The sequence below is a fragment of the Mesorhizobium sp. LNHC209A00 genome, from assembly GCF_000502915.1.
Taxonomy (GTDB): Bacteria; Pseudomonadota; Alphaproteobacteria; order Rhizobiales; family Rhizobiaceae; genus Mesorhizobium.
Window position 1 is genome coordinate 1 of the sequence record NZ_AYWT01000024.1, and the last position, 49,838, is coordinate 49,838.

At 60.2% G+C, this 49,838-nt stretch carries 35 protein-coding genes and 4 pseudogenes; 24 read left to right on the top strand and 15 right to left on the bottom strand.

The window, feature by feature from the left end:
- On the bottom strand, positions 1 to 207 hold a 207-nt coding region (locus X739_RS1000000170175; protein WP_210164771.1), incomplete at its 3' end, for a hypothetical protein.
- A 148-nt stretch (positions 208 to 355) separates the two neighbouring features.
- Here X739_RS1000000170175 and X739_RS138775 point away from each other — a divergent pair.
- From X739_RS138775 to X739_RS02260, 7 genes and pseudogenes are all read left to right on the top strand, one after another.
- A pseudogene (locus tag X739_RS138775) lies at positions 356 to 1,126 on the top strand (HAD-IC family P-type ATPase); the annotation flags it as partial.
- An 11-nt stretch (positions 1,127 to 1,137) separates the two neighbouring features.
- A pseudogene (locus X739_RS1000000170910) lies at positions 1,138 to 1,479 on the top strand (nitrogen fixation protein FixI); the annotation flags it as partial.
- A gap of 89 nt (positions 1,480 to 1,568) precedes the next feature.
- The gene (gene ccoS, locus X739_RS1000000170915) at positions 1,569 to 2,294 is read left to right on the top strand and encodes a cbb3-type cytochrome oxidase assembly protein CcoS (protein WP_280940071.1); all 726 of its coding nucleotides are present in this window, start codon (positions 1,569 to 1,571) and stop codon (positions 2,292 to 2,294) included.
- Position 2,295: 1 nt separating this feature from the next.
- Positions 2,296 to 2,580: a BON domain-containing protein gene (locus X739_RS1000000170920; RefSeq protein ID WP_023796243.1), complete on the top strand. Its 285-nt coding sequence runs from the start codon at positions 2,296 to 2,298 to the stop codon at positions 2,578 to 2,580.
- Between the two features lie 153 nt (positions 2,581 to 2,733).
- Positions 2,734 to 2,866 (top strand): annotated as a pseudogene (ccoS, locus tag X739_RS1000000168760) (cbb3-type cytochrome oxidase assembly protein CcoS).
- A 419-nt stretch (positions 2,867 to 3,285) separates the two neighbouring features.
- A complete protein-coding gene (gene ubiM, locus X739_RS138765) occupies positions 3,286 to 4,467 on the top strand; it encodes a 5-demethoxyubiquinol-8 5-hydroxylase UbiM (RefSeq protein WP_023796244.1) in 1,182 nt (393 codons plus the stop codon).
- A gap of 294 nt (positions 4,468 to 4,761) precedes the next feature.
- On the top strand, positions 4,762 to 6,624 hold the full coding sequence (locus tag X739_RS02260) for an EAL domain-containing protein (protein WP_023796245.1): 1,863 nt from the start codon (positions 4,762 to 4,764) through the stop codon (positions 6,622 to 6,624).
- A gap of 141 nt (positions 6,625 to 6,765) precedes the next feature.
- Here X739_RS02260 and X739_RS138760 read toward each other — a convergent pair whose 3' ends face one another.
- Positions 6,766 to 7,047 carry a DUF2285 domain-containing protein gene (locus X739_RS138760; protein ID WP_084056563.1) on the bottom strand — a complete coding sequence of 94 codons (282 nt, stop codon included), beginning with the start codon at positions 7,045 to 7,047 and terminating at the stop codon, positions 6,766 to 6,768.
- A gap of 103 nt (positions 7,048 to 7,150) precedes the next feature.
- Between X739_RS138760 and X739_RS0135885 the strand changes: the two genes are divergently transcribed.
- The 8 genes from X739_RS0135885 to rlxS all read left to right on the top strand — a co-directional run bounded on the left by X739_RS0135885 (position 7,151) and on the right by rlxS (position 14,175).
- Entirely contained in the window at positions 7,151 to 7,384 is a 234-nt protein-coding gene (locus X739_RS0135885; RefSeq protein ID WP_023735803.1) for a helix-turn-helix transcriptional regulator, read from the top strand.
- Between the two features lie 536 nt (positions 7,385 to 7,920).
- Positions 7,921 to 8,883 (top strand): zincin-like metallopeptidase domain-containing protein, encoded by a 963-nt coding sequence (locus tag X739_RS138755; protein WP_023796248.1) that lies wholly within the window; start codon positions 7,921 to 7,923, stop codon positions 8,881 to 8,883.
- A 262-nt stretch (positions 8,884 to 9,145) separates the two neighbouring features.
- Positions 9,146 to 9,361, top strand: coding sequence for a hypothetical protein (locus X739_RS1000000169680; protein WP_156940021.1), 216 nt, complete (start codon positions 9,146 to 9,148; stop codon positions 9,359 to 9,361).
- 654 nt (positions 9,362 to 10,015) lie between these two features.
- Positions 10,016 to 10,339 (top strand): DUF736 domain-containing protein, encoded by a 324-nt coding sequence (locus tag X739_RS138745; RefSeq protein ID WP_023762782.1) that lies wholly within the window; start codon positions 10,016 to 10,018, stop codon positions 10,337 to 10,339.
- A 169-nt stretch (positions 10,340 to 10,508) separates the two neighbouring features.
- Complete coding sequence (locus X739_RS138740; RefSeq protein ID WP_023796251.1) at positions 10,509 to 10,778, top strand: helix-turn-helix domain-containing protein; 270 nt, start codon at positions 10,509 to 10,511, stop codon at positions 10,776 to 10,778.
- A complete protein-coding gene (locus X739_RS138735) occupies positions 10,775 to 11,323 on the top strand; it encodes a S26 family signal peptidase (RefSeq protein WP_023796252.1) in 549 nt (182 codons plus the stop codon). Before X739_RS138740 ends, X739_RS138735 begins: the two co-directional genes overlap by 4 nt.
- Complete coding sequence (locus X739_RS138730; RefSeq protein WP_031252533.1) at positions 11,311 to 11,997, top strand: lytic transglycosylase domain-containing protein; 687 nt, start codon at positions 11,311 to 11,313, stop codon at positions 11,995 to 11,997. The genes X739_RS138735 and X739_RS138730 overlap by 13 nt, the downstream gene beginning before the upstream one ends.
- Positions 11,998 to 12,204: 207 nt before the next feature.
- Positions 12,205 to 14,175, top strand: coding sequence for a relaxase/mobilization nuclease RlxS (rlxS, locus tag X739_RS138725; protein WP_023796254.1), 1,971 nt, complete (start codon positions 12,205 to 12,207; stop codon positions 14,173 to 14,175).
- Between the two features lie 753 nt (positions 14,176 to 14,928).
- Here rlxS and X739_RS138720 read toward each other — a convergent pair.
- Positions 14,929 to 16,575, bottom strand: coding sequence for an MFS transporter (locus X739_RS138720; RefSeq protein WP_023796255.1), 1,647 nt, complete (start codon positions 16,573 to 16,575; stop codon positions 14,929 to 14,931).
- Positions 16,576 to 17,123: 548 nt separating this feature from the next.
- Positions 17,124 to 18,269 carry a PLP-dependent aspartate aminotransferase family protein gene (locus tag X739_RS138715; protein ID WP_023740430.1) on the bottom strand — a complete coding sequence of 382 codons (1,146 nt, stop codon included), beginning with the start codon at positions 18,267 to 18,269 and terminating at the stop codon, positions 17,124 to 17,126.
- An 89-nt stretch (positions 18,270 to 18,358) separates the two neighbouring features.
- Here X739_RS138715 and X739_RS138710 point away from each other — a divergent pair, with 89 nt between their 5' ends.
- From X739_RS138710 to X739_RS01000000166745, 3 genes and pseudogenes are all read left to right on the top strand, one after another.
- The gene (locus tag X739_RS138710) at positions 18,359 to 19,003 is read left to right on the top strand and encodes an XRE family transcriptional regulator (RefSeq protein ID WP_023776436.1); all 645 of its coding nucleotides are present in this window, start codon (positions 18,359 to 18,361) and stop codon (positions 19,001 to 19,003) included.
- A 49-nt stretch (positions 19,004 to 19,052) separates the two neighbouring features.
- Positions 19,053 to 19,691: an FMN-binding negative transcriptional regulator gene (locus X739_RS138705; RefSeq protein ID WP_023783766.1), complete on the top strand. Its 639-nt coding sequence runs from the start codon at positions 19,053 to 19,055 to the stop codon at positions 19,689 to 19,691.
- Positions 19,692 to 20,488: 797 nt separating this feature from the next.
- Positions 20,489 to 21,144, top strand: a pseudogene (locus X739_RS01000000166745) (transposase); the annotation flags it as partial.
- 158 nt (positions 21,145 to 21,302) lie between these two features.
- On the opposite strand, the gene X739_RS138700 reads toward X739_RS01000000166745, so the two are convergent.
- The 5 genes from X739_RS138700 to X739_RS138675 all read right to left on the bottom strand — a co-directional run bounded on the left by X739_RS138700 (position 21,303) and on the right by X739_RS138675 (position 30,521).
- Positions 21,303 to 23,366: a carbamoyltransferase gene (locus X739_RS138700; RefSeq protein ID WP_023796259.1), complete on the bottom strand. Its 2,064-nt coding sequence runs from the start codon at positions 23,364 to 23,366 to the stop codon at positions 21,303 to 21,305.
- 1,140 nt (positions 23,367 to 24,506) lie between these two features.
- Positions 24,507 to 26,717 carry a xanthine dehydrogenase family protein molybdopterin-binding subunit gene (locus tag X739_RS138695; protein WP_023796260.1) on the bottom strand — a complete coding sequence of 737 codons (2,211 nt, stop codon included), beginning with the start codon at positions 26,715 to 26,717 and terminating at the stop codon, positions 24,507 to 24,509.
- A 3-nt stretch (positions 26,718 to 26,720) separates the two neighbouring features.
- Positions 26,721 to 27,179 carry a (2Fe-2S)-binding protein gene (locus tag X739_RS138690; RefSeq protein WP_023708041.1) on the bottom strand — a complete coding sequence of 153 codons (459 nt, stop codon included), beginning with the start codon at positions 27,177 to 27,179 and terminating at the stop codon, positions 26,721 to 26,723.
- Positions 27,180 to 28,333: 1,154 nt separating this feature from the next.
- The gene (locus tag X739_RS138680) at positions 28,334 to 29,236 is read right to left on the bottom strand and encodes a dihydrodipicolinate synthase family protein (protein WP_023685525.1); all 903 of its coding nucleotides are present in this window, start codon (positions 29,234 to 29,236) and stop codon (positions 28,334 to 28,336) included.
- A gap of 52 nt (positions 29,237 to 29,288) precedes the next feature.
- Positions 29,289 to 30,521 carry a PLP-dependent aspartate aminotransferase family protein gene (locus X739_RS138675; RefSeq protein WP_023796263.1) on the bottom strand — a complete coding sequence of 411 codons (1,233 nt, stop codon included), beginning with the start codon at positions 30,519 to 30,521 and terminating at the stop codon, positions 29,289 to 29,291.
- A 74-nt stretch (positions 30,522 to 30,595) separates the two neighbouring features.
- Between X739_RS138675 and X739_RS138670 the strand changes: the two genes are divergently transcribed.
- The 4 genes from X739_RS138670 (at position 30,596) to X739_RS138655 (ending at position 36,157) form a co-directional block, all read left to right on the top strand.
- Positions 30,596 to 32,101: a PLP-dependent aminotransferase family protein gene (locus tag X739_RS138670; RefSeq protein WP_031252536.1), complete on the top strand. Its 1,506-nt coding sequence runs from the start codon at positions 30,596 to 30,598 to the stop codon at positions 32,099 to 32,101.
- A gap of 159 nt (positions 32,102 to 32,260) precedes the next feature.
- Positions 32,261 to 32,752, top strand: coding sequence for an MOSC domain-containing protein (locus tag X739_RS138665; RefSeq protein ID WP_023704114.1), 492 nt, complete (start codon positions 32,261 to 32,263; stop codon positions 32,750 to 32,752).
- 6 nt (positions 32,753 to 32,758) lie between these two features.
- On the top strand, positions 32,759 to 33,709 hold the full coding sequence (locus X739_RS138660) for a PDR/VanB family oxidoreductase (protein ID WP_023796266.1): 951 nt from the start codon (positions 32,759 to 32,761) through the stop codon (positions 33,707 to 33,709).
- A 51-nt stretch (positions 33,710 to 33,760) separates the two neighbouring features.
- On the top strand, positions 33,761 to 36,157 hold the full coding sequence (locus X739_RS138655) for a transketolase (RefSeq protein ID WP_023796267.1): 2,397 nt from the start codon (positions 33,761 to 33,763) through the stop codon (positions 36,155 to 36,157).
- Between the two features lie 169 nt (positions 36,158 to 36,326).
- On the opposite strand, the gene X739_RS138650 is transcribed toward X739_RS138655, so the two are convergent.
- The 3 genes from X739_RS138650 to gmd form a co-directional block, all read right to left on the bottom strand.
- Positions 36,327 to 37,748 (bottom strand): phosphomannomutase, encoded by a 1,422-nt coding sequence (locus tag X739_RS138650; protein ID WP_031252537.1) that lies wholly within the window; start codon positions 37,746 to 37,748, stop codon positions 36,327 to 36,329.
- 351 nt (positions 37,749 to 38,099) lie between these two features.
- Complete coding sequence (locus X739_RS138645) at positions 38,100 to 39,044, bottom strand: GDP-L-fucose synthase (RefSeq protein ID WP_023796269.1); 945 nt, start codon at positions 39,042 to 39,044, stop codon at positions 38,100 to 38,102.
- Positions 39,044 to 40,114, bottom strand: coding sequence for a GDP-mannose 4,6-dehydratase (gene gmd, locus X739_RS138640; RefSeq protein WP_023796270.1), 1,071 nt, complete (start codon positions 40,112 to 40,114; stop codon positions 39,044 to 39,046). Before gmd ends, X739_RS138645 begins: the two co-directional genes overlap by 1 nt.
- 973 nt (positions 40,115 to 41,087) lie before the next feature.
- Here gmd and X739_RS138635 point away from each other — a divergent pair.
- Both X739_RS138635 and X739_RS138630 read left to right on the top strand, forming a co-directional pair.
- On the top strand, positions 41,088 to 42,074 hold the full coding sequence (locus X739_RS138635; RefSeq protein WP_023796272.1) for a nodulation protein NodZ: 987 nt from the start codon (positions 41,088 to 41,090) through the stop codon (positions 42,072 to 42,074).
- A 212-nt stretch (positions 42,075 to 42,286) separates the two neighbouring features.
- Positions 42,287 to 43,702 (top strand): mannose-1-phosphate guanylyltransferase/mannose-6-phosphate isomerase, encoded by a 1,416-nt coding sequence (locus X739_RS138630; protein WP_023796273.1) that lies wholly within the window; start codon positions 42,287 to 42,289, stop codon positions 43,700 to 43,702.
- 784 nt (positions 43,703 to 44,486) lie between these two features.
- Here X739_RS138630 and X739_RS138620 read toward each other — a convergent pair.
- The 3 genes from X739_RS138620 to X739_RS138610 form a co-directional block, all read right to left on the bottom strand.
- Positions 44,487 to 48,104, bottom strand: coding sequence for a DEAD/DEAH box helicase (locus tag X739_RS138620; RefSeq protein ID WP_156940023.1), 3,618 nt, complete (start codon positions 48,102 to 48,104; stop codon positions 44,487 to 44,489).
- Positions 48,097 to 49,083: a hypothetical protein gene (locus X739_RS138615; protein ID WP_023796275.1), complete on the bottom strand. Its 987-nt coding sequence runs from the start codon at positions 49,081 to 49,083 to the stop codon at positions 48,097 to 48,099. The genes X739_RS138620 and X739_RS138615 overlap by 8 nt, the downstream gene beginning before the upstream one ends.
- A gap of 364 nt (positions 49,084 to 49,447) precedes the next feature.
- On the bottom strand, positions 49,448 to 49,639 hold the full coding sequence (locus tag X739_RS138610; protein ID WP_023796276.1) for a hypothetical protein: 192 nt from the start codon (positions 49,637 to 49,639) through the stop codon (positions 49,448 to 49,450).
- Between the last annotated feature and the right edge of the window lie 199 nt (positions 49,640 to 49,838).

Below are 49,838 nucleotides of genomic sequence, written 5' to 3' on the forward strand. Positions count from 1 at the left end.
GTTCCAATCGTCCAGGTGGTCGCAGCACGGCGCCTGTTCGAGAACGGCATCATGGTTAGGGACGGCTCGGCCATGGAACGTCTGGCGACAATCGACACGGCGGTGTTCGACAAGACCGGTACGCTCACGCTTGGCCAGCCCACTCTGGTCAACGCGTCGTCTATTGATCCCGCCATGCTGGCAATCGCTGCCGATTTGGCCGCGCATTCGCGTCATCCATATTCAAAGGCCATTGCCGGCTTTGCCATCAGCAGCAGCCAGCACAAATTCGATGCGGTGACCGAGCACCCGGGGTTCGGGATCGAAGCTACAGCCGCCGGTAGCGCCTGGCGGCTGGGTAGACGCGGATGGGCTGGCTGGAAGGCTCGAACCCGCNATGCTGGCAATCGCTGCCGATTTGGCCGCGCATTCGCGTCATCCATATTCAAAGGCCATTGCCGGCTTTGCCATCGGCAGCAGCCAGCACAAATTCGATGCGGTGACCGAGCACCCGGGTTTCGGGATCGAAGCTACAGCCGCCGGTAGCGCCTGGCGGCTGGGTAGACGCGGATGGGCTGGCTGGAAGGCTCGAACCGGCGGCGAAGGCAAACATGGCTATGGCGGAACAGTGCTGACGAAAAACGGGATGATTGCCGCGTCCTTCGTTTTCAAGGATGCGCTGCGTGTCGACACCAGAACAGCCATCGACCAGCTGCACAACGCTGGTGTGCGCGTGGAGATGCTGTCGGGCGACACCGCGAAATCCTGCGCCGAGGTTGCGGACGTGTTGGGTGTCGATGACTTCGTTCCCTGCCTGCTCCCGTCGGGCAAGGTTGAATGCATCGAGAGCCTGGCGAGAGACGGGCACAAGGTACTGATGGTTGGCGACGGGCTCAACGATACGCCGGCGCTCAGCGCTGCGCATGTTTCGATCGCACCTGCCACGGCCGCCGACATTGGCCGCAATAGAGCCGACTTCGTTTTTCTGCGCGAAAGCATTATTGCGGTGCCGCTGGCGCTGGACGTGTCGCGCAAGGCGGGAAGTCTGATCCAACAGAACATAACAATTGCGGTCGTTTATAATGCCGTTGCGGTGCCGATCGCCATTCTGGGTCATGTTACGCCTCTTATCGCTGCGGTCGCGATGTCAGCCTCGTCATTGCNCCTGCCACGGCCGCCGACATTGGCCGCAATAGAGCCGACTTCGTTTTTCTGCGCGAAAGCCTTATGGCGGTGCCGCTGGCGCTGGACGTGTCGCGTAAGGCGGGAAGCCTGATCCAACAGAACATAACAATTGCGGTCGTTTATAATGCCATTGCGGTGCCGATCGCCATTCTGGGTCATGTTACGCCTCTTATCGCTGCGGTCGCGATGTCAGCCTCGTCATTGCTCGTGATTGGAAATGCCATGCGTCTGCAAGGCTTCGCAACGGGTGCGTCGTCCGCAATTGCGCGGCAAGACAGGCCTGCGCGGGCCGGCGCCTTGGCCAAATCGTCATGACGACGCTCGTCTACCTCATCCCCGTAGCGCTATTCCTTGGNTGCGCGGCAAGACAGGCCTGCGCGGGCCGGCGCCTTGGCCAAATCGTCATGACGACGCTCGTCTACCTCATCCCCGTAGCGCTATTCCTTGGNGCACTCGGCCTCTCCGGCTTCCTTTGGGCGTTGAGAAGCGGCCAGTACGAGGATCTCGATGGCGCGGCGGAGCGCATTCTCATCGACAGCGACGACGGCGCGGAGAATACCACTCGTTCCAAGTGCCCCAGATCAAAGCGCCGCGGGTCGGGATGCCCTATCGTCGTCCGAGCAAAAATCAGGAGGGTGAGGATGCAAGCCGAATCCATAATGACAAAGCCAGTCATCACAACGGATGCGAACGCGACGATCGCCGAAGCGGTCGAGCTCATGCTTTCCAATAAAGTCAGCTGCCTGCCGGTAACGAACAGCGACGGCACCCTGGTTGGCATTGTAAGCAAAAGCGACTTCTTGCGCCGAGAGGAACTCGGCACCCAGCGTGTGCGTCCGCGCTGGCTGGAGCTTGATCTTGGCCCGGGCACAACCGCCAATGACTATGTGCGCTCGAACGGACGGATCATCCATGAGGTGATGACCACACACGTCATCTCGGCGCCTCCCGGCGCCTCGATTGCAGATATTGTCGACCTGATGATGCAACACCGCATCAACAATGTCCCGATTGTCGATCGGGAAAGGGTCGTCGGCATCATCACGCGAACTGATTTGCTGCTTGTCNCGCATCAACAATGTCCCGATTGTCGATCGGGAAAGGGTCGTCGGCATCATCACGCGAACTGATTTGCTGCTTGTCCTGATCCGCGCCATGTCAAAACAGGGCACCACGCCACCCGATGACGACCTGATCCGCAAGGCTATCCTTGCCGAAGTGCAGCCACAAACCTGGAGCGGTGGTGACTTGATCGATGTGAGGGTCAGCAACGGCGTTGTCGAACTAAAGGGGACGATTGTCGACGAGCGTCAACGGAAGGCAGCGATCGTTGCGGCTGAGAAGGTTGCCGGCGTCGGGCAAGTCAAGGACGGCCTCCTCCTCAGTACGGATCCGTTCTCTGTGAGCGTTTCGTAGCTGCGAAAAAAGCGGGCACGCGGAGCAGAGTCCCTTTGGTTCTGCTCCCTTCCACATCACTTTACATGAGGCCTTCGGCGAGTTCCTCCGGCGTATAGCGCCGTCATGGTTGGCGAGCACGCTGTCGGCAGCAAGACGCCCGTCCTGACGGAAATGCGATGGCCGCTGCCTGTTTTGGTGGGGCTTGGACCGGGGCTTCCTGTGGACCTTGAAGAGCGGCCAATACGAAGATCTTGACGGCTCCGCCGAGCGGGTCCTTATCGATCGGGAAGATCCGCGAGGCTGAACCGGCTGGCGGCGCCAACGACTGTGCGGATGCTGGTCGTCAGTCGACCTAGTCTTCGCTGGCGATTGCCCGCGTCATGACGATACGGCGCGCGTGCGAAGAACGGATCAGCCAATATACGTTGCCGAACCTTTGGCCAGGAGGGGCACGCCGGTTGGGAAGCCGACCATTCAGAATGCCCAGACATGCAGACCTTTTCACGGCAATCGACCACTCGACCGTGAACCCGCCGCCGCCGGGTTTGTCGAGCCTGGTTGATCCAGATCAGCGTTATCTTTTCAACGGCGTGGTTTCATTGACCCGTCTCTGAACGGAGAACGCATGTCTATCGACGCTGGGGAGATGAGCGGCAAACCGTGGGTGATTGCGATGCTTCAAGAGCGCTTCGTATCGCAGATAGCCGCTATGGCGGCACGCTGATGGCCGGCTCTGTGGAAACATTCGACATCATTGTCGTCGGAGCTGGGCCGGTCGGGCTTGCCTTCGCAGCATCGCTCGCCCGGAACCAACTCAAGGTGGCAGTGGTTGAACGGCAGTCGCTCGACAGCCTGGCGAATCCGGCTTTCGACGGTCGCGAGATCGCGCTGACCCACGCATCAGTGAGAATCCTGCGCGAGCTCGGCGCCTGGGACGCCATCCCCGCATCGGACAAATCACCGCTTCATGGCGCGCGCGTGCTCAACGGATCGAGCCCTTTCGCCCTGTGCTTCGATGCTCTCAGCCGATCTGGGGAACCACTCGGATTTCTGGTCCCAAATTGTCAGATCCGCGATGCCCTGTTCAAAATTGTCTACTTCCAGGACCATGCCCGGCTGCTGTGCGGCAACTCGGTCGTCAATGCAACAAATAGCGAAGACGAGGCGGTCATAACGCTTTCTGATGGCAGGCAATTGGCCGCTCGGCTGCTCGTCGCAGCGGATTCGCGTTTGTCCGCGATGCGCGACCTGCTCGGCATTGGCGCAAACATCCATCCGCTTGGCCACTCCATGCTGATTTGCCGAGTGAGGCACGAGCGCTTCCATCACCAGATCGCGGTCGAATGGTTCGACCACCATCAGACCATCGCGATGTTGCCGCTCGTGGGAGGCGTGTCGTCGCTGCTTCTGACTTTGCGCTCAAGTGAGGCCGACAGACTGTTTGCTCTCGATGACGAATTGTTCCTCATGGAATTGATGAACCGGTGTCGAGGACGTCTCGGAGAGATGACCCTGGCAAGCACCCGCCATGCCTATCCGCTGGTCACGACCTGGGCGCACAAGTTCTCGGCTCCGAGTGCGGCACTGATCGGAGACGCTGCCATCGGCATGCACCCGGTGACCGCGCATGGCTTCAACATCGGCCTCAGCGGCCAGAAGCAACTCGCTCATAAAATACTGACAGCATGTCGCGCCCGCCGCGACATTGCCGATCCCGACATGCTCGGCAGATACGAAAGCCGGCTGCGGCTGTCGGCGGCGCCGCTCTATCATGCCACCAACATGCTTGTCGGTCTTTACTCAAGCGAGCACCCGGCGGCACGGCTTGCAAGACATGCTGGGCTCCGCTTTGCCCAACATCTTCCCTTTGTCCGCCATGGCATTTCGGCCATGCTCAGGCGGTGAATCGCACAGAGCGCTGCCGCTCTGGAACGCTGTCTCGGCGAGGCTTCCTTGTCTTGCTGGCGCGCGTCGTCGCGGGGCAAGGCTGTCTCCTGGTGACGTTGCCGATCATGGCATGATTCGGATCAAGGCACGCGCGCGGGCGAAGCCTTGATGATTCGGCAATGCTAAGCCAAAGGTGTGACCCGAAGCATGGTGAGCGCACTGGTTACCCTCGCTGGGTAGTTAACCCGTCCTTCAGTGGGCTTGCATAGGTTTGGTCCTCGCGAACAACGACGCAAGCAAGCTGGTCCATTCATGGCACCCCTAAAGGAAGAAGAATCGCTGGAGGCCAAAATCCGTCAGGATCAGCTTGCTGACCTGAGGGCCGGGCTCTTCGTGTCGATGCCGATAAGCGCGATCCTGTCAGGCCTGATTTGCGCGGTGCAGGCCCTTTCTGGCGGCGGCTTTGCCGCTGCAAGCTGGTTCCTGGTCGTCAATGCGCTAAATGCCGCCCGGCTTGCACTCGCCCGTTTTCAGCTAAAGGAAACGGAGCGCCATCAGGATTTGCTTGGCGTTTTGCCGCGCCTTCGCATGTTTGGCGTCCTTGCCCTTCTGGCAGGGTTTGCCTGGTCCTTCCCGGCCGTCCTGACTGTTGGATACACAACACCACAAGCACCGATGCATCTGGTCATACTGGCGGGCATTTCAGCTGGTGCGGTTACATATGGCAGTTCGTATGCCGCGGCGGCGACCAGCTTCATCACACCTCCACTCCTCATCACGGTGGCGTGCCTTTTGGCGAAAGGCAATTTTGAACGCTACATTCTGGCTTCCACCGTTCTGCTCTTCATGGGCGGCTTGGTCCGAGCTTCGTTTGTTGGGCAGGCGCGCTTCCGCGAAGCAAGCCGCCTGAGACATGAGGCAGAGCGATTTGCGTCGGAAATGGAGCGCAACTCCAAGGAGGACCATCTGACCGCCCTTCTCAACAGGCGGGGCCTCGAACACGCCATCGGTCGGTTCAAGACCGCGGATGGCCCCTTCGTGGCAATGCTGATTGATCTGGACGGCTTTAAATCTGTCAACGACACCTACGGTCACAGGACCGGTGATGAACTGCTTGTCATGATCGCCCGCCGCATAGAGCAGGAAGCACCCGAAGGCTCAACGCTCGCTCGTATCGGCGGCGATGAATTCGTGCTGGTTTTTCCCTCAACGAGAGCTTCGCTTTCTGCCAGTGATCTCGCCTCCAATATCATAGCCAAAATTGCTCGCCCCTATATCGAGGTCGCGTCCGTGCGGGTCGGGGCATCGATAGGGATATACTTGGCGCAGACGCCGAGCCTGACTGAAATGTTGTTGCGGGCGGATATCGCCCTGTATACGGCCAAGCGCCATGGCAGGAACGAATTTTGCCTGTTCGATGCCGAACTCGACAGGGAACTGCAACGTCGCCAGTCCATCGAACGGGATCTTCATTCGGCGATAAAGACGAGACAATTGCAACCTTGGTTCCAGCCGATCGTGAAACTCGAAACCGAGACCGTGGTCGGTTTTGAAGCCTTGCTGAGATGGTGCCATCCGACGCATGGTGCCATCTCTCCACCCGAAATAATCACAGCCGCACGCGAAACCGGAATGCTTCAGCTGCTGACGCAAACCGTATTCGCCGACTGTTGTGCTTTTATCGACGGCTTGGTGAAGGCTGACTGTCGTAACATTCGTGTGGCGATGAATGTTTCCCCTCGCGAACTGGAAGCCGGCGATATCGACGACATGGTTCTGCATGGTCTGGCGGCAAGAGGCCTGCCTGCGACGATGTTCGAAATCGAGATTACCGAAGAATCGCCGGTGGACCCGGACAGAGTGGATGAAAAGCTCGGACGGCTTTCACATGCCGGTATTTCCATCGCGCTCGATGACTTCGGCACCGGCTTTTCTACCTTGGCATCTCTCAAGGACCGTCGGATACGCAAGGTGAAAATAGACCAGGGCTTCATTCGCGGCTTGGCCAAGTCCCGAGAGGACCGACTGCTTGTCAAATCGGTCATCGAACTCGGTGAGATGCTCGGGATCGAGGTCATGGCGGAGGGCGTCGAAACAGAGGCGGATCGGCAAACCCTGCACAAGCTTGGCTGCCGAACCGCTCAAGGCTCCTCTTCTCCAAGGCTGTGCCTTTGATGCAAGCACTGGAAATGGCAGTCAAACAGCACGCGAACCAGTTGTGACCGCTCCCGCCGCGCCGGCTGTCGCGGCCGTGCGCTGCCGAATTTGGCTACAGAGACTTGCCTGCTCGAGACACGTGGCAGTGGGCGCTGTGCATCAGCCGGCGAACAGTTCCTTGTAGCCGGTCGTCACCATCCAGTTCGCGCGGTCGATATGGCTGCGAAGAGCTTTGCGGGCGCGGACCGGGTCAATGGACGGGTCGATGCCGAGAATGCGCTCGGCCATCTCCTTTTCGCTGGCATTATCGGCACAGGCATCCAGGATCCGCAGGTAGATCGTGAAATGCTCCCTGTCGTAGCTCGTGAGGTTCTCCGACCAGGGGACTTCTTCGCTCAAAGTTGAGCTTCGAGTCTCATCTGTTCCCATTGGTCCATTCATGCCTGCGAACCTCCCTGTGAGCGCACGCAGTATATCCCAAAATGGGATAATCCGAAACCGGGATTAGTCGCTGATCCGGTCTTTACCCGACCGGTTCGCCTCCATGCCCAAATCCCTTCGATCGCCCCGCCACCAGCGGTTTCTGGCCCAGCTGGTTTCGCTGCGCAAGGCCAAAGGCCTGACCCAGGAGCAGCTGGCTGACAAGCTTGGTCGTCCCCAATCCTTCGTGGCCAAGTACGAGGGCGCAGAGCGGCGTCTCGACGTCATCGAGTTTCTCGACATAACTGCGGCCATTGACGCTGATCCGTGCGAGATTCTGTCCAGCCTCCGGTCCTAGCGGGCGCGCCGCATCTATCATGATCCGGACAGGAATATTGTCTAGGACAATGCCTCAATTTGTTGAAAGGCGAGCGCTGGTTTTCGGAGGAAGCCGCGCGCACGGCGGCGGTGCCTGTGGGTTCTCGACGTAACTCGCCGCCTGACCATGTGCGAAAAAACTTGGCTGCGCCCGCGCGCCTGACGACGCGCACCAGGTGCTCGTGAACCGAGCCCGCTTTTCTTCGGCAAGCTCAGGCGGTCTCGGCCATTCGGCTTCGCCCCTTGGCGTGGGCAGCCCTTCGGGCTGTGACGGCCGCCGCCCTTGCGGGCGGCGCGGTTTGTCTGTTGGCCTTTCCCGGCGGCGCGGGGTGGGCGGCACTCCCTTCTAGACCCGCCGCGGCAGCCCGCAACCCTTCGCGTGCCGGTCAGGGTCCTCCTCTTCGTTCCGGTCCTTCGGATGCGGTCCGCCTACCACGGCGGGCCTTCCGGTCGCGACTCGCCGCCCACCCCGCTTCCGGGGAAAGGCGCGGCGATTGGTGAGCGGAGGATGAAACGATGCATGCAAACAGCAAGCGTACCACCAGCGGAGAGGCTGGCGCAGGCAAGGGCAGGCGCCCGGGCGCCAGCCTCTATCAGGAGATCACAGACCGCATCATTGCCGAGCTGGAGCGCGGTACCGTGCCATGGGTCAAGCCATGGGGCAGCGCAAAAGCAGGCCTTGGCCTGCCGAGGAATGCGTCCACGGGGCGCAGCTATTCCGGCATCAATATCCTCATCCTGTGGGGCGCCGTCATCGAGCGCGGCTATCCCAGCCAGAATTGGCTGACCTTCCGGCAGGCGCTTGCCCTGGGCGGCAATGTCAGGAAAGGCGAGCGCGGCACGACCATCGTGCATGCCGACCGCTTTGTCCCCAAGGACGAGAAGGAGCGCGCACGCCACGAGGGCGATGCACCACAGGCCGTGCCTTTTCTGAAGCGCTTCACCGTCTTCAATGTCGCGCAGTGCGACAGTCTTCCGGAACCCCTCCATGCCCCCGCCGAGCCGCTGCCTCAGTGCGAGATCGTGCCGCAGGCCGAAACCATGATTCGCGCCAGCGGTGCGGATTTCAGGGTCGGCGGCGATCGCGCTTTCTACATGCCGGGCAGCGACCACATTCAGGTGCCGCCGCAGCCAGCGTTCCATCAGCAGATCGACTATTACCGGACCTGCTTTCACGAGCTTGGCCACTGGACCGGCCACCCGACGCGGCTTGCTCGCGACCTCTCCGGCTCGTTCGGCTCCAAGGCTTACGCGCGTGAAGAATTGGTCGCCGAAATCACTGCCGCCTTCGTCTGCAGCAATCTCGGCATCGAGCCGACCGTGCGTCACGCCGATTACATCGGCTCATGGCTGAAGGTGCTGCGCGAGGACAACCGCGCTATATTCCGTGCCGCCAGCCTCGCTTCGAAGGCCGCCGATTTCCTGCTTGGCCTTCAGGCCGATGCCGAAGGCGAGGCGCAAGAAGGGATTGCGGCATGACGATGCACCATGCTCAACTGGCCGACGCCGCAAAGCGAGCAGATGCCCATTTCTGACGGCGCCGGAACTCACCGGCCCGATGCTGAACTATGCCGATCTGCATCGCCAAGGTGCGCCCCGAGCCGCAGCGCGCAGCCAACGAGACAGTGACTGCCAGCCTTGCCGGCTGCAAGGCTGACGCCGCATTCGGCAATATGCGGCACAAGCTGTTGGCCTGCCCGGTGGTGGCCAGCGGCAATCGCGACCCCTTGCTGCCGCCGGCATGTTCGCGCGCAAGGTGGGCGCTTGGCGACGACAATATCGTGCGCGTCGTCGGCATATGGCGGCAACCGGACAATGGCGTTTCGATCGCTTGCGCGACAAGGAAATCGCCGATTCGATGCTCGCCGAAATCGGCGGCAAGCATGGCGCGGACAGCAGTTTCGCCTGGAAGGTCCGCGGCTTCCTGATGGCGAGAATGGCCGCCGCCTCAAGTTGAGGCCTGGCTGCACGCTGGATCAAATTCCCGGCCGCAAGCTGCCCAGCCGCGAGGCCTTCCTATTCGCCGATCTGTGCGCAAGGAAGCAGTCGCTGTTCGTGGCGAATAGTCGATCAGGGCCCGAGCGGCGTTTTCTCGAGTACTGCCGCTAAGGAGGCGCGCGCCGCTCCGGGCCGCGCCGGCTCCGATTGATCGTCTTGCCGAGCCAGTGCCGCGTGCGATAAATTCCAACGTCAATTCGCCCCCATTTGGGCAGCCCCGCACCGCCCCGGATTGCTTGCTGAGGCGCCAGGCGCGTGGGTCCAATTGCCAATCCGATTGCCGAGAGAGCCCGCGCCGCCGGCCCCCCGCATATTGCCGCCTGCTCGTTGTGCCCCCGATCGCGCAACCTGTCTCCATTGTGTCTCAGGGACCATTCCCCTGCGCCTGGCTTGACGACCTATGGGCGGATCCGGCCCGCTCGAAACCCTCGCCGGCAGCTTTTTTCCCCGCCGCCTGCGGCGGCTTCCTCGCGCCGCTTCGCTTCAAAAAAACTCCCCGCTCGGGTCCTCCGCTATCGCTGCGGCCGTGCCGGTTCCGGCGGTCCGGACGCGCCCATCACGGTCCGCCATCGCAGGGGAATGGTCCCCTGCGAGCACCAAGAGGAGACTGAAAATGACCGCAATCGGATACGTCACCAAACAGGAAAACGGCGGCTACAAGGGCCAGCTCAAGACGCTCAGCGTCCGCGCCGACATCGACATCGTGCCCAATCAGGCAAAGAGCGCCGACACCCATCCCGACTTCCGGGTGCTGACGCAAGGGGTCGAAGTGGGTGCGGCCTGGATCCGCACCGGCGAGACCTCCGGCAAGGACTATGTGAGCCTGTCGATTGCGGCCCCCGAGTTTGGCCCGCGAAAGCTCTACGCCAATCTGGGCCGCGCCGCCGGCCAGGATGACGACGACACTTACGCCATCATCTGGAACCCGGTCGACTGACCGGCCGACCCGCAAAGCCCTGCGCCGCCAACCGGCGCAGGGCCTCTCTCAGGACCCGTGAGGCCGCCGAAGGGGCGGCGAAAACTCGCCCCCCACTCTTCGCCCGTCCCCAAAACGATCTCGCTCGCCGATCCTCGCCTCGCTTGCCCGTAACGAACCGAGGATCATCATGGACGACGAAAACGAACGCGCAGCCCGCGCCAAGAAGGGCAGTCCGTTTCTCAACACCGCGCAGGCGGCCTTCTATATCGGGCTGTCCCAGCGCACGCTGGAGAAGATGCGCCTCAAAGGCGGTGGCCCACAATTCCGCAAGCACGGCCGCTATGTCCGCTATCACATCGCCGAACTCGACGACTGGTCGAAAGGGCACGCGCAGGAGACCGCGCCCGAGGATGGCGGGCACGAATCCGGCTCGGCCGGTGAGGGAGGCCGCTCATGAGCCGGCGTCCCACCATCCGTCTGATCGGCAGCCATCTGCGGCGCATTCGAGCCCGCAAGACGATCGTCGTTGTCACAATCGGCCTTGGCCTGATCGGCTTCGCCGCCTTCGGCAAACCATCGCCCTGGCTGGTCTGGAACGCCTCGGCGAGTGCGCCGGTCGGCCTCTATCGCGTCGCATCCAGATCGCCCGCTCGTCGTGATCTCGTACTCGTCCGCCCACCAAGACCGGTCGCCGATCTCGCCGCCGAACGCTTCTATCTGCCCAGCAACGTGCCGCTGGTCAAGCGCCTTGCGGCGCTGCCCGGCGAGCATGTCTGCACCTTCGGCGACGCCATCATCATCGGCGGCGAGATAGCCGCGCGCCGGCTTGCAACCGACACGCAGCACCGTCCGCTGCCTTGGTGGAATGCATGCCGAAAACTCGCCGCCGACGAGGTTTTCCTGCTCGGCAGCGATAAAGATCGCTCGTTCGACAGCCGCTATTTCGGGCCGGTGCCGACCGAAAATATCATCGGGAGGCTCGTGCCGCTATGGACCGAGTGACCCTCCTTATGCTGAGCATGGCGTGTCTCGCACCATGCTCCTGTTCCGCCGCGACCAACACGAAGCCGGTCGTCATCTCCCATAGTCCGCAGCTTGCAAGATGGCAGCCCTTCGTAGCCGAAGCAAGCCGGCGTTTCAGCATTCCACAGACCTGGATTTATGCCGTCATGGATGCCGAAAGCCGGGGGCAGACGACGCTCAATGGGCGGCCGGTCACGTCGAGCGCCGGCGCCATTGGCCTCATGCAGGTGATGCCAGCCACCTACGAGGAGTTGCGCGCAGAGCTTGGCCTGGGAGCCGTCCCACACCACCCTCGCGACAACATTCTGGCAGGCACTGCCTATCTGCGCTCCATGTATGACCGCTTCGGATTTCCAGGCCTGTTTGCAGCCTATAACGCCGGGCCGGAGCGCTACGAGCAGCATTTGCAGCGCGGGCGACCGCTGCCCAGCGAGACGGTTTCGTATCTGGAAGAGATCAAGGCGGCGGGCATTTCGGCCGCCGATATGGACGCGTTCACCGGCAAATCCCGTTCCAAAAGCGCGCCGGGAATCCCGTCCGGGCAGTCGCTGTTTTTTCTCCGAAACGGTGTTTCCGTGACCGGCCCGAATGGCCAACTCCTGGTGCCGCTCGGATCGGAGCGAGCAAGGTCAGGCCGGCCGGATCCCAGGTGACGGCAGCAGCTACCGTGGTTCGGGCGGGGGCCAGGGGCAGGTCCGCGGAAGGCCAGGGGCAGGTCCGCGGAAGGCAAGATAAAGGCAGCGCCTCCTGGAGGCGGCGAAGTGTTTGTCTGCACATCGTTTTCCCAGGAGGTTGCCTGCGGGTCCAGGAGGGTCTGGTGGGCAAGCTTCTGATTTTGCTGCTGGTTCATCGGAGGCCGCATGCAGGATGACGAATTCACGCCGAAGCTCGGCAAAATTGGCTGGCGCGGCTCGAAGGCGGGCAAACGCTACGCTGGCCAGGTGCAGGCCGCGGTCAACCGAGCAGGCGGCAGGAGCGGACGCGGCAGCCGCTTCATCGGAAGCCGGGTGGGGCGCGGCGGGGCTGCTGCCGCCGTTCTTAGAGCGCGCGACCGCCACGCGGCGTTTCGGCAGCGGCGCGCAGTCGTCAAGGCACGCATCGTCAAGCTGGCCGGCAAGGGAGTCGACGGGGCTCGTGCGCACCTCCGCTACCTCCAGCGCGACGGCGTCACCCGAGAAGGCGAGCGTGGCGAGCTCTACGCTGCCGACAATGACCACGCGGACGGCAGGGCCTTTCTCGATCGCGCGAACGGTGACCGTCATCAGTTCCGCTTCATCGTCGCCCCTGAAGACGGTATCGAGTATGATGACCTGAAGCCGCTCACCCGGCGCCTCATGGCGCAAATGGAAGAAGACCTCGGCACCAGGCTAGACTGGGTGGCCGTCGACCATTTCAACACCGGCCATCCTCACACCCATATCATCGTGCGCGGCAGGGACAATCACGGCGAAAACCTCGTCATAGCGCGTGACTACATCTCCTCTGGCTTGCGCGAGCGCGCAGCCGAACTGGTTAGCCTCGACCTTGGCCCGCGCACCGACCGCGAGATCGAGCAGCGCTTGCGCCAGGAGATGGATCAGGAACGCTTCACCAGCATCGACCGGCAGCTGATGCGCATGCGCGACGATGAGGGGTGTGTCTCACTGGCCAGCCGACACACCTTTCGCCAGACGCTGCACCAGGGCCGCCTGCGCAAGCTCGAGCGGATGGGCCTCGGCGGGGAGATGCCTGCCGGTCGCTGGCGCTTGGAGGATGAGCTCGAAGCCACGCTACGCCGCATTGGCGCGCGCGGCGACATCGTCAAGACCATCCATCGCGAGCTGACCGGCAAGGGGCTCGTCCGCAGTGCCGCCGACCATCTTATCCACGATCGATCCGACGGGTCGGCTCAAACCGTGGTCGGACGTGTCGTCGGGCGCGGGCTGGCCGACGAAATCACTGACCGCCATTACCTCGTCGTCGACGGCGTGGACGGCAAAAGCCACTATTTTGATATCGGCAAAGGCGAGGCCACCCAACCGACACCAGAGGGCTGCATAGTGCGGGTCAGGCCGAGGGACACCGGGCCAAGAAAAGTCGACCGCACAATTGCCGGCATCGCCACGGTCAACGACGGGCGCTACAGCATCGATATCCATCTCAAGCATGACCCCTCGGCCACCGAACGCTTTGCCGAAACGCACGTGCGGCGACTGGAGGCGATCCGCCGTGCGACCGGTGGCGTCGAGCGCGAGCCGGACGGCACATGGACAGTCGCGCCCGACCATCTCAACCGCGTCGCGGATTACGAGCGTCAGCGAGCGAGGGCCCAGCCTGTTGTCGTCGACAAGCTCTCATCAATGCCGCTGGAGAGCCAAGTAGGCTTCGACGGCGCCACCTGGATCGACCAGGAGCTGGTATCAGCCCACCCTGAGTCCTTGCGCGACTCTGGCTTCGGTCGCGAAGTACGTCAGGTCCAGGCCCGCCGACAGCAGTGGCTGATCGCGCAAGGTCTTGCCCATGATGCGCAGGATCGGGTCATCTATCGTGCCAACATGCTTTCGATGCTGCGCCAACGAGAGCTGAACCGTGTTGCCAGTCAGCTCTCGGACGAACTCGGGCTCTCGTATTCTGAAGCGCGGCATGGCAGTCGAATAGACGGTACGCTGCGCTGCTGCGTCGAGCTCGCCGGCGGAAAATACGGTGTCATCGAGAAATCGCGCGAGTTCACGCTGGTGCCTTGGCGGCCGGTGCTTGAGCATCATATCGGCAAGGAGGTGTCTGGCGTGGTGCGCGCCGAGGAGATTTCCTGGACGATCGGACGCCAGAGGAGCGGGCCCGGGGTTTCGTGAACTGGCTATGCTTTATTTGTCCGCGTTGAAACACATACTCAGCCCAGACGGAGTTCCTCCGCCTGCTGCTTGCTCGCAGCATTCATTTGGCGGAGAGTCAGTGTTCCGCATTTTGTAGTTCGCTCTGTCAAAAAGCGCTGGGAATATGCATCATGTTCTGCGTTGACACGGAAGGCGCGCCGACAGGTGCTGCGGATCGGCTGCCGATGGCTGCCAGCTAGAAAGGTGGGCTGACTCGTGACAGCGCAAGGGGCTCTGGCGGCCGCGGTACGGCGACGCGAGCTCTGGCATCGAGGATGAAGCGCACTTCCCGATCTTATTCTACTCGCAGGACCGGCAGACGCGGCGGTGGCCCGTGCGAGCAACCATGCTGTTGGCCCTGGCGTGAACTGGCAGTCCGTCCCGGGAGGACTTTGTAACGGAGAAAACTAGGCGGAAAGAGGCGCGCGGCCCGTCTCCCCAGCAACCCGCCTTGCGGATCCTCCTCTGCCCGCTTCGCAGACAAGGATACCCTCCGCCCCTTGCTATTCGTTGCCCGCCGCTATGCAAAGGACAGGCGACCTGAATCCGTGCTCAGCCGATCTGGCGGCAGAGAGGGGGGTGTCGGGCTGAACATGGGACCCGTGATGGACATAATTGCCACGCGAATCCTCATGCTCGCCTAACCGGCCGGAACGATTTGCAATCCGGGCAGGCTCAACAAATTAAGGAGTAGCTCGTTCCGTGTCCAAGCCCAGACAAGTCTTGGTTTTCTCACGGGCGCGATACAAAAGGCACAGGCTGGACTTGGCTGCCGGGGGCGGGGCTTGTCGAGCGCTCGATTGAAAGTGAGATGCGAGGCGGAGAATCACCCATGTGCAGAGCGGCAAGGCGCTCGCCTATGTCCCTGTCATTCACCATTAGTCGATGGTTTAGACGAAGATAGTCCGTCCATGTCGGCGTGCGGAATGTCTCGGTCCAAAGCGTCGACTTCTGAAGGTCTCGCTGGAGGGTCCAGTCCCGCGCACCGGCGCGGCTCTGAACGCGCCGCCTTTCGCGCATGCAGCTCAGAAATTCATCGATACTCTCCTCGAGTATCGAGTACTCCACCTTGATCACGATCGGACCGCTCCTGGGCTTCAAAGGGAGGGCCAGTTCTGGTGGCCTGAAGTCGACGGCCGCTTGATCCGATTCCTCCCATAGCCGCACCGGCAATAGCTTTCCCACAGCCGCGACCAGCAACAGTGCCGCTGCAGCACCTTCCAAAGCCCACGTCAGCGAATAGTACTGCGCGACAGCACCCCAGATCCAGCTACCCGCTGCCATGCCGCCGTAGGTCAGGGCGTAATAAATGGACAGGGTGCGACCAACGACCCACCTTGGGCTTGCCAACTGCACACACACGTCGGTTCCGGTCCAGGTGACAACCCAGCCAGCGCCACCGATTGCAAGCGCGATCGCCGCCACAGCCACCGACGATGTGAGGGCCATCAAAAGGCAGCACGTTGCGCAAGCAACGGATGCGAGCGTGATCAATCGGTTCTGGGACGTGATGCGTCTCAAGTAGCTGCTGCCAATGCCGGCGATGAAGGCGCCTGTGCCGAAGCCGGCCAATAGCACGCCGTACACAATTGGCCCTCCCGCCAGTTGGTCGCGAACCAGGAGGGGGAGCAAAGCAAGGATCGAGATGCTTGATAGCCCGAACAGGGTTGCACGCACGATCGCCACTCTGATCTCTGAGGATATCGCCGTGAATCGCATGCCATCATGAATGGCCGTAGTCATCCGCTCGCGCGGAAGAGGCGAAGAGCGAACTTGCCACTGTGAGCGCAAAACAGCGCTCAACGGGACCAGGTCACTTAGCGCGGCGAGGGCGAAAGCCGTAAGGGGGCCCAGCAAAGCTAAGATTACACCGCCCAGCGCCGGTCCTATGCTCCGAACCACGTTGTACCCCACCGACATCAGCGTCACTGCAGCGGGTATGTCGCGCTTTTCCAGGATATCGCCGACCGAGGCGTGCCAGGCTGGATCGTTCAAGGCAAAGCCGCATCCGGCCAAGAAACTCAGTCCCAGGATCAGCCATGGACTAGCAAAGCCCAGTCCCACAGAGAGTGCCAGCGCCGTGGATGCCAGTGCGATCAGGCAGTGTCCGGCAAGCATCACGCCGCGGCGGCTGAAGCTGTCTGCAATGGCTCCAGCAAGGATCGACAAGAAGAACGCGGGCAGTGTCGATGCAGCCTGTACGAGCGCAACCATCAGATCGGAGGCTGAAATCGTGGCCATGAGCCAGCTTATAGCCACGCTCTGCACCAGCCAGCCAAGGCTGGATATCTGCGTGGCTGTCCAGATAGAACGAAAGACCGGGTTGTGAAGAGGGATCAGTGTGTTTGCCGCAAAGCGCGGAGGATCTTGACGCCGCATCACTTCTTCACCTCCACTGGGAGTCGTTCTTCCGCTCATTTGATTACAGCGGTGCGCTCTCTGCACTGACTGCGTCACAACGAAGTTCCGAGATCGCGCTCGCAACAAGGACAATGTCGCATCCACGGTGCTGATGCGCGTTGAGGTACCAACCTGGCCGTTAGCTGATGGGTCCCGCAGCCCGCTTGGTGCGGTCAGTTCTGCCCTGCGACTCTTGGCTTTGGACGGTGCTAGCGCCCCGATGGCCGGGCTTGTCAAACTGCCGTAGTGCCAGCACATCCATCCCATCTGTTGACCGCGATCTCCGACGAGGTCGAGCAGCAGGAGGTCAACGGCAAATCTGGGTATTTCCGCTTCCGGTCGAGCGCGTGGCCATCGTCCAGAAACCCGAAGACGTTCATCACCCATGCGACCACGCGCCCGAGACGATGCGACACGGCGGTAGCGGTTCACCAGAGGACGTGCGTTCTACTCAGCAGGAACATTGTTCTGCCGATCGTCGGCTGCGCCAGCCGCCACATAAAGCGGCGCCAGAGTTCTTGCACCCGTCATTGGACTCCCGCTTTGCAGGTTTCGCCTAGGGCCTGCATCAGGTCATCGATGATGTCCTGAGGATGTTCAAGCCCTACAGAAATTCGCAGCAATCCGCCTGGCGCTTTGGACTTCGCACCTTCAACGGATGCGCGATGCTCTATCAGAGAATGCGTCCCGCCAAGGCTTGTCGCCCGGACAACAATCTTCAGGCGGCCGGCCACGGCCATTGCAGCATCGGCTCCGCCCTCGACGATAAAGGATAGCATCGCTCCGTAATGGCTCATTTGCCGCGTAGCAAGATCGTGTCCCGGGTCAGTTTGCAGACCAGGAAAGAGCACTTTTTCGACGCGCGGATGAGACGCCAGGGCCTCGGCCACTTTCTGGGCGCCTTCGCAATGGGCGCGCATGCGGACCGGCAATGTCTGCAGGCCCCGCAACGCCAGCCAACAGTCGAAGGGCGCTGCGACGCTGCCCTTGTGTTTCTGGACCATCCGCAATGGGCGACCGAGGGGTGACGCGTTTGGGACAATGACGACACCGGCCATCAAATCCGAGTGGCCGCCAATGTACTTTGTCGCCGAGTGCATCACTGCGTCTGCCCCGATTTCGAGTGGCAGTTGAAGCACTGGGGTGGCCCACGTATTGTCCACCACCGCCAAGGCGTTTGCCTCGTGCGCGATTGCGCAGATGGCCGCAATGTCGACAACGCGGATCATCGGGTTTGACGGCGTCTCGATCCAGACGAGGCCAGTCCGCTTCGATGTCACCGCGGCGCGCAAAGCGTCCAAATCGCGCATGTCGACTGGGGCAAAGTCGAAGCGAGACCCAATGTCGGTCTCTTCGATCAGCGAACGAATGCCGAAATACATGTCATCCGGCAGAACGATCCGACCCGCCGACGGATGGCTCTCGAAAACTGCAGCGATTGCGGCCATGCCCGAAGCGAAGGCGATGCCGTCTTCCCCTCCCTCAAGCGTCGCCATGGCCGCCTCGAACGCATTGCGTGTAGGATTTCCATCCCTTGTGTATTCGAAGCCGGACGGAAATGACCCGTTGACACCGCGTTCGAACGTCGTGCTGGTGTGCAGCGGCATGGATACGGCCCCCGTGGACGCGTCGACCCCTCGGCCGCAGTGGATCGCCTTCGTCTCAAAACGCATCGGTTATTTCCTTCCTAACGGGCAGTTGCAATTTCGCCCCGGTCATTATACTGACCGCAATAGGTGAGCCGAGGTCCTAAGTCAATATAATGACCGATGTTACGACAGCCTTTGATGCCGAGCAGGTCCTTGGGCAAGCGATAGCGGCCCGGATCCGAGACTTGAGGCGTGACCAAAACCTGACCCTGGATCGACTGGCTAAACTAAGCGGCCTGTCCAAGGGAACCGTGGTCGCGCTGGAGCAGGGTAGGGCGAACCCCAGTATCGGCATACTGTGTCGGCTGGCGGCGGCGTTTTCGCTCTCGGTGGCCGATTTGTTGAACGAGCACCCTTCCACGGTGTGCCTTCCCATCGAGCGGACAGAGACCAGGAGGCTTTGGACGAGCGCCAAGGGAAGCTCTGCACAACTGCATTCGTCGACCTCGGGACGCACGATGTTCGAATTGTGGAGCTGGGTCATTATGCCGGGCGACGTGTTTTCCGCGGATGCTCATAGTCCGGATACGCGCGAGTTGATCTCGGTCAGTCAGGGTGCCCTGAGCGTTGTGGTAGGTACCCATGTGGTCATTTTAAGCGAAGGCGAGAGTGCGCGGCTTGTCACTGACCAACCGCACTCATACGCGGCGGCATCTGATGTGCCCGCCCATTTCTCGATGGCGGTTCTTGAGCGTGGTGGACACCGAGATCCGGGGCACTCGTCGACGGCAGCGAAGATTCAGGAGCCCGTTCCGTAAGGCTCCGCCGATTACTAGCAACCGCACATTCGCGACAGGAGATAAACCGTTGTACGTTCCGCCTCATTTTGCCGTCCCTGATCAGAACGCCCTGTTCGAGCTTATCGAGAAACACCCGCTTGGTATCCTCGTCACCCAAAGCAAAGGCACACTGGACGCGAACCACCTCCCCTTCGAGCTTGACCGCTCGAAGGGAGACAAGGGCGTTCTCAATTGCCATGTCGCTCGCAAGAACCCAGTCTGGGAGGAAGTCGCCAATGGCGATGAGGTTCTCGTAATCTTCCGTGCGGCCGACGCTTACATCTCGCCGAACTGGTATCCAAGCAAGCACGAACTCCACAAGCAGGTGCCGACGTGGAACTATCTCGTCGTCCACGCCCACGGACGCATCACTGTCCGGGATGATGAGCGATATGTACGCCGTAACGTGGCGAAGCTCACTCATATGCAAGAAGCCTCGCAGCCTGCCCCGTGGAAGATGGGCGACGCGCCGAAGGACTTCATCGACACGATGGTTAAGGCAATCGTCGCCCTGGAGATCGAGATCACCGGCCTGGTTGGAAAATCAAAACTCAGCCAGAACAAAGACTTGCGCGACATTCAGAACCCTGGTGAAATGCTGCGTGCCCAAGGGGCCATTGCGATGGGAGAAGCGATGCTCGCGGCTGCGGCGGCCAAATCCCAATAGCATGTGTCTTGTCCCGACAAAGCCGCTGGTGCCGGCTTCTGACGGGTCACCTAGCCCGCCTTGACGCACGGCAATAGCTTTTGACGGCCTGAAGCGACGCTGTGGTCACCGTTGTGATACTTTTCCACGCGCCTGGTCAGGCGGCAGGATTGCTCCGTCGTGACCGACGGGTTCGTTTCAGGCGCCTGCGCCCCCTCGTATGTCCGCGACCAGCCACGCAGCGGTTTATGAGGCGCAATCGCACGCGTTTCGAAGCCACGTACCTTGGGCGGCAAGCTCGACCATGCGCTCGACGCAGCTCCAAGTGCGGCGCCGTCAACGATCTCCTTGAACCTGCGGAACTTGCCCGAAAGCACTTCTCTTACGGGAGATGATTGGCTTTGTCGCCGAACCGACTGATGGAGATGGTGGCGGCGCCGCCGTAGCGATCAGACCCGCCTTGCAGCGCAATGGCTACCCGGGCGCGACTGGGAGATGCGGGCGGGACTGTGGAACTGCGGAAACGGAGCGGATCGGCATGGAGCCGTGACCGCTTGCGATCTGGCTCTGGCACGAGTTAACGAGCGCGGACTTCCGATCGTGTCAAGCGCCGCCCTCTCGATGATGCCGGACAAATCGGGCCGCCACGAGCGGCGGGCCTTGCTCAGATCGGACGGACCGGATGGTTTAAGCAGGTTCGCATCAAGAGCCACGGCACCTGTGTCGTGCGGGTGCTGCTGTCGGCACGTGACCTTCTCGTCAGCGAACAGATGCCTGGGCTTCTTAAGGCCTTCGGCGTCATATTCGGCAAGAAGATCGATGCCCAGGTGATCCTACACATGCTCAGGATACCAGGCGACGCAGGTCTACCATGATCCGCTGCGAGCCGGCATCAACGAAGTGCAGGAACTGTCGAAGACACATGAAGCGATCGCCAGGGCCAAGACCGAGATCCAGCACCGCAGGCTGACACACTACCAGCCGCTGTATTTTCCCGAGATCGATCGCTTCCGGGGGAACAGCCGCAGCGATTGGTTCTTTGCCTTCCTCCATGCCTTTCCGACCCCAGCAAGCATCACGGCGCTGACGAAGGAGGAGTTTGTGGCAGCAGCTTGGGATGTCGTCGGCCGCAAGGTCAGCAAGACACAGATTCTGACGGCAATATTTTCGAGACGGCGCGCCCATCGATCGGATTGCCGCTGCCACTGGATGACTTGATGCGCCTGCCATTCGCATGTTCCAGATGGTCATTGACGAAGCACGCAGCCTGGTCCGGCAACATAATGAGATCGAAGCACAGGCCGACGATCTGCTGCGGCACAGCCAGGATTATCAGCTCCTGCGACAAATCCCGGGCATCGGACCGATCGAGGCATTGACCGTCATTGCCGAAGCCGGCGATCTTCGCCGCTTAGGTCATCATCGCCAGTTTCTAAAGTTTTGCGGGCTGGACCTCTCGACACAGAAGTCCGGTGAGGCCAGACCCGCCTTTCCAACCCAGGCACACGACCCATTCAATAGCATTCCTAAGCATACTGACCAGGGCGACCTCGACCCCTCTAATCACAGCGGTGAGCTCGCAGGCGGGGTCGATGAACACTATTGATTGGCCGAGCTTGAGCGGCATCTCTATCACATTGATAGCCTATTAGGCTGGTCCGGCGTTTTATCGGACCCATGATCCATCCGAGCAGCTTGTGAGGGATGCAGCCGAACCAGGCGCTGCTCCCACAGTCTTCGCAGGTCCTCCAGCAGAGCTTCATGCTCAGCCTGATCCGGCGCAATTATATTGAGGTGATCGCTTAACACGGCTTCGCCCTCAATCCGCATCAGCAGATTAAACAGGTCGTTTGAAATTCGCACACTGTCAATGCTGGAGTGGTTCGGAATAATCTCGCAGACAGTCTCCTGATGATCTCGCGCTGTGTAAGCACGGGTTTGATGGAGGGAGACTGAGGGAGGCAAGGAAATCGCAAGCGCAGTCCAATCCTGCAGCGTTGCAGCCCGTTTTTTTACCAGGAAGGGCCCGACCACAAGTCCATCCAGCTCTGTCGTCAAAAATGTGGCAATCGCGTCTGCAACCGTATCCACGATCGGTTCAGCATTGTTGTTAAAGGACGTATTGAGCAGAATTGGAGTGCCTGTCCGCTTCTTGAACGCATTGATGACCTCCCAGTAAGCGGGGTTGGCATCGCGCGATACTGTTTGCAGCCGAGCCGTACCGTCGACGTGCGTAATGGCACCCAACAAGGCGCGCTTTGAGTCACGCACGCGAACGACGAAATTCATGAATGGAAATTCGTGCTTACCGTCCGGGAGGTCGAAAAATTCGCTCGCATCCTCTTCCAGCACAGATGGTGCGAAAGGCCTATAGCCTTCGCGCTTCTTGACCATGGCATTGATCCGGTCCTTGTTTGCAGCGGGCCGAGGGTCGGCAAGAATGCTGCGGTTGCCCAGCGCACGTGGCCCAAACTCCGAACGACCCTGCACCCAGCCGATCACGGCGCCGTTGGTGATCCAGTGGGCTGCACTGCTCGCTACGTCATAAGAGCGTTCAACCTCGAGATGTCCGGACCATGCATTCAGTTCCTGTTCCACGGCGCGGTCGCTCCCGAGATCAGGACCCCAATAGACCTCCTGCAGTCGCTCACGCGGCGCGGGGCGGCCCATCTCGTTAGAGACTATCAGCGCAGCTCCCAATGCGCAGCCAGCGTCGTGAGACGCGGGTTGCACGAAGATGTCTTCGAAAAGCCCTGAATACAGCAGCTTGCCGTTCATCGTGCAGTTGTGGGCTACCCCTCCCGCCAGACACAACCGCTTCATGCCGGTGGCCTCACGGTGGTGCCGGAGAATGTGGAACACGATCCGCTCAAGCGCTTCCTGCAGTGACGCACTCACATCTCGATGCTGCTGGGTGAAAGGCATTCCCTTTCGCCTGATCTCGATGTTGCGGAGCAACGCCGGACCGATGCGGTCGAGGTGAACACGGTAGCCACCGTTGGCGGAGAGCTCGTAGAACTGCTCGAAGAGCTCGCGATAGGGAGCGGGGTCGCCATAGGGCGCGAGTCCCATTACCTTATACTCGTCGAACATGCCGTAGCCGAGACAGCGGATCGTCTCGAGATAAAACAGCCCAAGAGAATTGTCCTCCGGGAAAGCCTCGATTTGCGTAATTTCTGTGCCAGACCCTACCGCCACAAGGCCCGACAGGAAATCACCACAGCCATCAATCGCTAGGATGAGACTTTGTTCGAAGCCCGACATTGCAAAGGCGCTCACGGCGTGCGCCTGATGATGACCTACGAATGAAATACGCGAACTGTCCAACTTAGTGCCGAACTCACGCGCTAACAGGTTCTGCACCAACATTTTAGCATCCAACGGAGTGGAGAGAATGTCCGGTTGGGAAGCGGACATACCTTCAAGCATGGCGTTGGCATAGGGCTCGCTGGCGTAGACCGCGACACGATCAATGTCGCTGAGCTGAACCCCGGCCGTCGAGAGACAGTATTGAATCGAACCACTTGGCAGCTTGTTCGAGTGCTTGATTCGATTGAGGCGTTCCTCTTCTACGGCGGCTATCACCTTTCCGTCTCGGACGAGCACCGCGGCGCCATCGTGCATAAAGGCGTTCGGACGCTCGAATCGGTTTTCATGGACTTGGTCAAGTCCGCCGCTGATTCCTAGGCACAGCATTTCTTTCTCCAAATAGTAACGGGAAGCCAAATTGGCTTACCTCGACTGTTTCCAACTAAATAGGCCGTGTTGTCGCCTGCAGCTGCGACCGCCCGTCAGGCATCAGCGGCATCGAAGAAAGCCTCATAAACGATCAATGAGATGCTTCGACTGTGACGCCTACGGTGCCATCACGCCGAGAGCTTGGCTGGATCATCCAATCCTGAGCGGCTGCTGACATGTATCCGGCGATGTCGTTTTCATCGGCAGAACCAACTTGCGATGCCGCCTGTTCTTGGGAAGGGCGGCCGTCGACGAATAACAGTACCGCCCCCGCGAACTGGCCCGATTTCATTCTCCGAAGCGACCATGGTCGCACCGCCCGACATTGTCGGCCAGTTGCAACTCACTTTCTCGGCACGACCTCCACTGCACGTCAGGGCGCATCGAAGATTTTCTCCTTTGGATTATTCCCAAGGCAGCTTTCGTCACGCGATAGAGCAGCGTGTGATTGGTGCGTGAGGCTCTTTTTTGTCCATGCACGATTCCGGAAGAGTGATGAAATCGATTGTTTTGATCAAAGTCATCCACGCTATGAATAACAGCCGCAGCACATGCGTTTTCAAAGCGCTTCAGGCTTCCCGGATGGCTACTCCGATGTGAAGCGCATGGCATTCCAAGCGCTCTGTCAACCAAACGATGAGTATCGGCGTCGACCCTCATTGCCTTCGTCTTCGCGACTCCGTGACAGCGGCTGACATTGTGTTTGTAGGGCATCGGGCGAAGATCATGTCGATCGGCCATCTCGCCTGCCTATCGGCAAACCCTTGAACAATGATCCACGCACCAGCGCGATTGTGATCACGAGCGCCTCTGAGCTCGGGAGGTTCGGTTTTCTGAGGGTTCCTGGGTCTCCGAAGCGATGGAGGTAGCTAGCCTTCCTGGTGCTATACGGTTGTGCTCTTCATGGAGTGGACGCATTTGCGTCTCGAAAGCGGTTCTTCAGTGGAACCGGCGCCAAGGCCCGTCTGTGGTCGTTCAGACCACGGGGTGCCGTCTCCAAACGGGATATTGCAGCGGGCAGCCGCCGGAATTTGACCCATGGAAATGAGCGCCTGTCAGGAGGCGTTCGAAAACGGCGCGATCTTCATCGCGGCTGTTTCATGGTGTCATTTCTGACATGTTCTTTATAATCGGCAGCTTGCGGATAGTCTTGCCCGTCGCCGCCCGTAGCGCGTTGGCGACGGCCGGGCCGATCGGCGGCACACCTGGCTCACCAACTCCCGTGGGCGGCTCCTCGGACGGCACAATGTGCACCTCGACTCGCGGCATCTGCTCGATCCTGAGCGGTGTATATGTATCGTAGTTCTCTTGGTCTACGACACCGCCATTCAGGGTCAGCTCCTCCTGGAGGATCGCGCCTAGCCCGAAGCCGATACCGCCCTCCATCTGAGCGCGAATCTGGTCAGGATTTATCGCGGTGCCGCAATCTACCGCGCAGACGACGCGGTCGACCTTGAAACCATTTTCATCGTTGAGGGTGATCTCCACCACATCGGCGACATAGGTCGAGAGGCTTTCATGCAGGGCCACGCCGCGGAAACGGCCTTCCGGCAGAGGCTTGTCCCAGCCTGCCTTCTCAGCAGCCACTTTAAGCACGGCGGCATGCCGTGGATGGTGACCGAGCATTGACAAGCGGAAGTCGACCGGATCACGGTTCGCAGCGGCGGCCAGCTCATCGATCAGGGTTTCCACCGCGTAAGCGGTGTGGGTGGAGCCTACCGAACGCCACCACAGCACCGGGATGTTCACGTCCGTGGTGGTCAGCTCGACCTTCAGGTTCGGGATCGCATAGGGCAGGTTGGTGGCGCCCTCTACGGAGGTTGGATCGATGCCGTTCTTGATCATCGCCGCAGAGGTCGAACCGCCCAAGACCGATTGGCCCACGATGTGGTCATGGAGAGCGACGACATTGCCTTTCTTGTCGAGCCCCGCCTTGACTGCGTGCACATAGGCCGGCCGGTACCGCCCACCCCGCATGTCATTCTCGCGGGTCCACTGCACCTTCACTGGCTTGCCGCGTCCCAGTGCACGCGCTGTGGAAACAGCTTCGATAATGACATCTGCATCCAAGACCGCGCGGCGGCCGAAACTGCCGCCGGTCTTCATCACGTGCAGCCTCACCTTGTCCGGCGTGGTGCCGCCTACCTGAGCGGCAGCCGCCTGATAAAGGTCGGGCATCTGGTGTCCGCCCCAGACGTCGATGGTGCCGTCTTCGTTGATTCGGGCGGCCGCGTTGAGTGGCTCGATCGAAGCATGGACAAGATAGGGGAATTCGTAGTGCCCCTCGATGATTTTCTCAGCACTGGCGAACGCTGCGGGAGTGTTACCGTCGTCGCGCGCGGTGGCCGCGCCCAGATCGTCTGCTGCCTTGTTGTATTCGGCCATGATCTCGGCCGTGCCGCGCCCTTCGGCCTTCTCCTCGTTCCAGGTCACCTCCACGAGGTCGCGGCCCTTGAGCGCCGTCCAGGTGTCCCTGCCAACCACGGCAATGCCTCGCGGCGTCTGGACGACATCGACAATGCCGTCGAGTGCCTTGGCCTTGGTTGCGTCGAAGCTCTCGATCTCGGCGCCGAACTTCGGCGGATGAATCATAACGGCCGTCTGGAGCCCCTCCATCATGAGGTCGATCGTGTAGGTCTGCGCGCCGTTGGTCTTGCCGGCGGAATCGTAGCGCTTGAGGCTGTCCGATCCGATCTGGGCCCACTTGTCGCGCGGCTTTAGCGGCACGTCGTCGGGAACCGGCATTCCCGCTGCGGCTTCAGCCAGGTCACCGTAGCGCGCCTGCATCCCTGAGGCGTGCGACACGACCCCGGAAGCGACTTTGACCTCGCCGGCTGGCACATCCCACCGCTGCGCCGCGGCCGCCACCAGCAAGGCCCGTGCGGCAGCACCCGCCTTGCGGTAGCGTTCCCACGACGAACTCATCGACGTGGAGCCACCAGTCGCCTGTGCGGCCCCGCCCCAGGCGAGATTGCCGTAGAGCGCGGTATTGCCATATCCGCCGACCACGTCCACCTGCGCCCAGTCGCCGTCGAGCTCTTCCATAACCAGGGTGGCGATGCCGAAATAGGAGCCTTGTCCCATCTCCAACTGCGAGGAGTGGATGATGATTCGGTTCTCCTTTGTGATCTCGACATAGGTCTGGAAGGGGTTCGCCTGAACCTTTGCAGTAGTCGTTTGTGCGATGTCGGACGCCGCCAGCACTAGCCGGTAGCCCACGGCGAGGCCAGCGGTGGTGGCGCCCGCGCCGACGAGGAACCGGCGGCGCGTGGGCCGCACGGAGTTATGCTTCGAGAGAAACTGCGACATGCCTCAAGTCTCCAGCCGGTTGGCGGTCTCGTGGATGGCCGCGCGGATGCGATGATAGGTGGCGCAGCGGCAGAGGTTGCCGCTCATCGCCGAATCAATATCATCGTCCGACGGCTTAGGCGTCTCTGTAAGGAGGGCCACGGCCGACATGATCTGGCCAGACTGGCAATAGCCGCATTGAGGTACGTCGAACTCGGCCCACACGGCCTGGACCGTTTCGCCTATCTTGCCCGACACACCCTCAATGGTGGTGATCGAGGCTCCTTCGATGTCGCCGACTGCGGTCTGGCACGAGCGCGTCGGCATGCCGTTAACGTGAACCGTGCAAGCGCCGCACTGGGCAAGCCCGCAACCGAATTTCGTTCCCGTGAGTCCGATGACGTCACGGACCGCCCACAGCAGCGGCATCTCTGGATCGACGTCGAGTGTTCGCGCCTCGCCATTGAGGGTAAAAGCGACCATTGCTTGCTCTCCTTGTCCTGAGCTGGCTATCTCGTTGAGCCTCCGCCCGCCTGGCAACCGAGCTCTTGTTGCTGAGGCCTAGCGACCACACCCTAGGAACGCGCAGCTCAAGCAACAAGCCGCTAGGTTGGCGAGTTACGAGATCGTGAAGTGGGTCGTGTCGAAAGGCTGGAGGCAACTGAATGTCTTTGGGCGGACAGGCCGCTTTAGGCTGGGTTACACGAGACTGGACATTCGGGTCGTCGCGAACATCGACCGCTGGTCGGCCGCGTCCGGCATGGCCCTGATTGGCTACACGAAATGAAATGGGACTACTATCGATGGGGGCCTACCTCGACCCGCAACCTCCACGACTGGACCCTCAGGTTTCCGGCTATCGTCCCGGGCGGTGGCCGAGCTCGGCGCCTCGGACGCGATAATAGACGGTGAGGCGTTCGTCGTTGACCAGAAGGCTTGTCGCGCATTCCCAGTCTTCAGCGGGCTCTTGGCCGCGGCGGGAGACGTCAGGACCATGCTTGCCGGCTTCGACCTGCTCGAGATCGACGGCGAGGGTCTTCGCGATCGGCCACTCGTCGATCGGCGCAAAGCGCTAGTTAACCTGCTGAGACGCCGCCAAACGGCATCGTTCTGAGCGACGAGATCAGCGGCGGCAGCGACATTCTCGCGCAAGTCTCCCAGTTCGGCCTCGAGGGCATCGTCTCCAAGCTGCGTGTCAGTCCATATCGATCCGGCCGGCGCCAAGAATGGGTGAGACAAAATGCGTGCTGAGTGATGAGTTCATCGTCAGCGGCTGCGAACCCGGCAACAGTTACGGCGGTCGGGAAGCGTGCTCTGGCGAATGTCGAGGACGGAAATCTGGTGTTCGCCGGCGGCTTGGCACCGGCTTCAATGCGCGCACCGGGCCGGAAGTAAAGCGCCGGCTCGATGCCATTCCAATGGATAAACCACCGATTCCTAGTTTGAAGGCGAACGGTGCGGCATGGGCGGAGTGCCCTGCGCAGTCTGTACCTCAGTCGATTGTCGAGTTCGAAGGGGGTGTGATTGGCGTCGAGACCGCTCCAGCCATGGCTATCAGCACGCCGAGTGCGTTGTTTTCGATCAGTTCTCGAAATGAGCGGGTAAATACCTTTCACTTGCCGAACGGGGTTTGCTGTTCACCGGCTGGCATCCGATGGCAAACCTTTCAACGCGGCGGCGATCTGGCGCTTCGCTGCTGGGGGCAGAGGTAGGATGGGACGCGGGGGTTCGGCACTGCAAACGTCGAGCAATTCAGCGAGTGCATAGACGACGCGAAGGCTCGAGAACTCCTTGAAGAGGCTCCAGATCGGGACCAGCGCGGCATTGATCCGTCGCGCTTCGGCCGCATCGCCCTGTTGCGCCGCTGTGACGATCGTCATGCAGACCTCGGGCAGGATGCCCGCGAGGACGCTGTACCATGTGTCGGCGCCGGCGATCATGGCCTCGGCGGCGTTCCAGTCGCCGCTGTAACCAATCGAGAACCCTTCCGGCAGTGTGCGCCTCTGGGCGGTCAGGTGGTTCTTGATCGCATCGCTTTTGTCTGTCGGATTCTTGATGGCGACAATCCCAGCCACCTTTGCCAGGCGGCTGACAAGGGGTGGACTGAAATGGAAATGCGTCGTTCCTGGATTGTCGTAGACGACGATCGGCAGGCCACTTTCGCGCGCCACAGTGGAGAAATGATCGAACACCTCGTCATCAGTAAGCGGGGTGTAGGAGGCGGCGGCAAGCAACCCCGCAGCTGCTCCAAGGGCCTTGGCGTCTTGCGCGAGCCCCACGGCTTCATCGGTGCGCAGCGCGCCCACACCCACCACGACCGGCATTTGCCCCGCCGTTTGGTCCAAGGTCTCGGAGAGCGCCCGCCGCCGTTGCTCGCGCGACAGATAGATGTATGTGCCGGTGCTGCCGAGAAGACCGATGGAATCGACCTGAGCAATGCCAAGCCGAGCAATCAGCCTGCGCAGGGCAACGCTATCGACGCGGCCGTCACGATTGGTCGGGGTGATGGGGAACGCGGAAAGACCGCTCAGGAATGCCATGGCAAGGCTCCAGATCTATGTGTGAGCGCAGAGGTGGCCGCACGCCAGGTCATTACAAGACGTCCAAAGCCCGCCGCAGATCGGCGATCAGGTCATCAGCGTCTTCAAGCCCCACCGAGAGACGCATGAGATCCTCGCCGACTCCATCGGCCAAATGGGCATCCTTGCGGATCGGCTGCCGAGCACGGGTGAGGCTTGCTGGATGATAGATGAGGCTGTCGGCATCGCCGAGGCTGACGGCGCGAATGATCAGGTTGAGCCGGTCCATCATCCGGCGCGCTCCTTCGTATCCAGCGTGGAGGCCAAAGGCCAACATGCCCGATCCGTTGGACATCTGTTTTCGCGCCGTCACCTGATCAGGGTGCGAGTCGAGGAACGGATAACTCACAAATGCCACCGCCGGGTGCGCTTCCAGCGCCCGAGCCACCGCAAGGGCTGTGGCGCTGTGCCGTTCCATACGCAGCGTCAGCGTCTTGAGACCGCGCAGGATTAGGAAAGCTGACATGGGCGAGAGCGCTGCGCCGGTGATGTAGCGCAGGCCCGTTTCATGCAGCGTACGGAGCGTTTGGGCGTCGCCGAGAAGCGCCCCGCCAAGGGCATCGCCATGACCATTGATGTACTTGGTCATCGAATGGAGCACGATGTCCGCCCCGTGCTCAAGCGGTCGCTGGAGCGCGGGCGAGGCGAAGGTGCTGTCGACTGCAACCCTTACACCGCGCGCGTGAGCGCGCTCGGCAATTGTCGCTATGTCGAGGATGCGGCTCAGCGGATTCACCGGCGTCTCGAAGAAAACCAGCCGCGTCCGCTCGGTGATCGCAGCATCGAGATTGTGGGAATTTGACAGATCGACCGCGACGACCTTGATGCCGAAGCGGGGGACCGCCTGTTCGACCATGGCAAGCGTGTTCGCATAAAGCGTCTTGTGGACGATGAGTTCATCGCCCTGGGACAGGAGCGACAGGATCAGAGTGCCGAAGGCCGCCATCCCCGAGGCAACAACCAGCCCCGCCTCGGCTCCTTCCAGATTCGCGAGCCGCTGCTCGAGGATCTCGGTCGTGGGATTGTATTCGCGCGCATAGAGCCTTCCACCAAGGGCGGCGGCGGCATCGTTTGCTGCCACGCTTTCGAACCCATAGGTTGACGTCAGGAACACTGGCGGCTGGACGGCATTGGAAAAGCCGGCCGGATCGTAGCCATGATGGATCGCCCGGGTGGCAAATCCGGGGCTGGTGCGGTTGAGCGACCCCGTGGGAGCATCGGTTTCGGATTGATGGGAGCTGGTCATTCGGCCTCTGCGATCTCTCTTGGGGTTCCGAAAGATTGATGGCAACCTGGCCAATGTGAAATATCCAGTTGGCGATGAAAGAGATGGTCCAGTCTTCAACTGCCGGGTCTGCAGCGCGCTCGCACGCGATGGGTGCACGCCAGATATACGAAGCCCTTCGCGAGCAAATCCTCGGCGGCGTCTACGAAACCGGCAGTCAGTTGCCATCCTCCCGGGCCCTGGCAAATGACCTCGGCGTTTCGCGAACCACGGTGACGGTCGCCTATGAGCAACTGGCTGCGGAGGGTTTCATCGAAGTCCGTCAAGGCGCACGACCTCGCGTTGCGTCTTCGTTGATCGGCCATGGGACGGGGCGCACTCACGCGCAACGGGTCGGCCCGATCCACCTGTCCGCATATGGCGAGCGGCTGCGCGCGACGTCACCCTGGCCAGATTATCTGCCGACTGGGCTGAAGGTCGAGTTCCGCTATGGCGACCTGGCACCGTCGGATTTCCCATCATTGGTCTGGAAACGCGCGATGAACGAGGCGATGGGGCAGCGCCCGCTGCGTCTTGCCTATGACGATCCTCGCGGCTCGCGCCGGCTTCGCCAGGCGCTTCAGGGCTATCTCTGGCGCGCCCGGACCCTGAGCTGCGACCTCGACCAGATCATAGTTGTGAACGGTTCGCAGCAGGGCCTTGATCTGTGCGCGCGCCTGCTTCTCGATCCCGCCGACCGTTTCGTCATCGAGGATCCGTGCTACAGGATGGCGCGTCAGGTCTTTGCCAGTACGGGTGCCTCACCCATCCCGGTCATCGTCGACGAAGACGGGATGAGGACCGAGTTGCTGGCGGGGATCGGAGCACGACTGGCTTATGTGACGCCATCGCATCAGTTTCCGCTGGGCGGCGTCATGCCGATCGCGCGCCGCCATCAGCTTCTGAAATGGGCGCGGCACAACAACGCCTATGTGATCGAGGACGACTACGACAGCGAATATCGCTACGACATCAATCCGGTCCCTCCGCTGCACAGTCTCGAGGACCACGGGGCTGTCATCTACCTCGGCACGATCTCCAAAACGCTCTCGCCGATGCTGCGCATCGGCTACCTCGTCGTCCCGCCCGAATTGCAGGAGGTCTTCGCAACCGCCAAACAATTCGCAGACCGGCATTCGCCGGTCGCTGAACAGGAAGCGCTGGCATCGTTGATCGAGAGCGGCGGCTACGAAAGCCATGTGCGCCGTGTGCGCAGGCTGAACGGCGAGCGTCGGGAAACGTTGTTGGGTGCCTTGCAGCACAGCTTCGGGGATCGCATCACTGTCCAGGGAGCAGATGCGGGACTTCACGTCGCGGTTTGGTTCAATGACCTGCCACGATCGCGGGAAACGGCCTTGGTCGAATCCGCCCGCGACGCTGGCCTGGGGCTACACCTGATCTCGCCGCTCTACGGACGGCCATCGGACCAAGGCCGCACCGATCGCGTCGGACTTGTCATGGGCTATGCCGCCTTGAGCATTCGGCAGATCGGGAAGGGCGTTGAGGTCCTGCGAGAGGTTGTCAAGCAGGTGCAAGACGCGATGCCGGCGCGGAACAACTGAGCCGGGGCGACGCCGAAAGCTGGCGCTGAAAACGGTCCGAGGGCCCCCCGTATTTCTTTCCAAACAGCCAACTGGACCGGGAAAATGCCATGCAACTGGCGCTGTTGATCAGGCCAGTTTTGCAGCAGGTTTCCACGAGACGAATTTCCGAGAGCGATGATGACCTGGCGAGGAAAGCTGCTTCACGTCCATATCGCGCCTGCCGCCTCCTATGAAATGGAGGAGCTGGCGCAGGCGCAGCTTATTGCCGGCCAAGGCGTTGTCGGAGACCGCTACTACCTGGGGACGGGGACCTATTCCGCGCGTCCTGACGTTCGCGAAGTGACGCTGATCGAAGCTGAAGTCTTGGACGCCATCGCGCAGGGCGAACCCAGAATTCCGGGCTTCAAGGCCAAGCTCGCACCCGAAGATCACCGGCGCAATCTGACGACACGAGGCGTTCCGCTTAGCCATCTTGTCGGCAAACGCTTCCGGGTCGGGGAAACGATTCTCAGGGCCGCCCGGATGAATGTGCCGTGCAAGTATATCGAGGAGTTGCTCGGGCTTCCGGGTCTCTACGAGGGGCTTCTGAACCGCTCCGGCCTGAACTGCACAATCGAGGTCGGGGGCGTGATCCGCCCCGGTGATCTGATCTTGCCCATCGACGAGTGAAACGCCATGGCCTCGCCGCGCATCATCATGAAGCTGACCGTGACCGCCGCCCGCAAGGAGCCGGGCGACGTGCTGGTCATCGACCTGAAACACCCACGCAAACCTGCGCTGCCGGCGTTCGAAGCGGGTTCTCACGTCGACGTCCATCTGCCTGAAGGGAAGGTGCGTCAGTATTCACTTTGCGGCGACCCGACCGAGCTTGGCCGCTACACCATCGCGGTGAAGCGCGAGAATGACGGCCGTGGCGGCTCGGCGTGGATCCACGAAACCATTGCCGTCGGCTCCACACTGCCTGTCTCCGCGCCACGCAACCATTTTGCGCTCAAGCCAGGCGAGGGGCCGACTTTGCTGCTGGCAGGGGGAATCGGGATCACCCCGATTCTGGCCATGGCGCGCGCGCTCACCCGGCAGGCCAAGCCCTTCGAGTTGCACTATTTCACCCGCAGCCGGGCGCTCACGCCACTCTTGGCGGCGATCGGGAGCGATCTTCCTGGCGGCAATGTGCGGATCCATTTCGACGACGAGCCTCAGACCCGGCAGAACATCGCCGCGCTGCTGGCGAACCGTTCGGACGACGCGCAGACATACTACTGCGGACCGCCTGGCTTCATGGCGGTTGTGGGGCGCGCGGCTCAACACTGGCCCGAGGGTACTGTTCATTTCGAAACTTTCCAGCCTCCCGAGTTTGATGGCGCGCCACCGGAACCGTTCATCATAGAACTGGCTGAGGGCAGGGTGGTTGAGGTTTCGGCTGAGACCACGGCACTGGCCGCCTTGCGTGCGGCCGGTGTGCCGTTGATGGCCTCGTGTGAGAACGGGGTGTGCGGGACCTGCGAATGCGCAATGCTGGGGGGACAGCCGATCCATCGGGATGCCGTCCTGTCCAAGGAGGCACGCGGCCACCGCTTCATCCCCTGTGTGTCGCGCGCGACAGGTGTGTTGAAACTCGATCTTTGACCATTTGGGCGGGGGTCCTGTGAGACCGGCAGCTGATTTGCGGGAAACTGAATGACGAGGAAACTGGAATATCTGAACGAGATCGAGCGCTGCGTCTCCTGGCTCGCAGCCTGGACGATCCACCACGCCAACCACGTCCGCGAGGGCGATGAGATCAAGGTCGGGGGGCATCAGGCCTCGTCCGCGTCGCTGAGTACCATCATGACCGCGCTCTACGGTTCGGTCCTGCGCCCGCAGGATCGGGTGGCGGTCAAACCCCATGCGGCGCCGATCTTCCATGCACTTCAGTATCTGGCGGGCAACCAGACCCACGAAAAGCTCATGAACTTCCGCGGCTACAAGGGCGCGCAGAGCTACCCTTCGCGGACGAAGGATGTCGACGATGTCGACTTCTCGACCGGGTCGGTGGGTCTCGGCGTTGCTCAGACGCTGTTCTCGTCGCTGGTGCAGGACTACGTCTCGGGTCACGGCTGGATGAAGGAGCGTGCCGAGGGCCGAATGGTCAGCCTGATCGGCGACGCCGAGATGGATGAGGGCAACATCTACGAGGCCCTGATCGAAGGCTGGAAGCACGGGCTCAGGAACTGCTGGTGGGTGGTCGACTACAATCGCCAGTCGCTCGACGCCGTGATCCGGGAGGGCCTCTGGCAGCGTTTCGAGCAGATTTTTCGCAACTTCGGCTGGGACGTGATGGTCCTGCGCCACGGCGCTCTGCAAGAGGCTGCCTTTGCCGAGCCGGGGGGCGAGAAGCTGCTCGAGTGGATAGAGCGCTGTCCGAACCAGCTCTATTCGGCGCTGACCTTCCAAGGGGGTGCTGCCTGGCGCAAGCGGCTGCTCGACGAGATCGGAGACCAAGGGCCGGTCACCACTCTGATCGAACGCCGCTCCGAAGACGAGTTGCAGGCGTTGATGACGAACCTTGGCGGGCATGACATGCCGAGCCTCCTCGAAGCCTTCGAGGCGGCGTCCAGGCATGACCGTCCCGTCTGCTTCATCTGTTACACCATCAAGGGCTACGGTCTGCCGCTTGCCGGACACAAGGACAACCACGCGGGGCAGATGACGCCCACGCAGATGGAAGACTACCGCCTGCAAATGGGCGTAAAGCGGGGTGAGGAGTGGGACAAATGGGCGGCCGCCACCTTGCCGGAAGCGGAACTTGACGCCTTCTTCGCAAAGGCGCCGTTCTTCAGTGAGGGGCGTAGGAGGCTGTCTGCGCCGTCGGTGCCGGTGCCTGAAACCCTTCCGTCACCGGGGCAGCCCGGCAAGCCGCTCTCGACCCAGATGGGGTTCGGCCAGATCCTGAACGACATCGCACGCGAGCGCAGTCTGCTTGCCGACCGCATTGTCACCACCTCGCCCGATGTGACGGTCTCGACCAATCTCGGTGGCTGGGTCAACCGGCGCGGCCTTTTCGCCCGGGAGACCATGGCGGACACCTTCAAGGCCGAACGCATTCCGTCGACCTTTACCTGGGAATTTGGGCCGAAGGGGCAGCACCTCGAGCTCGGGATCGCCGAGTCGAACCTGATGATCATGCTCGGGGCACTCGGTCTCTCGCACTCGATCAATGGCGTGCGCCTGCTGCCGATCGGGACAGTCTATGATCCCTTCATCTACCGATCGGCCGACCAGCTAAACTACGCCTGCTATCAGGATGCGCGCTTCATGCTGGTCGCAACGCCCTCGGGCGTGACGCTAGCGCCCGAGGGCGGAGCACACCAGTCGATCGGCACCCCATTGATCGGCATGGCGCAGGATGGGCTTTGCGCCTTCGAACCGGCCTTCGTCGACGAACTGTCCGTGATCATGCGCTTTGCCTTCGATTACATGCAACGTAATGGCGAGGGGGATCCGGATGAGACGACGTGGCTGCGTGATCAGACCGGAGGATCGGTCTATCTTCGCCTGTCAACCCGGCCGCTCGAGCAGCCGCTGCGCGACATGAACCCGGCGCTCGCGCGGGACATCGTCAATGGCGCCTATTGGCTGCGTCCGCCTGGGCCCAACGCGAGTGTCGTCATTGCTTATCAAGGCGTCGTCGCGCCGGAGGCGATTGCCGCGACGGGTCTTCTGGCGGAGGACCGGCGCGATGTCGGGCTGCTCGCGATCACCTCCGCGGACCGGCTTAATGCGGGCTGGCAGGCGGCGGAACGTGGCCGGCAGCGTGGCGCGATTGGCGCCCTGAGTCATATCGAGCGGCTGCTCGCGCCGCTATCGCGTGACTGCGGCATCGTCACCGTGATCGACGGCCACCCGGCGACGCTCGCGTGGCTCGGTGGGGTTAACGGGCATCGCGTGAAGGCGCTCGGGGTCGAGCAGTTCGGCCAGACGGGGACTATTGCGGACCTATACCGTCACCACGGCCTGGACACCAACGCCATCGTACATGCGGCGCAGGCGGTCAGTGCGGGACCGGCTGTTCGCTACCGGAAGGCGCTGCCTTGACCATGAGCGACCGGATGCTCCGTGGCTGGTACGGATCGGCTGTTTCCACGGGCGTTCCGGTTCGCTTCAAAGCGGACAGGGCCGGGACACTGTGGACGTTCTGATCGCGCTTGAGTAGCTTGTGCGACCCCCAGGGTCACCTGGGAATACGCAGGGAGGCGGCTTTTATTTAGCCTTGCGCCCAATTACGAATTCGATCCAATCCAGTCCGGAGCAAAAGCTCCGCGTCCTCCCGATTTTCGGCTTCGACGTAGCACCGCATTTCCGGGGCATTTCCGGATGGACGCAAATGCAAGACACGCTTATCCGCGAGAGTGATACGAAGTCCGTCAACATCGCTAACCTTGCTTACCACTCCAATCGACCCGACGAAGGCGGCGATGTTAGTTTCCGCTGTACGAAGGTATGTCATGAGGCGAGTGCTGCTTTCGACGGAAAAATTTTCCAAGCGATCCGCTGCCGCCGCCGGCAATTGAAAGGAACTGCCAATCTCCGACAGTGGCTGCCCACTTGTATTAACAAGGGAAAGTGCCGCGAGGATGGGGAGAAAACTGTCGCGTGTAGGTAGCGCTGGCAGTTTAGTTCCGTTCGGGTCAAAGTCCGTGCCGGTCAACAAACCACCGTTTGCTTCGAAACCAACCACGCGCTCGTGACCCGACGCAACCAAATCGAGCATGGCAGCAATAACAAATGGCGATCCAACCTTGGTACGCACGACTTTAAAAGAACCTGCGGTCTCGATACCAGAGTTTGATGTGACCGGCGTGACGACTGCCTTCGCTTGCAGGAAGTTCGCCGTAATCAGGCCTAACAAATCACCGCGAAGGGGGTCTCCGTGGTCGTCAGCTACCAGTGGGCGGTCACCATCGCCATCTGCCGAGACGACCGCATCAAGCCGATGCTCTTTGGCCCAGAGCTTGAACTGTTGAGCAGTCTCGTCCGAGACCGCTTCAGTGTCGACAGGAATGAAACCTTCCGAACGTCCCAGAGTTACGACCGTCGCACAGTGATATGAGAGAATGTCAACCAAGAGATCGCGCGCGACTGTGCTGTGCTGATATACGCCCACCGTTAAGCCCTTTAGAGCATTAATCTCCATAAGCTTTCGATTGCGCGCCATGAAAAAGGCCTTGCATTCGGCCTCCCGGTGCTGCCGACGTGCAACAGCACCTTCAAGGACGTATCCGCGCTTCTCCAACTGCAAGGCGATGCGCGTTATCTCCCGCTCATCACCCTTGTCGATCTCACCGTCGGGTCGATAGAATTTTATTCCATTACGGTCGGCCGGAATGTGCGAGCCTGTGATCATCAAACAACCACTCTTACGCGCCTGAGCATACAGTGCCAGGGCAGGGGTGGGGACGGCGCCGCAATCGACTACGATGAAGCCGAGCGCAGACAGTGCCGCCGCACAGAGGGCGGCGATGGCCGGACTCGAGGCGCGAAAGTCGCGCCCTATGAGTATCTCGTCGCCAATTCTGGCCAGGCCGGATTCCAGCAGGAATGTCGCGAATGCCGTTGCATATAGGGCAGAGGCGGCTCCTGCCAATTCTGTCGCCAGGCCCCGTAATCCACTTGTTCCGAATTTCATACCAAATCCGACGTTGCTAACCGGGTTTTGAAGGTAACATGCTCAAACTTTGGCTCGTCCGGAATGCCCATCGACAGATCCCTCGGACGAGAACAAGAAGTACATTCGGTTACCGTAGACGCGTTCGGTTATCGAGGGTTACCCTTGTGAGGATTGACGCAGTCGGCGTCGGCGTGGGCAGCGCACCGTGACCTTCACGGCGACGAGTTGGAGCGGATGGGGTCCGGGCCCGGCAGGGCTCCTCGCGGCTGGCTCACAAGAGCGCTATCGCCATCGAGTGATTGTCTCAGTCTACATTAGCTCTGGGTCCCGAAAGCGCGTACAGGCCTGAGACGCAGCAAATCCTCTTATCTATCGCCGTTCGGTGTAGCTCCCGTTCAGAAATGCATGATAGACACTCTCGATGCCTTCCATGAGAGTGATCTTTGCTGCCCATCCCAAAGTGCGCAGCTTGTCGACGCTCATCAGCTTTCGCGGTGTACCGTCAGGTCTAGAGTGATCATGCGCGATCTCCCCAGTAAATCCGACTACACGGCAGATCATTCTGGTCAGCTCTAGGATCGTGATGTCCTGTCCGCAGCCGAGATTGACGTGATCATGGTCAGAGTAGTTCTTCAGAAGGAAGACTAATGCGTCGGCGCAGTCGTCGACGTGCATGAATTCCCGACGTGGTGTGCCCGTGCCCCAGATGGTGATTTGCTTATCACTTATGAGCTTAGCTTCATGCGCTTTCCGGATCAGCGCTGGGATGACGTGGCTTGACTGCAAGTCATAATTGTCGCCTGGCCCGTAGAGATTCGTCGGCATAGCGGAGATGTAGTCGCGGCCATATTGCTGGCGATAGGCTTGAGCCATTTTGATGCCGGTGATCTTGGCGACGGCGTAGCATTCGTTGGTGGGCTCTAGTGGCCCGGTCAAAAGCGCGCTTTCAGGAATGGGCTGTGGTGCCATCTTCGGATAGATGCAAGACGAGCCGAGGAAGAGGACGCGGTCGACATTGTTTTCGTGGGCTGCCGCGAAGATATTGGCCTCGATCATCAGATTGTCGTAAAGAAAGTCGACCGGATAGGTGGCGTTCGCGAGAATACCACCTACCTTTGCCGCCGCCATAATGATAGCGTCCGGTTTCATCACTGCCACGAAGTTTTCAACCTCGGTCTGTCGCTTGAGATCTAGCTCTCCCCGAGGGGCGGCCACAACATTGCAGTCTTCAGACGCGAGTCGGCGTACAACAGCGCTGCCCACCATACCTTTGTGGCCAGCGACCCACACGGTTTTTCCGTTCAGATCATACATTACGCTTCCTTCATGACTACAGATGTCTGCATGACCTTCAGGTCTTCGCGTACCATTTCCGCAGCAAGCTCGCGCACGGATGTCTCATGCACCCAGCCGAGCTTCTCCTTCGCCTTGGTAGCGTCACCCAGGAGAAGATCGACTTCCGTGGGGCGGAAGTAGCGTGGGTCCACTTGGACTAGGCATCTGCCGCTCGCTACATCATAGCCCTTTTCGCCGACACCCTTGCCACGCCATTCGATTTCGACGCCGATATCTTCGAAAGCCCACTCGACGAATTGGCGGACAGGAGTCGTTTTGCCCGTAGCCAGCACGTAATCATCCGGTTGATCCTGCTGTATCATCATCCACATACCTCGCACGTACTCACGCGCATGGCCCCAATCGCGTCGAGCATCGAGATTGCCGAGATAAAGCTTGTCCTGCTTGCCCAGGTAGATAGCAGCGGCAGCGCGGCTGATCTTGCGCGTCACAAAAGTTTCGCCACGAAGGGGGCTTTCGTGATTAAAAAGAATGCCGTTGGAAGCGTGCATACCATAGCCCTCGCGATAATTGACGACCATCCAGTAGGCGTAGAGCTTGGCGGCGGCGTAAGGGCTGCGCGGATAAAAGGGCGTCGTTTCGTTCTGCGGTACGGACTGCACGAGGCCGTATAGCTCCGAAGTCGAGGCTTGATAGAAGCGGGTCTTGTCCGTCAGACCGAGGAGGCGAATCGCCTCAAGAAGTCGCAATGTACCGATACCGTCCGCGTTTGCTGTGTACTCAGGTGTTTCGAACGACACCTGCACATGGCTCTGAGCAGCCAAGTTGTAAATTTCGTCTGGCTGAGATTCCTGAACCACGCGGATGAGGTTAGTCGAATCAGTGAGGTCACCGTAATGCAAGATCAGGCGCGGATCGGATTCGTGCGGGTCTTGGTAGAGGTCTTCGATACGACCCGTGTTGAAGGAAGAGGAACGTCGCTTAATCCCATGAACGATGTAGCCTTTTTTGAGAAGAAGACGGGCAAGATAGGCACCATCCTGTCCAGTTATGCCCGTAATAAGAGCAACTTTCCTGCTATCGCCCATTCTATTCCTGCTCTATTAAAGTTTAAAGTTTCGGCTCCGGCTCGCCACGCCGACACAATGTGCGGCCAGCCCCGTGCGCTATGGAGCACTTCGACAGATGCGGCGCGAAGCTCGTCATTGACAGTCCGCCAGCCGAGCACACCTCTTGCTTGGAGTCACAGCAAAATAGAGTTGCGCCGCTAACCGTCGGCTTCGTACATGCGGTCTGAGTGCCGCTCAGCTCACGCCGTGAGCGACATGTACTCCCAGCACCTTGCAGCTGATTTGCTCATCCATCAGCGAGTGAGGACGCCTTTCTTTCTTGCTTCAGCGTCTTCTAATGGGAATTGTTTGGATCAGTGAAATCGATTGTTTGGATAAAGTGAATCCACAGAATGGATGGTCTGACCGAGCAGCGGGGGCGCATCGCCGGCCCGGAGTCATAGGCGCGAGCTTCCGTTCGGGGCGAGGACAAAGTTCGTGGCCGCGAGCCCTCACCACAGCATCCGGCACAGGTCGTGCAGAACTTTGGGAGCAGACTGCAGATTCTGTCGATCAGCTGGTTCCAGGCGCGTCGAGCTGTCGACCTCATCTCGCCCGGTACGGTTGCTGTATGCAGCCTTGCACCCTTGGCGTATGGCGTCGACGGAACGATTTGCTCTGGCAGGCAGTGTCGCAGCGTTCCCGGGCTGTTTCGGCTCTATTGGCCGGGCCCGCGTCAGCCGAGCCCCTTCATCATGGCATCCAACGCATGGATGGCCGGCATCCAATCAATAGATTTTACATATGCCGCGGAGGCCCAGTAGAGAAGGCTGAACCGGAAGCGAGGGCATCGGCTTCAAGCTGTGCGAGCGTCACGGGATTAGTGGGCAGTGCTGAGTGAGCTCTTCTGCCCTATGGCCCGGCCTCTGCCAAGCGCCCGGCGTCAGGGTCTACGTGTCGACTAAGGATTCCAAACCGGATGCAACCTCCTCTCTGAACGAGATTTCCGAAAATGTATGTTAGTGGAGTGGAAAAGCGCCGGTTCGTCGTCTCTCGGAGGCGTACGGGGTTCGGTGATTGTCTGTGGTCTTTGGCGGCCGCTTGGCGCTACGCGCAGCGGTCGGGACGAACTCTAGTCATCGACTGGCGGGGGGCCTGCTACCTCGACCAACCCTTCACAAATGCGTTTCCGGTGTTCTTCCAGCCGATCAATGACATCGCTGGCGTGCCGGCTATTTCCGACGACCGGATCAACGACGTTTCCTTCCCTGGTCCATTCTTCCCGGAGTGGTGGAACAGGCCGGCGATCGAGTGCCTTTACCGGCCAGATGAGCAGATTTTCCAAGAGCGCGATGAGTTGGGCGAGCTCTTTCAGGCCGAACACGATGTCGAAGCGAACACAGTAGTGTGTGACGCTTGTCTGATGTGGCGGTGCGATGAGGATGCAGAGCGGCAGGTGTTCCAGAGTGTCCAGCCTCGGCCAGAAATTCAAGCCCGCATAGATGCCATTTATCAGGAATGTTTTGAGGGGCACAGCATCATCGGGATTCATGTTCGGCACGGTAACGGTGAAGACATCATGGAGCATGCGCCCTACTGGGCCGATCCGGAGCTCGCCGTTCGGCAAGTGTGCGCTGCAATTGACAAGGCTAAGGCGTTACCGCACCCCAGGCCTGTGCGGCTGTTCTTATGCACGGACAGCGCGCGGATACTGGATCTTCTGGCGGCCAGGTTTCCCGATCTGCTCACTGTCCCGAAGCACTTCGGATCCAATCAAGGTGGCCCCTTACACACTGCAGCACTCGGGATTGACGGCGGAATTTCCGCCCTCGTTGAGATGTATCTTCTCGCGCGCTGCGATACCGTAATTCGGTTTCCCCCGACGAGCGCCTTTACACGATATGCACGTCTATTCGCACCACGGGTAATTGAATTCGATCTGAAGGAGCCAAGTCGTTTGACTTTGATAGAAGACAGCCAAGTCTCTGATCTCAGTTAAGACCCGCCACCTGCGCAATTCGGCAGAGGCAACCAACAGGCATCAGTGGAGGCGTCGTACATTACCGATAGCGTCGTCATCTGACGCCGCCTGCAACGCACCAGAACTTCGCTGTTACGCGCGGCCGCAGACAAGCCAGAGCGACGGCGATCGTGACGCTGACGCTCGAAACAACGCGGGCGATCACTCCAGAGACGAGATTGAGGTTGGTTATGAAAGTCATTCCCGTGATCATCAGCGGCGGAGCCGGATCGCGGCTATGGCCCGCCTCAAGGCAATCGCACCCCAAACCTTTCCTCAAAGTAGCGGATGGATATTCTCTCATTCAGCACACTGTGCTGCGCGTCGCTTCGATAGAAGGTGTCGTGGAAATCGTCGCTGTGACATCCGGGGAACACCTCTTCCTGACCAAGGACGAATTTGACGAACTGGATTCCGTGGTCCTGCCACGCACCTTTCTGCTCGAGCCCGAACCTCGGGATACGGCCGCCGCCGTGGCTGCAGCCGCGATCCATGCGAGGGCAACGCAAGGCCCTGACGCGATCCTGTGCGTCTTCCCGGCCGATCACCTGATTGGCAACCTGCCTGCGTTTCTAGACGTCATGGGCCTGGCCATGGAACATGCGAAGCTCGGGCGGATCGCCACATTGGGCATCACCCCAACCAGACCGGACACAGCATTCGGCTACATCGAAGCAGATGGTGAGAACGTCGTCCGTTTCGTTGAAAAACCGGATCTGGATACAGCCAAAGCCTATGTCGCGTCTCAACGCTTCTTCTGGAACGCCGGCATCTTCTGCTTCAGTGCGCAAACCATGCTCGACGAGATGGCTTTGCATTGTCCCGAGGTGCTCCAGGCCGTCGCCGACAGCTACGAGAACGGCCGCGCCAGTCAATGCCAAGGCTTTGCCAAAATCGAACTCGCGCCTGAGCATTTCGGTTCCGCGCCGCGAATCTCGCTCGACCACGCTGTCATGGAGAAGACTAACAGACTTGCCGTGATTCCCTGCGACATGGATTGGAACGACATCGGATCTTGGAACGCAATGGCCGATTTGATCGCCCCCGACGAAAGCGGGAACAGGATACGCGGCGATGTGCACATGGTCGACACGACCGGCACCTATGTGAGCTCCGACAAGCGCGTCATCGGCACGGTGGGCGTAAGCGATCTGGTGATCGTGGATTCCCCGGACGCTTTGCTTGTCACATCCCGCGACCGCGTTCAGGACGTTAAGAAGCTCTTCGAGGGCCTCAAGGCTTCGGGACATGAAGCTCATCTGGTCCATAGCACGGTACACCGGCCCTGGGGTACCTATACGGTTCTGGAGGAAGGCGAGCGCTTCAAGATCAAACGCATCGAGGTGAAGCCCGGTCGCCAGTTGAGCCTGCAGATGCACTATCATCGTTCGGAGCACTGGGTCGTGGTCAGCGGCTCCGCCAAAATCGTCAATGGCGAGCAGGAGTTGTTCCTGGGGACAAACGAATCTACTTACATCCCCTGCGGCCATAAGCATCGGCTCGAAAACCCAGGCAGAATTGACCTGGTTATCATTGAAGTGCAGAGCGGCGATTATCTCGCCGAGGATGATATCGTTCGCTTCGACGACGAATATGGTCGAACGTAGATAACAGTACAAAAAACGTTAACGGCGAGCCGTCGCTCAAGGATCTCTGTCGTGGGTGCTGGGCCTGACATTGGCAAGCAGCGGGCCGAGCGTGTCATAGTATCCGCCCCGCACTGTCATCAGGCACTCGATCGTGGTCGAAAACATCGGTGAGCGCTTGACAGCGCGCCGTCCGCGGTAACGAAAACTTCAGATCTTTCTTAGGCGGACCCATTGCTCAGCTGTTCAACGGCACAGCCGTATTTCAGCCTGTAGGCGGCAACGAAATCCTCATCGCTGCAGATGCAGCGGCCGCTGGAATCTTTGGCTTTCGGATCATGGAGGTAAGAACCAAGGGGGCGCGGTAGATTCACGCGAGTGCTGGTCGTCGGACTCATCGGAAAACCCGCACTATGCTTGACCAGGTCTGCGGCAAGCATGATCCCGGCAATCGCTGATTGAAAGGCCATCGGAACCACGGTTCGAAGGAGACGACTTCCATTGCCAAGCTGGGATGTCGGCCAGTTCCTCGAGTGGTGCCAGGCGCAGGGCGTGCGCGACATTCCTGACGGACCGCAAAGCGCCCACTTTCGGTCGTTCAGGTCGGCGCAACCAACTCCCGAAAGCTGCCAGTCACGATGGCCGCACGTCAAAAATCCCAGGGACTCTCATCGAAATCGGAGGGAACTTGGAGCTCTGGTCAACACCATAGTGCCTGGGTGCGTGCTTTCAGCCTTGCGCCCCAAAGCGGCCCTTTGTTTTGCGATCCGCGCTGCGGCAGCGGCTGAGTTCAACGAGATCATAATCAGAAAGTTCGGCGTACGCGGGAAGTCACATCATCGGTCGAAAGTTCGTAGTCATGTGCATATGGGCGCGCCTCGACAAAGCCATCCGCATTTTCACCCTCTGCGATCTCATATCCAGATGGATCAAGCCAAACCATCCGTCCATCCCTCAGAATTGGGAGAACAGCGTATGTGCCTCGATTGCCCGTCGTTCCCGTCAGATTGACATCGACCCTACGCACTGGACGGTTGGGGCCCGCAGCGGGACGACGGCTACGCGCCCATTCCAGGTAATGATTTGGATCGATGAGATCGTCGCCACCAGCTTCCTCAAGTCCGGGCTGCTGATTCAACCAATCGACAAAAGCGGGTCGCAGTTGCTCGGCCTCAGCGCGTGATCTTGCCATTCCCTGTGAGAGGATAAACGCGACGAGGGGCTCGAGTGTACCCCAGCGTAGCAGTTCCTTAGCCCAGAACGCGAACCATGGGAGCTCTGTTACATCCTTCCAGTTTGCGAGACTCGGAACTTCAAACGGATCTGCAGACCGCTCCGTCCAGCGTCGCGCAACAACAGCACCGACAGCCACACCGAGACGAAACTCAAAATTGTCAGCTACGAAAATCTGCCAGTCGCGGAGATTGTCCGGCTGTGGGCCGGCCGCCCCAGCTGCCTTCATCCACCAACCAAGCACTCCCCGCCAGTTATTGAAGAGATTCTGTGATGTGATGCTATCGCGCACCAGATATCCGTAACCTTGATCGGTTGCGACTTCTCTGCCAAGGCCATTGAAGATTGCAAGCCGTTCATTGTCAGGGAGGTCGCCATACGCATCGGCATCTTCGAGTAGCTCAAGCAGCGTGTCGGCGACGATATCAAAACGTCGGCCCACCTGTGGCGTGAACCCATAACTATAAAGCTTTTTCCGTTCTGCTGCATCCGGGTAGACAGTTTCAACGACGCCGCGCCCGCGTTTGACGAATGCCCGCTCCATCCAATCTTCCAGACCGCTTGATACAAGTGCAAATGTGCGCTGCCAGATACTGGCAAGAATGCCCTCTGCCTGATCGCCGCTAAATTCTGCGCCATCTATTGCGCGAATTTCCTCGATCGCCGACAGGATTAAGCCATCGAGCTCATCTAGGGTGTCGGCCAGCTGCGCATGTCCAGACTCCTGAGCCGTTCCAGCATCTGGAGAAACATCAAGTGGAGCTGTCTCTTCCAGCCACGTGAGAAAATCGTCGTCGCTGTCGATACCTTCCAAGCGCGAAGCTTCGTCGTGTAACGTCTGGAGCAGTAGTGCCAGCGGGCTGTTGTGCTCGCCTCCGCCTGCGGCGTCTGCGGTGAGGCGACGGAGCAGTGCATCGTATTCCCGTTGACAGGCATTCATCTGATTGATCTGTGTCTGCCTCGGCCCAGCAGCTGTCGTAGATATGCCCACGGGTATAGCGACAAGGATCATACCCTCCATGCCGTTTGCCGCTCCCGGTCGCCCGGCCCGGCCGGCGAGGTTCCTGAACTCGAACGTGGACAGCGGGATCTCTTCCTGCCTCGGACGGGGCCGGCCGATGAACCGTGTCCGTTTGAGCGTGGGGAGGAAAATGATATCGAACGGCAGATTAACGCCCTCGGTCAGAGTGGCCGTTGCGACCGTAATGCGGCAGATGGACCGTTCGATGAGAGCAACCATCATGCGGCGCAGGCGCTGTGGCATTTGGCCATGGTTCGTCGCGATACCGTGGTCGAGTAATTTGACTTCGTGAGAGTCTTCCCCGCAGTAGTCTATGCATACGACGCGTGCCTCAGCGAAGAGCGCGGCGTCGTCGCCATCCTGCGGCGGAGTAAAGCGCGGTGCATCCGCCCAGTCGTCGAGGGAAAGGGCCTCCGCGAACCATCGCATGGTATCTTCGGGGCTCTGCGGAATGGATATGAGAATGCGTCGGTCCGTGAGATGCAGCGCGTACCATAGAAGGGCATTCTGGGTGTTGTGGTTGAGACTGTTGCGTATACGCGGTGGGGCCTGCGGCATGGGTGGTATGCGAAGCGAGATGTACAGGCCTTCCTCTCGCCCGCGCACTGCGAGCAGCCTGTCATTCAGCATGTCGAGAGTGAGACGCGGGGTCCTGTTATTATTGCGCACTTCAAAGATGCCAACCGCCTGGCGGGTGCTGCGATAGTAACTTCCAACTGCTTCCGCCTCGGCATCCGATTGTATCCAACGTGCCACGGGGTCCGCAGCTCCGCCTGCAACAGCCGTCAGTGCGATCCGCACGATATCCGGCTTACGCGCGATGATTTTCGAAACCAAATTTTCGAGGCGCAAAGCACGGCTACTGTGGTTAGCCAGATTTTCCTGGTCACGCACACTGCCCTCGACCACGACCTGGTGTGCTTCATCCACAATAAGCAGACGGAGCCTCGCGAGAAGCATGGGGCCAACATAGCGAAGAAGCGCATCGGCCTTTTCAACCGTCGCAATCAGGACGGTAGGCAAGTTTGTTATGAGCCATGCATCGGTGATGCCCCAGTCGGCGCCGCCGTATAGCCCGGTGACCACAAACTCACGTCCCAGTTCTGACGTGAGCTTGGCCTCGACCTCACCTGCAAGCGCACGGGACGGCACAAGATACAGCGCAAGAGGGGCTATTCCATCGTTCGGCGCCATGAGCAGAAGTTCTTTGACGATTGCCATGTTGGCGATCATCGTTTTGCCTGATCCGGTAGGCGTGCATAAGGCAAAAGACGACTCATTGAGAAGCCGTTCAATGCCCTGCTGCTGTGATGACCAGAGGAGTCCGCGACCGCGTTCATACTGCACGCGCGCGAAGCGCTCGAGATAATTACTGTTTACCGGTCTGAGTGCACCCAGGGCTCGCATGGACCCATAGATCGTGGATTTTCCATAGCGCTCACACGCTGATCGCAGGAAGAACGCGAGGACCGCCACGTCATCGGGCGCTGCCCGTACGAGGAATTTTTCAATGCGCCGAAGGTGGCTCAGGGCCGCGTCGAAGCGAGCGTCATCTCCTCTCCGGAGGGAATGAGAAGCAAGACCAAGGCAGCGCACGAGTTCGACGGTTGCCAGCCATGACATGTCTTCGGCGCTGGCATCTGCGAAGTAGGTAGCTCCGGCTTCGCGTGTTGTCAGCTGCGGATGGGCGTCCCAGAAAGCTGCGCACTTTTCGACAACGACATTGAAATTAGCGCTTAGGAAGGTCGCAAAGAGTTGAAGTCCGATGTCGGTATAATCCGTCTGACGAAGTAGGCCGGTGGCCATCGCAGGAAGACCGCCCAGCTGATATGCGCCGGCCCCAAAGAGCGCGAGCGGGATCGTATTGCGGAGTTCGTCGTCTGATCGTGCCAGCCACTCGAACAGTTCGCCAGCACGTCTGTAGGCGAGCTTTGCCTCAGAGTCGCTGCCTCCTTCAAGTGTGCCCAGAATCTGAGCGGCGTGTATTAGGCGCATTGCCTGGGACAGGGTTTCCGCAGAGTCCGCCGCGGGCCACTCGAGAGTATCCACCCGCCAGCTGGTCTGTATTGAGCGCACAAACGAACGCGCCTGCAGCGGTGTCAGAACCTGGTCTTCTGCAAGGGCCGCACGGACGTTCTCGGCAATTTCGACACGGGCAGCGTCAGTCATCGTCATCATCATCGGCCCAGAGGCCATCATAAATGGCATCGATCAGCGCATCACCGTCCTTCAGAAGCAGCTCTACAACCTGAAGATCGCGGCCAGCGGTATATTCAGTCGGCATTTCCTCCCAGTCTATCAGTGGGGAACCTTTGGCACGCGCGGGCCCGGTTCCGCCAGCCAGGAGGATCAGGTCGGTTCGCTCTGATGGATCGGGATCAGTCGGGAGCAGGATGCGGTCGAGTGACTCGATCACGGTCTCAAACTCAGCCTTGGCGCACTCTTCAAGGATCATCTGGAGTTGCTTCACACCAGTAGGCACCTTGATGGCACGATTGATTTCAAACCAGACACCTCGACCATCCCGAATGACCTTGCCGTCGTCGTCGCGTTGCGCTTTCTTTGTATCCGGGTCCTTCACGGTATCGCCCAGCATAACCTTGTCGAGTTCGGAGTTATTCCACGTCGCACGCCACTTCGCTTCCCCCGCGATAAACCTTGTGACTTTTCCATCTTCATCAACGCAGATGGCAATAAAGTCATCGCCCTTGCGACCCTGCACTTGGCGTTGGCGGGCGGGGTCACGCACAAGCTGGAACAGATATTGCCGTGCGTCCTCGTGATTGCGGAAGAGGAAGACTGGCAGGAGCCATTCATGCTCCCCGACAAAACTGTAGGCCTGTGTTACCAAGCCAGAAATAACTTCGCCAAAAAGTCCACGCCTCGAAATTGGAGGAAGTGCGTTGGGGTACTGTGCGTTACAGCCGGACTCGCCATCGTCGGGGTGAAGGCTGATGCTGGCGAATTCGTGGAAGCACGTTCGTGCATCCAGATGGGCAGATTCAAAATACGGTGTGAGCCCCGCACGAACATGGTCGTCTGAAGGGATCAGCTGTTCGAGAAGGGTGTGGCCGTACTGCCCTTCAACAGACGGGAAGGGTTCCAGCCACTCATCGAGTAGCTCCTGAGGAGGTTTGACAGTATGCATATTTAATATTCATCGTCAGTATTCACCTCAGTCGTACTTACATAAAGGGCAGAAAGATTGCCATACTTGATGCGAAATTGACTGCGCCGATTGAGTGCGCGCGACGAGCCCACGGGTTTGTTCAACCTGCACCACTCTACCAGAAGGGCGGCTCGGCATCATCCGTTTCCCGGTTGAACAGTGGCGGCTCCCATGGCCGCACCTCTTCCTCGATGTGACGCTTAAGTTACTCTAACGGCGTGCGTGCCTTGTCGTGAAAAACGAATTATATCGGTACGCTGGCGCATTCAATAGTCGAGATTCATCTATGCCGCCCCAAAAGCATGTCCATCGACGACTGTTGCCACCCGACTGAGGGCATAGATCAGGGAAACAAATCGCGCACTCGGACGAAAGGCTTACGCTCTTCGATCGAAATGCGCAGCTTGGCGGCGATGATCTCGTCCAAGGACAGCCGCCGGCTTAGCGCATCCACAATGTCCATGCCGTCAATCAGAAGTATCCGCTTCGCGGTGAAGTCACGGAGGCTCGGCGGTGTGAAGCCCGCATAGGACACAACTGATCGGCTATTCTGCTTTCGGGATACAGCGAGATCAGCTTGGACGGCGGAAAGGGGTCGGATGCAGAACGGCAACTTTCCTCTGTGCAAAACCCGAAACCCGACAGTCCGCTTCTGATGCGGTGGACGGCTCTCCTCCCGCCCTGCGGTATGATCGTTGGGCCAGAAGCTGGAGGAGATCTATGATGGGCAACGT

Bases quoted from the DNA above. Each gene is read 5' to 3' on its own strand.
- ubiM (WP_023796244.1), top strand. From the start codon at position 3,286: ATGGCCGGCTCTGTGGAAACATTCGACATCATTGTCGTCGGAGCTGGG.
- X739_RS02260 (WP_023796245.1), top strand. From the start codon at position 4,762: ATGGCACCCCTAAAGGAAGAAGAATCGCTGGAGGCCAAAATCCGTCAG.
- X739_RS138760 (WP_084056563.1), bottom strand. From the start codon at position 7,047: ATGAATGGACCAATGGGAACAGATGAGACTCGAAGCTCAACTTTGAGC.
- X739_RS0135885 (WP_023735803.1), top strand. From the start codon at position 7,151: ATGCCCAAATCCCTTCGATCGCCCCGCCACCAGCGGTTTCTGGCCCAG.
- X739_RS138755 (WP_023796248.1), top strand. From the start codon at position 7,921: ATGCATGCAAACAGCAAGCGTACCACCAGCGGAGAGGCTGGCGCAGGC.
- X739_RS1000000169680 (WP_156940021.1), top strand. From the start codon at position 9,146: ATGTTCGCGCGCAAGGTGGGCGCTTGGCGACGACAATATCGTGCGCGT.
- X739_RS138745 (WP_023762782.1), top strand. From the start codon at position 10,016: ATGACCGCAATCGGATACGTCACCAAACAGGAAAACGGCGGCTACAAG.
- X739_RS138740 (WP_023796251.1), top strand. From the start codon at position 10,509: ATGGACGACGAAAACGAACGCGCAGCCCGCGCCAAGAAGGGCAGTCCG.
- X739_RS138735 (WP_023796252.1), top strand. From the start codon at position 10,775: ATGAGCCGGCGTCCCACCATCCGTCTGATCGGCAGCCATCTGCGGCGC.
- X739_RS138730 (WP_031252533.1), top strand. From the start codon at position 11,311: ATGGACCGAGTGACCCTCCTTATGCTGAGCATGGCGTGTCTCGCACCA.
- rlxS (WP_023796254.1), top strand. From the start codon at position 12,205: ATGCAGGATGACGAATTCACGCCGAAGCTCGGCAAAATTGGCTGGCGC.
- X739_RS138720 (WP_023796255.1), bottom strand. From the start codon at position 16,575: ATGCGGCGTCAAGATCCTCCGCGCTTTGCGGCAAACACACTGATCCCT.
- X739_RS138715 (WP_023740430.1), bottom strand. From the start codon at position 18,269: ATGCGTTTTGAGACGAAGGCGATCCACTGCGGCCGAGGGGTCGACGCG.
- X739_RS138710 (WP_023776436.1), top strand. From the start codon at position 18,359: ATGACCGATGTTACGACAGCCTTTGATGCCGAGCAGGTCCTTGGGCAA.
- X739_RS138700 (WP_023796259.1), bottom strand. From the start codon at position 23,366: ATGCTGTGCCTAGGAATCAGCGGCGGACTTGACCAAGTCCATGAAAAC.
- X739_RS138695 (WP_023796260.1), bottom strand. From the start codon at position 26,717: ATGTCGCAGTTTCTCTCGAAGCATAACTCCGTGCGGCCCACGCGCCGC.
- X739_RS138690 (WP_023708041.1), bottom strand. From the start codon at position 27,179: ATGGTCGCTTTTACCCTCAATGGCGAGGCGCGAACACTCGACGTCGAT.
- X739_RS138680 (WP_023685525.1), bottom strand. From the start codon at position 29,236: ATGGCATTCCTGAGCGGTCTTTCCGCGTTCCCCATCACCCCGACCAAT.
- X739_RS138675 (WP_023796263.1), bottom strand. From the start codon at position 30,521: ATGACCAGCTCCCATCAATCCGAAACCGATGCTCCCACGGGGTCGCTC.
- X739_RS138670 (WP_031252536.1), top strand. From the start codon at position 30,596: ATGAAAGAGATGGTCCAGTCTTCAACTGCCGGGTCTGCAGCGCGCTCG.
- X739_RS138665 (WP_023704114.1), top strand. From the start codon at position 32,261: ATGACCTGGCGAGGAAAGCTGCTTCACGTCCATATCGCGCCTGCCGCC.
- X739_RS138660 (WP_023796266.1), top strand. From the start codon at position 32,759: ATGGCCTCGCCGCGCATCATCATGAAGCTGACCGTGACCGCCGCCCGC.
- X739_RS138655 (WP_023796267.1), top strand. From the start codon at position 33,761: ATGACGAGGAAACTGGAATATCTGAACGAGATCGAGCGCTGCGTCTCC.
- X739_RS138650 (WP_031252537.1), bottom strand. From the start codon at position 37,748: ATGAAATTCGGAACAAGTGGATTACGGGGCCTGGCGACAGAATTGGCA.
- X739_RS138645 (WP_023796269.1), bottom strand. From the start codon at position 39,044: ATGTATGATCTGAACGGAAAAACCGTGTGGGTCGCTGGCCACAAAGGT.
- gmd (WP_023796270.1), bottom strand. From the start codon at position 40,114: ATGGGCGATAGCAGGAAAGTTGCTCTTATTACGGGCATAACTGGACAG.
- X739_RS138635 (WP_023796272.1), top strand. From the start codon at position 41,088: ATGTATGTTAGTGGAGTGGAAAAGCGCCGGTTCGTCGTCTCTCGGAGG.
- X739_RS138630 (WP_023796273.1), top strand. From the start codon at position 42,287: ATGAAAGTCATTCCCGTGATCATCAGCGGCGGAGCCGGATCGCGGCTA.
- X739_RS138620 (WP_156940023.1), bottom strand. From the start codon at position 48,104: ATGACTGACGCTGCCCGTGTCGAAATTGCCGAGAACGTCCGTGCGGCC.
- X739_RS138615 (WP_023796275.1), bottom strand. From the start codon at position 49,083: ATGCATACTGTCAAACCTCCTCAGGAGCTACTCGATGAGTGGCTGGAA.